The following is a 54,266-nucleotide window of genomic DNA, read 5'->3' on the forward strand; positions in this document are numbered from 1 at the left end:
ACCCGTTCGGAGGATTGTCAAAACGCGATTGGCCCGGCGCAACATTGACGTTGCTGCCGGTTGCCACCGCGAATTCATTGTCGATCGCAAAGATGCTGAACGACATGGCACCCCCTTTCGAAGGGGTTATCGCGACAGACCGCCAAAGAAGCGGTTAACCATGGAGCGCAAGGCGCAAGACCACACGCATCGGGACGGGTGCCACCAGGTGGGCCGCGCGTCCCGCGCCGCAATGAAACCGGAACGATTTCAAAACCTTGCCTCAGACCGGCAGGGCCGTCGTCTTGAACACCGTGCGCAGGGCAAAAGAAGATTGCATTTGAGCCACCCCCGGCAGGCGGGTCAGGTACTGGCGATGGATGCGGGCGAAATCCTCGGTATCCTCCGCCACGACCTTGAGGATATAATCCGCCGTGCCCGCCATCAGGTGGCACTCCAGCACGTCCGGCACCCGGCTGACCGCCTTTTCGAAGGCGTCGAGAACATCGTCCGCCTGCGCCTGCAGCTTGATCTCGACGAAGACCGTGGTGGGAAAGCCGAGCTTCCGCGCGTCCAGCAGGCCGACATACTCGCGGATCACCCCGCTTGCCTCCAGCCGCTGCACCCGGCGATGACAGGCGGAGGAGGACAGGTTCACGCGCTCCGAGAGGTCCGCGTTCGAGATGCGCCCCTCGCGCTGGAGGACGCGCAGGATACGCCGATCTGTCTCGTCGAGTTCCATTTCCGCAGATTCCTCCCACCAAGACTGCCATTTGTCGAAGAAATCTTCGAAAACGGTCAGGACAGCGCAGCAATTTCACAAGCAAATTGCAAGCGAAATCCATCATCATGGCGGGCAAAGCAAACAGGAGGTTCACATGAAAATCGGCTGCCCCACTGAGATCAAACCGCAGGAATTCCGCGTCGGCCTGACCCCGAACGCCGCGAAAGAGGCCGTGATGCACGGCCATGACGTCATCGTGCAGAAGGGCGCCGGGGTTGGCGCGGGCTTTGCCGATGCCGACTATACCGCCGCCGGGGCCACGATCATCGACACGGCGGAGGAGATCTTTGCCAGCGCCGACATGATCGTGAAGGTCAAGGAGCCGCAGGCGGCGGAGCGCAAGAGGCTGCGCGAAGGCCAGCTGCTGTTCACCTACCTGCACCTCGCCCCCGATCCCGCGCAGACGAAGGACCTGATCGCCTCCGGCTGTACCGCCATCGCCTATGAAACCGTGACCGACAATCGCGGCGGCCTGCCGCTGCTCGCCCCGATGTCCGAAGTCGCCGGCCGACTCGCCCCGCAGGTCGGCGCCTGGACGCTGCAGAAGGCCAACGGCGGGCGCGGCGTGCTCATGGGCGGCGTGCCCGGCGTCGGCCCGGCAAAGGTGCTGGTCATCGGCGGCGGCGTCGTCGGCACCCACGCGGCCCGCATCGCGGCCGGCATGGGCGCGGAGGTCACCGTGCTCGACCGCTCCCTCGACCGCCTGCGCTACCTCGATGACGTCTTCGGCTCGGTCTTCCGCACCGGCTATTCGAGCCAGGGCCTGCTGGACGAACACCTCGCGCAGGCCGACATGGTCATCGGCGCGGTGCTGATCCCCGGCGCCGCCGCGCCGAAACTGGTCCGCCGCGAACACTTCGCCATGATGAAACCGGGCGCGGCGCTGGTGGACGTGGCCATCGACCAGGGCGGCTGCTTCGAGACGTCCAAAGCCACCACCCACGCCGAGCCGATCTACGAAGTGGACGGCATCATGCACTACTGCGTCGCCAACATGCCCGGCGCCGTGGCCCGCACCTCCACCATCGCGCTTGGCAACGCCACCATGCCTTTCATGCTGGCGCTGGCGGACAAGGGCTGGAAACAGGCCTGCGCCGACGACCGGCATCTGCTGAACGGTCTCAACGTGCACGCGGGCAAGCTGACCTACAAGGCGGTAGGTGAGGCCCTGGGCATCGACACCGTCGAGGCAGCGTCGCTGGCAGCCTGATCCTGCGAGGGATTTCGCTGCGCTGACGCGCAGCGACCGCGGGCGGTTCCTGACGGAACCGCCCGTTGGGGCTCTGCCCCAAGCCCGGAGGTATTTTTGGACCAAAGAAGATAGGAATCGCCCTGATTTCTTTGGTCCAAAAATACCTTGGGGAGTCCCGCAGGGATGGGGCAAAGCCCCAAAGCAAGATTTTGTCCCGGCAAAATCTTCTCTCGTTTCAGAGCACCACGATCCCTGCGTGTTTCGCCTTGTGCTCCGGCTCGACGTGGATCGTTACCGTGCATTGGCTGATCGCGCCTTTCAAAGCCGCCTCGATGCGGTCGCAGATGTCATGGGCGTCGTTCACCGACATCTCCCCCGGCACCACGAGGTGAAACTCCACGAAGGTCGCGCGGCCGGCGTGGCGGGCCTTGAGGTCGTGTGCCTCCACCGCGCCCTCGGCGTTCAGTGCGATCAAAGCGCGCATTTCCTCGAGATCGCCGCCCGGCACCGATTCATCCATCAGCCCGCCCACCGACGCGCGGATCACGTGCCAGCCAGACCACAGGATGTTGACCGCAACCGCCGCCGCCAGCGCCGCGTCGAGCCAGAGCCAGCCGGTCGCAACCGCGAGCAGCACGCCGACCGTCACCCCGATGGAAGAGACCACGTCCGACAGGAGATGCTTGCCATCGGCCACCAGCGCGGGCGAGCGCATGGCCCGGCCCCGGCGCAGCAGCACGAAGCACCAGGCACCGTTCAGCACGGAGGCCAGGACGTTGATTGCAAGGCCCGGCCACAGGCGCAGCTCCGGTGGCGGGCTGGAAAGCGCGTCCCAGGCGGCCACCATGATGAAGATCGCAGCGATGACGATCAGCACGCCTTCGAGCACGGCGCTGAAGTATTCCGCCTTGTGGTGGCCGAAGGGGTGGTCCGCATCCGCCGGGATCGACGCCACATGCACTGCCCAGAGCGCCGCGACCGCCGTCGCCACGTTGACGATGCTCTCCAGCGCGTCGGACATCAGCGCGACGGAGCCGGTCAGCCACCAGGCCAGCGCCTTGATGGCCAGCACGATCAGGGCGACGGCAACGCTGCCGTAGGCGAGTTTCAGGGCTTGGGTCATCGGCACGGCTCCGGGGTCCGGGTGCGTGATAGACGGATGTCCCGCGGGCGGCAACCGGGACCGCGCCCTGCTGCCCGGATTGCACGAAAAAGGCCCGCCGGCAGGCGGGCCTTTGCCGTCACGCGACCCCCTGGGCTCAGCGCTTCAGCGCGTCGCGGATCTCAAGCAGCACGTCAAGCTCGGTCGGTCCTGCCGGGACCTCCTCGGCGGGCACGTCCTTTTCCTCGCGCACGGCGGCTTCTTTCAGGCGGTTGACCATCTTGACCAGCATGAAGACCACGAAGGCGATAATCAGGAAGTTGATCACGGCCATGACGAAGCGCCCGATGGCGAAGATCGGCGCCCCGGCCTCTTCGGCGACGGTGATCGACGCGTAGTCGTTGCCGTCCAGCGGGTAGAACCAGCCCGAGAAGTCGATCCCGCCGGTGAACAGCGCGATGATCGGGTTGATGATGTCTCCCACCAGGGAGGTGACGATGGCGGTAAAGGCCGCCCCGACGATGATGCCGACGGCCATGTCCATGACATTGCCCTTGGCGATGAAGTTCCGGAATTCCTGAAGCATGTTGTCCCCACAGTTCACAAGAGCCGTGCATTTCCGCACGTTGATCTTCCACTCACGGCGTCCATATCGTCACGAAACGCATAGTCAGCCAAGGGGAAATACGCTTCGGCTTCCCCGCCACGCCCCGAGGAGACACCCATGTCCGACCTGTCCGCTTTCCCGATCACCAAACGCTGGCCGCCGCAGACCCCCGATCGCATCCAGCTTTACAGCTTTCCGACTCCGAACGGCGTGAAGGTGGCGATTGCGCTGGAGGAGCTTGGCCTGCCCTACGAGGCGCACCGGGTGACGCTCTCCGATGCCGACGTGAAATCCCCCGAGTTCCTGAGCCTCAACCCCAACAACAAGATCCCGGCGATCATCGACCCGGACGGACCGGACGGCCAGCCGCTCGGCCTGTTCGAGAGCGGCGCGATCCTGATCTATCTCGCGGACAAGGCAGGCAGGCTGATCGGCACGGACGCCGCGAACCGGGCGGAGGTCATCCAGTGGCTGATGTTCCAGATGGGCGGCGTCGGGCCGATGTTCGGACAACTCGGCTTCTTCTACAAGTTCGCGGGCAGCAAGATGGAAGACCCGCTGCCCCGCGAGCGCTACATCGGTGAGGCCAGGCGCCTGCTGGCTGTGGTCGAGGGGGCGCTTGAAGGCCGGGACTGGATTGCCGGGGACTATTCCATCGCCGACATCGCCCTCGCGCCCTGGCTCAATGCCCTCGAGTTCTATGGCGCCAAGGCGGTTGTCGGCTGGGACGACTTCCCGAAGGTCGGCGCCTACGTCGACCGCTTCATGGCACGCCCGGCGGCCAAGATCGGCATGAATACCCCGCCGCGCGAAGGGTGAGCGCGGTGCAGTCCCGGGCCTCGACCCGGGACCTCCCGGCACCGCGCGGTGCCGTAATGGTTTGTTCACCGTCCGCGCCGATCCTCACCCGCGGTACCAACTGAAGACATCGGATTGATGCGCCCCGGCCCCTGGCAACGGCCGGAGCGACAGCCCTTCGGGGGTGTTCGATCTGTACAGGCGAACAGGCCGGGCGTAACGTCCCGGACATGGCTATCCGTGACTGGCGGCCGCCGTTTTCAGACTTCCTCATCGCGAAACGACGCTTCCCCGTCCGGCACCCCGTTGCCGTGGCGGGCGCGGGGCATAGCCCCGCCCTACGGGCTGTCGCGCCTCAGCGAAAGCCGCCGTTCTGCCAGCGCATCGACCAGCGCGCGCCGCCATGGGCGTAGCCGCCGATGACCGGCGGCGTTGCCCGCGTGTCGACGGTGATGCCCCCGCCGAGGAAATCCTCCTTGAGGTCCAGCAATTGCCCCCGGCGCAGGTAGATCCGCACCGAACAGACCTGCATCCCGCACAGCCCGCTGCGCCCAAGCGGCGAATCCGCCGTGCGGCAGGCGATGCCCTCATGCGCGATCAGCAGGTCCTGCCGTCCGTCCCCGTCGAAATCGGCCTCCACCAGCGTTCCCGGCCCGGCTGTTCCCGGCCCGCCATTGCAGGCCTCGGCGATGTTCTGGTCGAGCAGGTAGGCCGCTGCCTTGCTCGACTGCGCGGTGGCTGCAACCGGGAGACACAGCAACAGGGCAATGAGGCGGATCATCCCGGCAGCCCCCCGGTCAGCACGTAGCGCAGCACGTCCGCCACCTGCTGCGGCGTGCGGCACATGGCGAGCGCGGCGGCGTCCACCTCCTTCAGCGCGTGGTCATGCTCCGGCTGTTGCAGGATGATCAGCGACTTGCCCAGCGCCGCCGCATAGCCCGCGTCGAAAGCCGCGTTCCACTGCTTGTACTTCTCGCCGAAGCGCACCACCACCACGTCGGCATCCGAGATCCCCTTGCGGGTGCGAATGGCGTTGACCATCGCGCCCTTGTGGTCGTGCCAGTACTTGTCCGGCTCCGCCCCGAGGATCGCGACGCCACAGTCGTCGCTGGCGGCGTGGTCGGTGACGGGGGCGGAGAAGCTCACGTCGAGGCCCTGGCAGGCCTCGATGATCTGCTCGCGCCAGTCGGTGTGAATCTCTCCGGAGAGGTAGACGGACAGGCCCATGCGGGTCTCCTTTTCATGACTGTCTCGGATCATGGCAGAGAGTATGGCCCTGCGCCCCGAAGGCAACCCGCCATTCGCGATGCGCGGGTTGCGGCGTCCGGCCCTTCGCGCAGCCGGGGCGTGTCCCGCGCATGTCCGGTGGCGGCGTAGAGGCTGGACGCGTTCAAAGCGGCATCTGATCCACGGAGACATGACATGACGCAGATCCTCGCCAATATCCCCCTCTGGGTTTTCCCGCTGCTCGTCCTTCTGGTCGCCCTTGGCCTGCGCGCAACACGGGACCGCACCGCGCCCGTCTGGGTGCTCTACCTCATGCCGCTCCTGGGGCTTCTGTCGCTGAGCCGGGCGCTCTCGCTCGGTCCGGTGGCGCTGGCCGCCCTGCTGGCAGGCTGGGGGCTCGGTGTTCTGACGGGCCTGTGGCTGCAACCGCGCTGGACCATGGCCCGGCAGGGCATGCGCGTTACCCTGCGCGGCGAAAGCGTGACGGTATGCACGGTCCTCGGCCTGTTCCTCGTCAACTTCGCGGCGGGCATGGTGCAGGGCATGGCCCCGGCACTGGCGGCAGGCGCGGAGTTTGGCCTCGGCTGGGGGCTGCTGGCCGGTTTGTTGTCCGGAAGTCTCGCGGGACGGGCGCTCAGCATCGCCAGAACAACCCAAGGGTAACACCCGTCAAATTTGCCACAAGTTGCGGTCTTTACAGGGGATTCAACAGTGTCGTTCTATACCGGCACCGCCATGCGGGACCGCCCTTTGATGGACACTGTTGAATTACCGATTGGTTTGATTGACGCCGTCTCCGACGCGACGTCCGAACGCGCCCTGTTCCAGGCGGTCGCCGACTGGCTGCCGCGCGCCATGGGGGTCAGCCGCGCCAGCCTTGCCCGGGAACGCGACGGCGGATTGCACCTCACCACCTTTTCCGGCGGCCGCATTTACCGGCCCGGTACCGTTCTGCCGCTCGATGACCGCGGCGTCGCCGCCCAGGCCATCGCACGGCGCGGGGCAATCCTGATCGGCGATCTGGCCACGCATGGGCGGGAAATCCACAAGCCGCTGGTCAAGGCGGGCTTTCGATCGCTGGCTCTGGCGCCGCTGATGACCGGGGATGCCTGCCTCGGCACGCTTCACGCGCTGCACGAGGAACCGGACTTCTTCGAGGAGATCGACGGCATCCGGCTGTCCTGCATCGCCCGCTGGATCGCGTCGAAGCTCAAGGTGCTGGAACAACTGGAGGAAATCCGCCTCCTGAGCCAGACCGACATGCTCACCGGAGCATCCAACCGGCGGGCCTTCATGGAGCGGGCGGCGGATCTGCACTGGGCTTACCAGAGCTCGGGCGAGCCCTTCACCCTCCTGATGATTGACCTCGACCATTTCAAGGCGGTCAACGACACCTACGGCCACGCGGCGGGTGACGTGGTGCTGACCGAATTCTCCGCCCTGTTCCGCGCGGCCATCCGCAAACGCGACCTGCTGGCGCGGCTCGGGGGCGAGGAGTTCGGCGTGCTGCTCGACGACTGTACCGCACGCGCGGCCCAGGTCGTGGCGGAGCGCATCCGGCAGGAGGCCGAGGCGCGCGAGATCGCCTTCGGCGGTCAGCGCCTGCGGGTGACGCTGAGCATGGGCCTTGCGGAGGTGCTGCCAGAGGACGGCGGATTGGACACGCTGATGTCCCGCGCCGATGCGGCGCTATACGAGGCCAAGAAGACCGGCCGCAACCGGGTCATCTGCGCCGCCTGAGGGCGCCCTCCCCCCTGCGACATCCTGTCAAGACGGGTTTTGCCTCCAGACACGTTCAAGCATTGGAATGTGAAAAATGGAGGACACCATGACCGTGTTTGCAACGTCCCTGAAATCCCTCGCCGCGCTCGGCGTTTCCGCAACCCTGCTCGCCGGCCCTGCCGCCGCGATGAGCCAGCAGGAGGCCGTGCTGGCCGCGCTCGACGACGAATACCGCGCCTTCGCGGTCTACGAGGCCGTTCTGCAGAAATTCGGCGACGTGCGCCCGTTCAGCAATATCCAGAAGGCCGAAGTCACCCATGCAGAGCGGCTGACCGCCTATGCGAAAGCCAACGGCATCGCGGTGCCCGAGAACCCCTACCTCGGCGCCAACCTGCCCGAGGCACCGGACACGCTGGCGGAGGCCTGCGCCATCGGCGTGCAGGCGGAAATCGACAACGCCGGGCTCTACACCGGGCAACTGTTGCCCGCCGCACAGGGCAATGCCGCGCTGACCGCGATCTTCACCGACCTGATGAACGCCTCGCAACAGCAGCACCTGCCCGCCTTCCAGCGCTGCGGGGGCGGCGGTGGCATGGGCCAAGGCAAGGGCAAGGGCGGTATGGGCGATGGTCACGGACAGGGCCATGGCATGGGCATGGGCCACGGCAAGGGCCGCCACGCCCAGTAACCGGAAACGGAAAAGGCCGGGTGCAGATGCGCCCGGCCTTCTCTTCATGTCGCTGTTCAGACAGGTTCACCCGTCTCGGACGGCTTGGCCGTCTCGGACGGCTCAGCCGTCCTTGCGGATGGTCTCGTTCTTCGGATCGTAGGGGCTGTCGCAGGTCACGACCGCGTCCCAGAGCTTGTCGAGCATCTTGACCTTCAGCTTCGTGCCTTCCACCGCCAGCTCCGGCTTGACGTAGCCCATGCCGATGGACTTGCCGAAGGCGACGGAGTAGCCGCCGGAGGTCAGACGACCGACGCGCTCGCCTTCCGGCGTATAGAGCGCCTCGCGGCCCCACGGATCGGCATCGTCCGGCCCGTCAATGAGCAGCGTGCAGCACTTGGAGCGGATGCCCTTGGCCTCCAGCTCGGCCTTGCCGTAGTAGTCCTTCGAGCCGTCGATGAAGCGCGGCAGGTCGGCCTCCGCCGGGGTCGCGTCGCGGCCCAGCTCGTTGCCGAAGGCGCGGTAGGACTTCTCCTGCCGCAGCCAGTTCTGCGCCCGTGCGCCGACCAGCTTCATGCCATGCTTCTTGCCTGCCGTCTCAAGCAGGTCGAAGAGGTAGTTCTGCATCTCGATCGGGTGGTGCAACTCCCAGCCCAGCTCGCCGGTATAGGCCACGCGGATCGCCTTCACCGGGCACATGCCAAGCTCGATGTTCCGCGCCGACAGCCAGGGGAAGCGCTTGTTCGACAGGGCGGTGTCCGGGTCCGCGTCCTTGATGATCTCTTTCAGAACGTCGCGCGACTTCGGACCGGCGATGGCGAAGACGCCCCAGCGGGTCGTCACGTCCTCGGCGTTGATCCGGCCGAACTCGGCTTCCTTCTCGGCGATGGCCTTGTAGAGGTAATCCTCGTCATAGGCGTGCCAGGCCCCGGCGGAGACGAGGTAATAATCGTCCTCGGCCTCGCGCACGATGGTGTATTCGGTGCGCGTGGTGCCTGCGCTGGTCAGGGCGTAGGTCAGGTTGATCCGACCGACCTTCGGCAGCTTGTTGCAGGTGAACCAGTCGAGGAAGGCCGTCGCGCCCGGGCCGCTGATGCGGTGCTTGGCAAAGGCCGTGGCATCGACGAGGCCGACACCCTCGCGGATCGCCTTGGCTTCCTCGACGGCATACTGCCACCAGCCACCCCGGCGGAAGGACCGGGCGTCATGGTCGAAGCTGTCCGCCGCATCCAGCGGGCCATAGTAGTTCGGACGCTCGAACCCGTTCACGCAGCCGAACTGCGCGCCGCGGGCCTTCTGGCGCTCGTAGGCCGGGCCGGTGCGCAGCGGACGGCAGGCTTCGCGCTCCTCGTCCGGGTGGTGCAGGATGTAGACGTGGCTGTAGCACTCTTCGTTCTTGCGAGCCGCATACTCGGTGGTCATCCAGTCCTGGCCGTAGCGCTTGGGGTCGAGCGAGGCCATGTCGATCTCGGCCTCCCCGTTCACCATCATCTGCGCGAGGTAGTAGCCGGTGCCGCCCGCGGCGGTGATGCCGAAGGAGAAGCCTTCCGCGAGCCACATGTTCTTCAGCCCCGGTGCCGGGCCAACCAGCGGGTTGCCGTCCGGCGTGTAGCAGATCGGGCCGTTGAAGTCGTCCTTCAGGCCGCTTTCGGCGCAGGAGGGCACACGCTCGGCCATCGCCATGTACTGCTCGGCGATGCGGTCGAGGTCGAGCGGGAAGAGGTCGGCGCGGAAGCTGTCCGGTACGCCATACTCGAAGCGCGCGGGTGCGCCCTTCTCGTAGATCCCGAGGATCCAGCCGCCGCGCTCCTCGCGGGCATAGCTCTCGTTGTCGGCGTCGCGCACGACCGGGTGCTCCGGATTGCCCGCCGCCCGCCATTTCACCAGCTCCGGGTCCTGATCCATCACGATGAAGGTATGTTCGACCGGGATCGCGGGCATCTTGATGCCCAAGAGCTTCGCGGTGCGCTGCGCGTGGTTGCCCGAGGCGGTCACGACGTGCTCGGCGGTGATGACGACCTTCTCGTCGGACTCGATGAGGTTGCCGCCCTTCTCCACCATCTTCGTGCAGGTGACTTCCCAATGGGTGCCGGTCCAGTGGAAGGCATCGGCCTGGAGCTTGCGCACGATCTCGACGCCGCGCTGGCGGGCGCCCTTGGCCATCGCCTGCGTCACGTCGGCGGGGTTAATGTAGCCGTCCTCGGTGTGGTAGAGGGCACCCTTGAGGTCGCCGGTCTCGATCAGCGGCCAGCGGGCCTTGATGTCGTCCGGGGTCAGCCACTCGTACGCCACGCCGCAGGTCTCGGCGGTGGAGGCGTAGAGCATGAACTCGTCCATGCGGTCCTGCGTCTGCGCCATGCGCAGGTTGCCGACCACGGCGAAACCGGCGTTCAGCCCGGTCTCTTCTTCCAGCGTCTTGTAGAAATCCACGGAGTACTTGTGGATGTGGGTCGTGGCGTAGGACATGTTGAACAGCGGCAGGAGGCCCGCCGCGTGCCATGTCGAGCCGGAGGTCAGCTCGTCGCGTTCGACGAGCATGACATCGTCCCAACCGGCTTTGGCAAGGTGATAGGCGATCGAGGTGCCGACGGCACCGCCGCCGACCACGAGGGCTTTGACATGGGTTTTCATTGGGCGAGTGCTCCGTAAACGCAGGTTTGCAGCGACGTTTACAGGACTGGCAGGATTCCGCACGGCTCAGCCGACATTTGCCGGTTCAAAACCGACTTGCACGCCGAATTGCGGCGCAGGGTGTCAGTCGCGCACGACCACATATTTGCAGTTGCGCTGCACGACGCGTCCCGGCTTGCCCCCGGCATCGCCGACCTTGCGCTGATCCGACAGCAGGCGTTGCAGCTCCTGCTCCTTCTCGCGGCTGTACCAGTTGCAATGCTCGCCGCCGGACCGGTCCGACGCCTCCATCGGCCGCGTCCAGGTGCTCTCATAGGCCCGCCCGGCCTTCTCCGCCTCGATCTCCGAGCCGGAGCGGAAACCGCTGGCCACCGGGGCGATCAGCGCCGCGATGGTCTGGTAATCCCAGTTCTGCAGGAACCGCTTGATCTCGTAGGCTTCGGCATTGGACACGACGAAGGCGTCGAACACGCCGTCATGCCGCTGCCGCATGAACAGCCGGTAGGGGTAGTTGATCAGGATGCCCGTTGTATCCGCCTTCTGGCGCTCCTTCTGGACGAAGTTGAACTGCCCGCGCCGCATGAAGGGATCGTAATATTTGTAATCCCAGTAGGAGCCGTTGCCCGCGCCGCTGAACATGTGGAGGATGAAGTCCCCCTGCCCGGAGCGCGGGCTGATCTTGCCCGGGGGGATGTAGACGCCGGGTTTGCTGAAATCGCGGTCGCGCTGGAAGCGCAGGCGCACCGCGATGAGCTTCTTGCCTTTCTCGTAGACCACGGTGTGCTTGGAACCGGTGCCGCGCGGGCAGGAGGGAATCGCATGCTGCTTGCAGCGGGCGAGATCCGGGTTCAGGCGGTAGTAGTCCTCCTTGACGTAGGCCCGCCGCACCCAGCCGTCGTGCGAAGGCGGCAGCACGTCGTCGAGGCGCTTGGCGAAGGCCCGCTTTTCCTCGATCGTCATCGCGCCGAGCGGCGCGTCGGAAAAGGCCACCTGTTCGGCCTCCGGCTCCGGTTCGGTCCCGGCGCCGGGAATGTCGATGCCCAGTCGGTACTCGACATAGGCGAGCGCCGAGGTCGGCTTGCCGAACTTCCGGCCCGCGACGGAGAACATCAGGAAATCCACCACCGGCAGCGCCATGACGAAGAGCAACAGCACGAGAATCGCCCAGACGAAGGCGGGTGGCCCGCTGCGATGCGGTGTGTCCGGATCGGGATAACTGCTCATGAACCTGCCTCAACCATCAATCTGTCTTGCGAAACCCGAGGTCTGCCGCCTCAGTTGTCGACCCAGGCGCAGTAGCGCTTGCCCTTGCGCTCCAGGCAGACTTCCGACTGGCCCGAGCCTTGCGCCCGCCGCGCCATGGCCTGAAGCTCGTGGTCGATCCGCTGGCGCTCCTCCGCCTCCCGCAGCTTGTCCTCGCGCTGCTTGCGCCGCAGTTCGGCGCTCAGATCCCGCTGGCGGGAGACCGCCTCGTTCTCCGGCACGTCGACGAGGCTGCGCAGCGCGGCATAGTCGATGCCTTTTAGCAGCCTGCGCACATCGCTCAGAGGCGCATCGGCCAGCACGGAAATCTCCAGCTCGCTGCCGATCATGCCCTTGAACCGGCGCGGCCGCCCCTCCGGTTGTTCCTGCCACGACGAGTCAAGGCGGCTGATCTCTTCGAAGGCGACACCGCCATAGGCCAGCGCCAGCTCACTTCGGTTGAACTGGGGGGCGACCTGCGCGGCGATCATGGCGGAGAAGCCGCCGGACTTGCCCGACGGGTCAATGAATTTCGCCTTCACCACGATGGTGCTGTCGCCCTTCACATAGACGGCGGCGCGGCGTGCGGTGGCCATGTCCGTCCCGGCCGTGACCACCTCGCCCGCCGCCATGAGCGCCGTCATCCCCGGCGCCTCGCGCACCTTGCGCTCGATGTCGGCGAAGTCGTCCGACTCGCGCGTCGAAGCGGAGGGCCGGTCAAACATCGCCTGCTCAAGGGCCCGGTCCCAGCCGACCCGGGTCCAGCCCGCGGGCGCTTCCGGAAAGTAGGTGTTCAGCGGCCCGTCGCGCCGCGCCTCCAGCTGTGCCCGCCGGGCGGCGGCCTTGCCCCGGTCCACGAAACTCTGCGTCCAGCCGGAGAGGCCGAACCGCGACGGGTCGACCCCGGCGATCATGGCCTGCTGGAAGTAATCCATGACACCGAGCGACATCAGGCCAAGGATGATGGCCCCGATCGAGCCGACGATGTAGTTGACGAGCATACCGTACCCTGCACGAAACACCGGCCCGCTCCTTTCCGAATCCATCCTCTGTTTCCACTAGAGAAACGGTGAAAAAGGGCGACACCGGGGCAGCGATCCGGCGATTTCAGGCAAAGTTTTCGCAAGATCTCAGCGATTTGTGATGACGGGCGCGCGCGGGCCGGAGATGCGGCGGTTTCACGCTGATTCGGACAAAACCGGGCCTTTTCCCCCAGAGGGCGCGGGCCTATAAGGGCATCTGGTCCGGACTTCGGGGAGTCGCGGGCCAATCAGATTATGGGGCAGAGCTCGAATGTTTGGACTGGACAGACTCCTAGGCGCGTTTTCGTCGGATATGGCGATCGATCTCGGGACGGCGAACACGCTTGTCTACGTGAAAGGCCGCGGCGTGATCCTGTCGGAGCCTTCCGTGGTGGCATACCACGTCAAGGACGGCGTCAAGAAGGTGCTGGCCGTGGGCGAGGACGCCAAGCTCATGCTCGGTCGAACGCCCGGCAGCATCGAGGCCATCCGCCCGATGCGCGAGGGGGTGATTGCCGATTTCGACACCGCCGAGGCGATGATCAAGGCGTTCATCCGCAAGGTGCACAAACGCTCGACCTTCTCCAAGCCCAAGATCATCGTCTGCGTCCCGCACGGCGCAACCCCGGTGGAGAAACGCGCGATCCGTCAGTCGGTGCTGTCGGCGGGCGCACGCAAGGCGGGGCTGATCTCCGAGCCCATCGCGGCGGCCATCGGCGCGGGCATGCCCATCACCGACCCGACCGGCAACATGGTCGTGGACATCGGCGGCGGCACCACCGAGGTGGCGGTGCTCTCGCTCGGTGACATCGTCTACGCCCGCTCCGTGCGCGTCGGCGGCGACCGCATGGACGAGGCGATCATCAACTACCTGCGCCGTCAGCAGAACCTTCTGGTGGGCGAGTCGACGGCGGAGCGGATCAAGACCTCCATCGGCACGGCGCGGATGCCCGACGACGGGCGCGGCTCGTCGATGCAGATCCGCGGGCGCGACCTGCTGAACGGCGTGCCGAAGGAAACCGAGATCAGCCAGGCGCAGGTGGCCGAGGCGCTCTCCGAGCCGGTGCAGGCGATCTGCGAGGCGGTGATGACGGCGCTGGAATCGACCCCGCCGGATCTGGCGGCGGATATCGTCGACCGGGGCGTGATGCTCACCGGCGGCGGGGCGCTGCTGGGCGATCTTGACCTTGCGCTGCGCGAGCAGACCGGCCTTGCGGTGTCGATTGCCGACGAGAGCCTGAACTGCGTGGCGCTCGGCACCGGCAAGGCGCTGGAATACGAAAAGCAACTGCGCCACGCCATCGACTACGACAGCTGACGCGGCCTTGGGGTGAGGAAATTTTTAGATTAAAAATTTGCTCACCCGGCACCCGCGGCGCGCCCGGGACCGATCCTTGGTTGAGAGCCCATGGCCTATGACCGAAACAGCGATGATTTCACCACACCGCTGAAGCGTCTGCTTCTGGCGATCCTGGTGCTGTGCCTGCTCGGCATCTTCCTCGTCTGGCGCATCGACAGCCCGCGCGTCGAACGCTTCCGCGCCCGGGTGGTGGACGCGGTGGTGCCCAACATGGACTGGGCCATGGCGCCGGTCACCGGCACGATCAACATCTTCCGCGACTTCCAGAGCTACCAGCGCATCCACGAGCAGAACCAGGAGCTGCGCCGCGAGCTGCGCCAGATGACGGCGTGGAAAGAAGCGGCGTTGCAGCTGGAGCAGGAGAACGCCCGCCTGCGCGACCTGAACAATGTCCAGCTCGACCCGCGCCTGACCTATATCACCGGCGTCGTCCTCGCCGATTCAGGCTCGCCCTTCCGGCAGTCCGTGCTGATCAACGTCGGCTCCCGCGACGGCATCGTCGACGGGTGGGCGACGATGGACGGCATCGGCCTCGTCGGGCGGATCAGCGGCGTCGGCAAGCAGACCAGCCGCGTGATCCTGCTCACCGACACCACCAGCCGCATCCCGGTGGAGATCCAACCCTCCGGCCAGCGCGCCATGGTGGCGGGCGACAACACCGCCGCGCCGCCCATCGACTTCCTCGAAGACGCCGATCAGGTCCGCGCCGGCGACCGCATCGTGACCTCCGGCGATGGCGAGGTCTTCCCGCCGGGCCTGCTCGTCGGGCAGATCGCCAAGGACCCGGGCGGGCGTCTGCGCGCGCGTCTTGCGGCGGATTACGAACGGCTCGAATTCCTGCGCGTGCTGCGCGACCACGGCGCCCGGCGGGTTTCCAATCCCTCCGCCCTGATCCTGCCGCGCGAGCTTCCTGATGCGGGCGATCCGGAGGCCGAGGCCGCGCCCGCTCCGGAGGGCCAGGGCGATGGTTGAGCGCGGACCCGGCCACATCTGGGCGATGCGCGGGATCTACCTCGCCTTTGCCTTCGTCGTGATCTTCGTCCACCTGCTGCCGCTCCAGACCACCCCGCGCCAGTTCGCCGGTCCGGACCTGCTCGTCGCCCTGACCTTCGCCTGGGCGCTCAGGCGGCCCGACTATGTCCCGGCGCTGCTGATCGCGGGCGTCATGCTGCTGGCCGACTTGCTGTTCGGCCGTCCGCCCGGGCTCTGGGCGCTGCTGGTTCTGATGGGCTCGGAGTGGCTCAAGCGGCGCGACCGGCGGATGCGCGACACCACCTTCGTGGCGGAATGGCTGACCGTCGCGACCCTGCTGGCCATGCTCACGATCGGCTACCGCCTCGCTCTCGGGATCTTGATTGTACCGGGAGGCGCGCTTTTCCTGTATGTCATGCAATACGTCATGACGGTTCTGGCCTACCCGGCGGTGGTCGGCCTGAGCCACGTGCTGTTCCGGGTGCGCCGCACCACACCCGGGGAAATTGATCCGATGGGACGCAGCCTATGAAACGGACACCGCGAGAAACGGCCGAGAGCGCCGTGCGCATCACCCGCCGGGGCCTGATCCTCGGCGGTGGGCAGCTGGCATTCGCCGGTCTGCTGGCGCTTCGGATGCGCCACGTGCAGGTGGACCAGGCCGACGAATTCCGCCTGCTCGCCGAAGAGAACCGCATCAACATCCGCCTGATTCCCCCCTCGCGCGGGCGCATCTTCGACCGGAGCGGCGCGGTGATCGCCGAGAACGAGCCGACCTATCGCATCACGCTGGTGCGCGAGGACGCGGGCAACGTCGAGGAAGTCATCAAGCGGCTGTCGATGCTGGTCGAGCTGGACGAGGACGATCTGAACCGCGCACAGGCGGAAATGAAGCGCACGCCGCCGTTCTTTCCGGTCACCGTCGCCGACCGGGTCAGCTGGGCCGACATCAGCCGCGTCGCGGTCAACGCCCCCGCCCTGCCCGGCATCGTGACCGAGGAGGGCTACAGCCGGGTCTACCCGCAGCACGACACCTTCGCCCATGTGGTGGGCTACGTCGGGCCGGTGTCGGACCGCGATCTGGCCCGTTTCGAGGACCCGCCGCCCCTGCTGCGCATCCCGCGGTTCCAGATCGGCAAGGTCGGCGTGGAGGCGAAGTTCGAGGAGGAGCTGCGCGGCAACGCCGGCGCCAAGCGCGTCGAGGTCAATGCCGTGGGACGCGTCATGCGCGAGCTGGACCGGCGCGAGGGCGAGGCCGGGGCGGACCTGCAGCTGACCGTCGACAGCGAATTGCAGGAGTACGTCAAGGCGCGTCTGGGGCCGGAAAGCGCCAGCGTCGTGGTGATGGACCTGGAAAAAGGCGACCTGCTCGCCATCGCCTCGGCGCCGTCCTATGACCCGAACCTCTTCGTGCGTGGCATTTCCGTGGCGGATTACAGCGTGCTGCGCGACAACGACCACCGCCCGCTGGCATCGAAGACGGTGCAGGACGCCTACCCGCCCGGCTCCACCTTCAAGATGGTCACAGCGCTGGCGGCCATGGAAGCGGGCGTCGTCGGCCCGGAGGACACCGTCTGGTGCCCCGGCCACATGGAGGTCGGCTCCCGCCGGTTCCATTGCTGGAAGCGTGTGGGCCATGGTCACATGAACCTCGAATCCGCCCTGCGCGAAAGCTGCGACGTGTATTTCTACGATCTCGCCCTGAAAGTGGGGATCGAGAACATCGCCGCCATGGGCCGCCGTCTCGGCCTTGGCGAGGCGCACAATCTGGAAATGTCAGCCGTCACCGCAGGGCTGATGCCCGACAAGGACTGGAAGCAGCGCGAGCGCGGCGCGTCCTGGGTGATCGGCGACAGCGTCAACGCCTCCATCGGCCAGGGCTTCGTGCTGACTTCGCCGCTGCAACTGGCCGTGATGACCGCGCGCATCGCCACCGGGCGGGACATCTCGCCGCGTCTTGTCAAGAGCATCAACGGCGTCGAGACACCCTCGCGCGGCGGCAGCCCGATGGGCTTGAACGAGAACCACCTGCGCATGGTCCGGCGCGGCATGTACGCGGTGACCAACAACCGGCGCGGCACCGCGTACCGCTCGCGGATCATCGGCGAGGGCTACCGCATGTCGGGCAAGACCGGCACGGCGCAGGTCCTGAACCGTATCGTCAAGAACGACGCCCCCTGGGAGGAGCGGGACCATGCGCTCTTCGTCAACTTCGCCCCTTCCGAAGCCCCGCGCATCGCGGTCTCGGTGGTGGTGGAACATGGCGGCGGCGGCTCGGCGGCGGCGGCGCCCATCGCGCGGGACGTGACCCTGCAGGCGCTCTACGGCGGCGATCCGCCGCTCGACGCCTACCCGACCAACCTGCGCGGCACCATCAAGGAGCAGCAGGAGCGGCTGGCCCGCGAGCGGGAACAACGGGCGGCGGAGCGGAACACCCGCGCATGACCTATCTCGAGTATTCCGTCAAAACCGTCCCGACCGGCTGGCGCAAGATCCTGTACCTGAACTGGCCACTGGTGGTGCTTCTGACCGCCGTGGCCTCGGTCGGCTTCCTGATGCTCTATTCCGTGGCGGGCGGCAGCTTCTCGCCCTGGGCGGAGCCGCAGATGAAACGCTATGGGCTCGGTCTCGCGGCCATGTTCATGGTCGCCATGGTGCCGATCTGGCTCTGGCGCAACCTTGCGCTGCTCGCCTACCTGATGGCGCTGTTCCTGCTGCTGCTGGTGGAGTTCTTCGGCTCCGTCGGCATGGGGGCGCAGCGCTGGATCGACCTCGGCTTCATGCGCCTGCAGCCCTCCGAACTGATGAAGATCACCCTGGTGATGTTCCTCGCCGCCTATTACGACTGGTTGCCGCTGCACAAGACCTCGCGCCCGCTCTGGGTGCTGCTGCCGGTGATCATCATCCTGGTGCCGACCTTCCTGACGCTGATGCAGCCGGACCTCGGCACCGCCATCCTGCTGACCGTGGGGGGCGGGCTGATGATGTTCCTCGCCGGCGTGCACTGGGCCTATTTCGCCACGGTCATCGCGGCGGGGGTGGGCGGCATCTGGGCGGTGTTCGAGAGCCGGGGCACCGACTGGCAGCTCCTGAAGGAATACCAGTTCAAGCGCATCGACACCTTCCTCGATCCCTCCACCGATCCGCTCGGCGCGGGCTATCACATCACCCAGGCGAAGATCGCCATGGGCTCCGGCGGCTGGACCGGGCGGGGCTTCATGCAAGGCACGCAATCGCGGCTGAACTTCCTGCCGGAAAAGCACACGGACTTCATCTTCAACACGCTGGCGGAGGAATTCGGCTTCGTCGGCGGCTTCTCCCTGCTGGCGCTCTACGTGCTGGTACTGGTGTTCTGCATCGTCGCCGCGATCCAGAACCGCGACCGCTTCTCCTCGCTGCTGACCCTCGGTATCGCGCTGACCTTCTTCCTGTTCTTTGCCGTCAACATGTCCATGGTCATGGGCCTCGCGCCGGTCGTAGGGGTTCCTTTACCCCTTGTGAGTTATGGCGGCTCTGCGATGCTGGTGCTGATGATCGCATTCGGCCTCGTGCAAAGCGCGCATATCCACAGGCCGAGATAAGGCAGAAGGCATCTCGATGACTGTTACCATTCTCTTCGCCGCCCCGTCCGAGGATTGGGCGGAGTACGAAGCCCCCTTGACCGACGCTCTGGACGCCACCGGGCTGGACTATCGCATCGGACCGGACCTCGCGCCGGAGACGGTGGACTACATCGTCTACGCGCCGTCCTCAAAGGTGCAGGATTTCAAGCCCTTCACCCGGCTGAAGGCGGTTCTGAACCTCTGGGCCGGGGTGGAGAAGGTGATCGGCAACCCGACGCTGACCGTCCCGCTGACCCGCATGGTCGACGAAGAGGGTCTGACCCAAGGCATGGTGGAATGGGTGACGGGGCACGTACTGCGCCATCACCTCGGGATGGACCGGCACATCGTCAACCCGGAGGGCGTCTGGGAGCACGAAGCGCCGCCGCTGGCGCATGACCGGCCGGTGACCATCCTCGGCATGGGGGCCCTGGGCAAGGCCTGCGCCCGGACGCTGCGCCACCTCGGCTTCCCGGTGACCGGCTGGAGCCGCAGCGAGAAGCGCATCGCCAATGTCAAATGCGTCCACGGCGAGGCGGGTCTGGCGCAGGCGCTGCGCGGGGCGCAAATCGTCGTGCTGCTGCTGCCGGAGACACCGGGGACGCAAAACATCCTGAACGCGCAGTCGCTTGCCCTGCTGCATCGCGGCGCGGTGGTGATCAACCCGGGGCGCGGGCCGCTGATCGACGACGCGGCCCTGCTGGCGGCGCTGGACAGCGGGCAGGTCAGCCATGCGACGCTCGATGTGTTCCGGGTGGAGCCCTTGCCGGGCGATGATCCCTACTGGACCCATCCGAGGGTGACGGTCACCCCCCATGTGGCCTCCGAGACACGCCCCGGCTCCGCCTCGCGGGTGATTGCGGAGAATATCCGGCGGTCCGAGAACGGCATGCCGCTCCTGCATCTTGTTGACCCGCTGGCGGGGTACTAAGCAGGGGCCAACGCCCTTTTCAGGAGACCCGCCATGCCCTTCGACCGCTCCATCAAGATCGCCCCGTCGATCCTCTCCGCCGATTTCGCCAATTTCGGCGCCGAGATCCGCGCCATCGAGGCGCAGGGCGCGGACTGGGTCCACGTCGATGTCATGGATGGCCACTTCGTGCCGAACCTGACCTTCGGCCCGCCCGCCGTGAAGGCCTTCCGTCCGCATGTGAAGACCTTCATGGACGTGCACCTGATGATCGCGCCGGTGGACCCTTACATCGAGGCTTATGCCGAGGCGGGCGCGGACATGCTGACCGCGCATGTGGAGGCCGGGCCGCACATCCACCGCACCCTGCAGGCGATCCGCGCAGCAGGCATGAAGGCAGGCGTCGCGCTCAACCCCGGCACCCCGGCGGAGGCCGTGCGCGATCTGCTGCCGCTGGCGGACATGGTACTGGTGATGACGGTGAACCCCGGGTTCGGCGGGCAGAAGTTCATCGACATGACAGCGAAGGTCCGCGCGGTGCGCGAGATGATCGGCGACCGCGAAATCCATATCCAGATCGACGGCGGCGTCGATCCGGTCACCGCGCCGCTGGTTGCGGCGGCGGGGGCGGATGTGCTGGTCGCGGGATCAGCGGTGTTCCGGGGCGGATCGGTGGACAGGCCGGAGGTCTACGGCGCGAACATGAAGGCGATCCGTGACGCTATCGCCGCCGCCTGACGCGACGGTCGTTGAGAAAAATTTCAGACTGAAATTTTTCTCGCCGTCATTCCCCGCGGCGATAGCGGAACACGCCGGTGCCCTTGGCGATCACCTCGCCGGTCTCGTCCTCGACCACCCCTTCGGCGAAAAAGGTGCTCTTGCCGCCGCCGGTCCTGCGGCCCGTGGCGATGAAGACCTCCCCTCGGGGCCGCGACAGGTACTGCACGTTCAGGCTGAGCGTCAGGCACATCTGCCGGCGCTCCGGATCGCCGGTCCAGCACCCGGCATAGCCCATGGCGGTATCGAGCAGCGAGGCATGTGCCCCGCCGTGCGGATTGCCGTGACGGTTCAGGATGAAAGGCGCGAGCGGCAATTCGAACCGGGCAAACCCCTCTGACCAGTCGCGCATGACCATGCCGATATGGGCCTGCCACGCGTAGGGCTCCTCGCAAAACCGATCGTCCATGGCCTCTGTGTCCTTCCTGCGGGGCTGCGGCGCGGCGACGGAGCGCCGCACAGGGCCTCGTTCTAAGGCCCCGTCGCGGGAGGTCAAGGCCGCTGCGCCGCAGCATCCTCTGCCAGAAAGAAGCGCGTGATCCAGTTCGCCGCCAGCGCCGGACGTCCCTGCCCCTCGATCTGCACCTCGACGTCCCAATGCACGTCGAGCGCGCCCTCGCGTTCGTCCACGGAGGCCACGGTGAACACCCCGCGCACCCGGCTGCCGACGCGCACCGGGCTGACGAAGCGGATGCGGTCGAAGCCGTAGTTGACGCTGGAGGTCACGCCGGGCAGGTCCGTCACAACCTGGTAGGACATGGCCGAGAGCATCGAGAGCGTCAGGAAGCCATGCGCGATGGCCCCGCCGAAAGGCGTCTCCGCCGCTGCCCGGTCTTCGTCGAGATGGATGAACTGCCAGTCCTCCGTCGCGTCCGCAAAGGCCTTCACCTTCGCCGCGTCGAGGGTGAACCAGTCGGTGGTCGCCGGGGCCCTGCCCCGCAGGTCGTCAGCCAGCATCGGGCAGCACGTATCCGTCGAACTGCTGGCGCAGCGTCAGCTTGGAAACCTTGCCCGTCGCCGTCAGCGGCAGTGCCTCGACGCATTCCATGGCATCGGGCAATTGCCATTTCGCGACGTGTTCCAGCATCATTTCGTGGATCTCCCCAAGCTCCGGCGGATCGCCCGCGTCCCTCGGCACCACCACCAGCAAGGGCCGCTCGTCCCATTTCGGATGCGGAATGGCGATCACCGCGCAGGAGGCCACCTTGGGATGCGCCATGGCGATGTTTTCGAGGTCGATGGAGGAAATCCACTCGCCGCCGGACTTGATAAGGTCCTTGGCGCGGTCCTGAATGGTCAGGAAACCGTCCGGGTCGATGCTCGCCACGTCGCCGGTGCCGAACCAGCCGTCCTTGTCGAAGGCCGCCGCGCTGGCCTCCGCGTTGTTGAAATAGCCGGAAATGATCGTGTTGCCGCGCACGTAAAGCTCGCCGGTGGCCTTGCCATCGTTCGGCAGGGTCTCGCCCTGCTCTCCGACGATCTTCAGGTCGACGCCGAACACCCGCCGCCCCTGCTTGGCCTTCAGGGTCATCTGCCTGTCGTGGGGCTCGCTCTGCATCGGTTTCGAGAGCTGGCCATGGGTGCCGACCGGACTCATTTCCGTCATGCCCCAGGCGTGGCAGACATCGACGCCGCGTGTCTCGAAGAACTCGATCATCGAGCGTGGCGCGGCGCTGCCGCCGATCACCAGCTGGTCGAGCGCGGAGGGCATCGTGCCGCGTTTCTCGATCTCGGCCCGGAGGCCGAGCCAGACCGTCGGCACGCCCCAGCTGGCGGTCACCTGCTCGCTTTCCATCAGGTCATGGACCGAGGCGCCGTCGAGTTTGCCCCCCGGCATGATGAGCGAGGCCCCGGCAATCGGCGCAGCATAAGGCAGGCCCCAGGAATTGACGTGGAACATCGGCACCACGGGCAGGATGCGCGATCCCTCATGCAGGCTGCGCGGGACGGAGACCGTGATGAACAGCGCGTGCAACACCGTGGAGCGATGGGTATAGAGCGCGCCCTTCGGGTGCCCGGTGGTGCCGGAGGTATAACACAGGCCAGCCGCCGTCTCTTCGGGCAGCATCGGCCAGTCATAGCTCTGCGGTTGGCCGTCGAGAAGTTCCTCGTAACAGGCGAGGTCCAGCTTGCTGTCCGGCATATGCGCCCGGTCGGTCATGACAACCAGCCGGAGGCTGTTTGGCAGGTGCTCCGCCAGCGCCTCCAGGATCGGCACGAAGGTCAGATCGGCGAAGAGGACCTTATCCTCGGCGTGGCCGATGATATAGAGCATCTGCTCCGCGCTCAGCCGGGGGTTGATCGTGTGACAGACCGCTCCCATGCCGCTGATCGCGTAGTAGAGTTCGAAATGGCGGTAGCCGTTCCAGGCCAGCGTCGCCACCCGGTCCCCGGGCTTCACGCCCAGCCCGGCCAAGCCGTGTGCCAGTTGCGCGGTGCGCCGGAACGCCTTGGCATAAGTCTCGCGGTGCAGGTCACCCTCGCAGCGCACCGAGACGATCTCGCCGCCCGGATGCGAGTCCGCCCCGTAGCGCAGGATCTCGATGATCGAGAGTGGCATGTTCATCATCATACCGTGCATCGGGCCCTCCCTTGCCGTCCGCTGTTCGTCCCCTACAGTGGGCGAGAGTGGACCGGGGGTGCAAGCCCTCAATCAAGCATGACCCGAGGGGAGACGATCATGACCGACCAGATGCGCCGCATCACGCTGGCCCGCAGACCGCAGGGCGCGCCGGTGCCGGAGGATTTCGCGCTCGAAACAGGCCCGGTGCCGGAGCCGGCAGCGGGCGAGGTCCTGGTGCAGGTCACGCACCACTCGCTCGACCCCTACATGCGCGGGCGCATGGACGACGCGGGCAGCTATGCGGCCTCGGTGAACCTGGGCGAGACGATGATCGCACAGGGCGTCGGCACCGTGCTGGCCTCGAAAGCCGACGGCTTCGCGGCAGGCGACAGTGTCACCGGCATGACCGGATGGGCCTCCCACGCGGTGCTGAAGGCGCAGGACCTGCGCAAACTCTCACCCGATGTGCCCGCGACCACCGCCCTCGGCGTGCTCGGCATGCCGGGTTTCACCGCCTGGCAGGCGCTGCGCGAGTACGGACGGCCGAAGGCAGGCGAGACGCTGGTCATCGCCGCCGCCACCGGCCCGGTCGGCGCCATGGTCGGCCAGCTGGCGAAGGCACAGGGCCTCAGGACGGTCGCCATCGCCGGGGGCGCGGAGAAATGTGCGCTGGCACAGGACACATTCGGTTTCGACGCCGCCATCGACCACCGGGCGCACGACGACGCCGCCAGCCTGCGCAAGGCGCTGGCCGACGCCTGCCCGGACGGCATCGACATCTACTGGGAGAACGTCGGTGGCAAGGTGCTCGAAGCGGTCATGCCGCTGATGACCATCGGCGGCCGCGTGCCGGTCTGCGGCACGATTGCCTGGTACGGCGGCGGCGCCTCGGACAAGCTGCCGCAGATCTGGCGCACGATCCTGACCAAACGCCTCAGCGTCAACGGCTTCATCATCTTCGACCACTGGTCCGCCTTCCCGGCCTTCCTCGACGAGATGACACCGAAGGTCGCAAACGGCGAGATCGCCTACCTCGAAGACATCACCGAAGGCCTTGAAAACGCCCCGAAAACCTTCATCGCCATGCTGAAGGGCGGCAACACGGGCAAGACCATCATCAAGGTCTGAGGGGGGCACGGCGCCCCGTCTTCTTTGGTCCACAAATACCTGGGGGCTCCGGGGGCAAAGCCCCCGAATGAAAATTTTGTCCCGGCAAAATTTTCCCCCGCCTCAGACGTACGGCACACCCTGCGCCCGCACATGCAAGGCATAGACGGACTGGCTCGCGGCCATGTAGAGGCGCGTGCGGTACGTCCCGCCGAAACAGACGTTGGCGCAGCGTTCCGGCAGGTGGATCATGCCGATCGGCGTGGCGTCGGGGGCAAAGATCCGCACGCCGTTCAAACCCGGACCCACGCCCCAGCCGCACCAGAGGTTGCCGTCCGTGTCGAGCCGGAAGCCGTCCGGCGTACCCTGTTCGCCCGCCTCGATCAGGCGGCGGCCGTTCGAGACGGAGCGGCCGTCCGCAGAGACGTCAAAGGCATGGATGCAGCGCGGCACGCCGGATTGCACCACGTAGAGGACGCTTTCGTCCGGCGAGAAGGCGAGCCCGTTCGGGTGGTCGATATCCTCTATCACCGCCGTCAATTCCCCTTCTGGATCAATGCGGTAGACGTTCGTCGGCAGTTCCGGCGCGGCCTTGTAGCCCTCGTAATAATCGCGAATGCCGAAGGTTGGGTCGGTGAACCAGACGGAGCCGTCGGACTTCACCACCACATCGTTCGGCGCGTTCAGCCGCTTGTCCCGGTAGCTGTCCGCCAGCACCGTCACCGTGCCGTCCAGTTCGGTTCGCGTCACACGGCGGTGCCCGTGTTCGCAGGACACCAGCCGCCCCTGCCGGTCCCGGGTATTGCCGTTGGTGTGCGGACCGCGCCGGAAGACGGAGACCGCGCCGGTCTCCTCCTCGATCTTCAGGATCTGGTTGTTCGGAATGTCGCTGACCAGCAGACAGCGCAGGTCGCCGAACCAGACCGGCCCCTCGGCCCAGCGCATGCCCGTGTGCAGGCGCTCGACGGCGGCATGGGTGACGAGAAGCGGGCGAAACCGCTCGTCCAGCACCTCGATCCTCGGGTCCGGATAACATTCGGATTGCTGCCACATGGCGTGCCCTTCTCTTCCCTGTTCGCAAACAGAAAAGCACGGCATCCCGCCGGGTTACAGCGCAAAACACCAGTCTCGGGTGGGGAGTGGTACCACCTCCCCGGCTCGAACGGGGGACCTCCTGATCCACAATCAGGCGCTCTAACCAACTGAGCTAAGGCGGCACTGGCGGCGGGATACAATCTGCAAATCGCGAATGCAAGACCGAATCCCGACGTCTCCGGGCAAAATTCTAGCAGCTAGAGCGCGATTTCCCAAGCCTGCTCCACGAGGTCGACACCGAAGCTGTGCACCGGCTCGGAGCGGGTCAGCGTCCAGCCGGTCGCGGCATAGAGGGCACAGGCGGCGCGGTGGCTTTCGTGGGTCCAGAGCACCATCTTGCGATACCCGGCGGCGCGCGCGAAGGCCATGTTGGCATGCAGCAGCCGCTTGCCCAGCCCCTTGCCCCGCGCCTCCGGCTTGAGGAAAAACAGGCGCAGCTTGGCCGTCTCCTCGTCCAGCCTGACGCAGAAGATACTGCCGAGCCGCACACCGTCCTCCCATGCGATGAACCCGCGCTCCCGCGACGGATCGTGCCCCGCGGCGAAGTCCCGCAGGATGCTCGCGACCAGCGCGCCGAAACTCGAATCGAAGCCCTCGGCCTGTGCGTAATGCGTGCCGTGCTGCTCCACGAGCCAGCCGATGTCCTCCGGGCTGAAGGGGTCGAGTGTGACGGTCATGGCGCAGCATGACCCTGCCCCGCCTTGCAAAGCAAGCCCCGCCCGGCTACCTGTCCAAGTCAAAACAAGGTGGACCACCCCATGGGCATCAACGACGAACGCGACATCGAGGCGAACCTGCAGATCGGGCCGACCGATCAGGGCATGGTGCGGCTGTTCATCTATGGCGACGGGCTGGAAATCCCGATGGATTTCGAGCCCGAGGAAGCGGAGGAGATCGCCGAGGAACTCCTTGCCGCCGCGAAGGGTGCCCGCAAGATCAAGCCGCCGAAGAAAGGGCGCTGACGCGCCGTCTTTCCCTTATCGAGGACACTGCCATGCCGGTCTTTCTGGACAGTTCCCAGGACGATTTCGAGCGCGCCTTCACCGGGCTGCTCAATGCCAAGCGCGAAGACAGCCCGGACGTGGACGACACGGTCGCCGGGATCATTGCCGATGTGCGCGCGCGCGGCGATGCGGCGGTGCTGGATCTGACGGCGAAATTCGACCGGATGACGCTCGATGCGGCGGGGATGCGGTTCTCCGAGGCGGAGATCGCGGCGCTCTGCGCGCAGGTCCCGGAAGACGAACGGCGAGCGCTGGAAGTGGCCGCCGAGCGCATCCGCGCCTACCACGTGCGGCAGATGCCGGAGGATGCCAGCTGGACCGACCCAGAAGGCGCGACGCTGGGCTGGCGCTGGACGGCGGTCTCGGCGGCGGGGCTCTATGTGCCGGGCGGGCTGGCCTCCTATCCCTCCTCCGTTCTGATGAACGCGATTCCGGCGAAGGTGGCCGGGGTGCAGCGGTTGGCGATCACCGTGCCGACGCCGGACGGCGTGGCCAACCCGGCGGTGCTGCTGGCCGCGAAAATCGCCGGGGTGGACGAGATCTACCGCATCGGCGGGGCGCAGGCGATTGCCGCGCTGGCCTATGGCACGCAAACGATTGCGCCAGTGGACAAGATCACCGGGCCAGGCAACGCCTTTGTCGCGGCGGCGAAGCGGCGGGTGTTCGGCAAGGTCGGCATCGACATGATCGCCGGGCCGTCGGAGATTCTGGTGATTGCCGACGCGGACAACGATCCGGACTGGCTGGCGCTCGACCTGATGAGCCAGGCGGAGCATGACGAAAGCGCGCAATCGTTGCTGATCTGCACCGATGCGGCCTTTGGCCGGACCGTGGTGGCGGCGGTCGAGGCGCGGCTGGAGACGCTGGAGCGGCGGGCCATCGCGGGCGCAAGCTGGCGCGACTTCGGCGCGGTCATCACGGTGCGCGATCTCGATGAGGCGGCGGCGCTGTCGAACCGGATCGCGCCGGAACACCTGGAACTCTGCGTGGCGGACCCGGAGGCGCTGGCGGCGAAATGTGTGCACGCCGGGGCGATCTTCCTCGGCCCGTGGACGCCGGAGGCGATTGGCGACTACATCGGCGGGCCGAACCATGTGCTGCCCACGGCGCGTTCGGCGCGGTTCAGTTCCGGCCTGTCGGTGATGGATTTCCTCAAACGCACGACACTGGCGCGGATGTCGCCGGAGGCCTTGCGGGCGATTGGTCCGGCGGCGGAAGTGCTGGCGAAGTCCGAGAGCCTCGAGGCGCATGGGTTGAGCGTGACCGCGCGTCTGGAGAAGCTGAACCGATAAAGGTTTCGCCGCGATTCGCGCGTCGACCGGCGCGTCCCTGTGGGACGCGCGGAATGCACCTGCGGCGCATGCGGGGGCTCTGCCCCCACGCCGCCTTCAGCGGCTCCCCCGAGGGTATTTCTGGACCAAAGGGATGAGGGACTGTTTTTCTGCCGGTCAAAGCAGCGGTGGGCCGTCTTCTTCCATTTCCAGAGCCAGCGGCGCGGGCGTGCCGCCGAGGTCGTCGATCCGGAGACCGTCCGTGGGGCGGGACAGGCGGTTGCGCACGACCCAGAGCAGGCGCGACTGGGCGCGGGTGATGGCGACATAGGCCAGGCGTTTCCAGAGCGGTTGCCCGGCTTCGGTGCGGCCCATGCGGGCGGCGGCGTAGAGATCGGGGGCGAAGACCTGCACGTCGTCCCACTGCGAGCCCTGCGCCTTGTGGATCGTCACCGCCGCGCCGTGCAGGAAGGTGGCGCCCATGCGGGCGGCGTAGGGGATGAAGGGCTCTTCCTCGTCGGGTTTCTCGATCTTGACGATGGAGGCGGCGGAGACCTGCGGCTCCAGCGCACCCATGACGTGCAGCTTGGAGAAACCGGGTTTGCGGCCCGGTCCGAGGTAGATGACCTGCGCCCCCTTGATCAGACCCCGGGCCTCCAGATCCAGACGTTTCTTGCGGTGTTTGAGGGGCAGTTCGATGCCGTCGCAGATCAGCGGCTCGCCGGGGAGGAGCTCGGTTTCCGGTGCACCATGCACGGCACGGAAGGCGTTGATCAGGCGGATGCGGGTGGCGTTGCGCCAGACGAGGACCGGGGAGCGGGCCATCAGGTCGACCTCGACGCGCTGCGCCCAGACGACGCGGTCGTCCTTGCGGGCGGTCTCTTCGACCAGCCGCTCGAAATCTTCGAAACCGAGGTCCGGGTCCGCCAACGCATGGGCGAGGTCGAGAATCGGGTTGTCGGCGGCCTGCCGGTGGATGCGGTGCAGCTCCATCTTCAGCTTGTCGTCGATGGAATCGAAGACAAGCTTGCCGGACTGGTTCACCGGGGCAAGCTGCGCCGGGTCGCCGAAGAGGACGAGGTTGGGGAAGATTTCCTGCAGGTCCTCGAACTGCTTGTCGTCGAGCATCGAAGCCTCGTCGACGAAGCCGATGTCGAGTGGCTCGTCGCGCCGCTTCCATCCGGTGATGAAGTCGCTGCCTCTGAGGCCGGCCGCCGCGAGGGCCGCCGGAATGGACTTGTGCGCCTCGTAGCTGGCCACGGCCCGCGCGTAGGCCTCGTCCGACAGCTCTTCCAGCTCCGGCTTCTCGCCATTGCCGGTGAGCCATTCCGCCAGCTTTTCGTATTCGGGATCGTAGACCGGGGTATAGATGATGCGGTGGATCGTCGTCGCCGGAACGCCGCGCATGCGCAGCACGCTGGCGGCCTTGTTCGTGGGCGCGAGAATGGCGAGGGTGCGCTTCTCGCGGCGGCGGCGGCTTTCGTAATCGCCCGAGACGATCTCGACCCCGACCGCTTCCAGCGCCTTCACCAGCTCCGCCAGAAGCAGCGTCTTGCCGCTGCCCGCCTTGCCCATCAGGGCCATCAACCGCTGGCGGCCTTCCTGCGCCGGAAGGCAGAGCCCTTCGTCCAGATCGACACCTGCGCCGCGCAGCAGCGTCGTGACCTGGTCGTAGGCATGGGCTTGATCGTCGGAGAGAATGAGGGCCGGGGCGTTCATGCGCGCACCCTAGCCGGGCCGCCGGACGGGCGCCAGCGAAAGCGCCCTGTCCGGCCTTGCGCAGGTCAGGCGGCGGCGAGTTCCTGGGTGGTCATGGCATTGCCGAAGGACAGCTCGAACCAGCGCTTGGAGAGGTCGATGGAGAGGCCCGCGCTTTTCGCGACGGCGCGCTGGGTGTCCTCGGTAAATTCCCACAGACCGACGGAAATCGCCTCGCGGCCTTCGCCGATGGTGCCGAGCACTTCCGGGCAGGAGCCGATGCGGCGGAAGACGCGAACCATGTGGGCGAAGATGACGCCGACGAAGTGCTCGACGCCGAACTCTTCCATGATGTGCCCGGCCGCGAGCATCAGCGCTGCGGCGACACCGGGGCGGGCGCCCGGGGCGAGACAGAAACGGGTGCATTCCCAGATCAGCGGCGACTGGATCGTCACCCCGTCGGTCAGATGGGTGAAATGGTCGTTCACCATGGTCGGCCCCATGGTCGGCATCAGCCGCAGCGAGCCGCCATGCGAGCCATCGGCATTCTGCCAGATGATGTAGAGCGGGTTTTGGTGATCGTATTCGTCGCGCTCGAGGCCGTCGGCATCCACCGACACATCCCAGTCGTGGCGGGATTTGAACTGCGCCGCGCGGTCTTCGAACATGGTGCGGGCAAGGCGCGGGAACTTGTGGAGGTCTTCGCCGTAAACGTAACGGATCATTGTGTTTTTCCCCTGATCTCTGGATCGTCGATGGGGAAAATCTGCGCTGGCCCGATTAACGAGACTTCACTGCGGCGCACGGATGGTTAAGCCGGAATTCATCCAGCTTAACAATTATACAACGATCAATCCCCGGCTCAGCGCCCGGGCGACCGCGTGGGTGGTGTTCATCGCGCCGAGTTTATGGCGCGCACTTTCGACGTAGACCCGGAGCGTGTGCTCGGAGATCGACAGCGAGTCCGCCGCTTGCGCCCTGTTGTATCCGATGGCCAGGAGGGTCATGGCCTCGATCTCGCGGGGGGACAGGGGCTGGGAGGCTTCGGGCTTGCGGCCCGGCTCGAACTCCAGCGCCTTCTGATTGAACGAATGCGCGATCAGGATCAGGTCTCGGCGGTGTTTGCGGGTAAAGGCCTCCCAGTCTTCGTCACTGCAGGAGTGGTTGAGGGTGAAATGGGCAAACTGCCCGTTCGGGCCGCGGATGGGGATGGAATATCCTTGATTTCCAACACCATGCGCGATGGCATCTTGCATGAAGGCGCGCGCCGCCTTGCTGGACCAGTCGAGTTGTTTCCAGTCGACAGGGTGGAAATGCTGGTAGCAGCCGATGATGACCGGGTCGATGCGCAGATAGCCCTTCGCGATGTAGCGCTCGACCCAGACCATGTCATAGGTGCCGCATCCATATTGATCCCCGTCGCTGTTGACCCAGTGATAGATCAGGTGATCGACGCTGAAGGCATCACGCAGCGTCTCGATGATCCCCTGCAGGTCATCAAGACAATCCGCGCACTCCAAACGCTCGATCAGCGCTTCCAGCTGCGGTACGGTTTCCGCAAATGCCACCTTTGGTCCCCTCAACACGGGACGCCAACTCGGCTTCGGCAACGAGCTGCACTTCGTTCAGCTGCGACGCGAGCGTCGGCAAGCCGTTCGAACGGGCAAACGTTTCGAGGTCGGTCAGTACGTCGAGTATCCAATCATGTCCCATGGTGAACCTCTCTCCTGGGTGGTTAATGAAGCGTTAAAACAACTGTAGCATGAGGCCATTTCGGTAAATATTCGCGAGTTTTCACTCCCCAAAAACTGCGAGGGTCCGATTTTCCAAGTGATTGTTTTCCGTAGACCGAGCCTGGAACGAAAGACGCCCGCGAAAGCCGGGAGGCGATTCGCGGGCGTCGGACGTGAGTCGGCCTGTGGTTACTTGCCGGCTTCGAGCGCGTCCTCGAAGGTACGCAGCCCGGTGCGGGGGGCCTGCACCAGCACCGCCATGTTGCCGGGCTTGTGCTCGTTGCGGAGCATCTTCATGTGCGCCGCCGGAATCTCCGCCCAGGGGAAGACCTCGGACATGCACGGATCAAGACGCCGCTCGATCATCAGGCGGTTGGCGCTTGCGGCCTGCTTGAGGTTGGCGAAGTGCGAGCCCTGCAGGCGCTTCTGGTGCATCCACATGTAACGCACGTCGAAGGTGCAGTTGAACCCGCTGGTCCCGGCGCAAATCACGACGATTCCACCCTTTTTCACCACCAGCGTGGAGACCGGGAAGGTCGCTTCACCGGGGTGTTCGAAGACCATGTCGACGTTCACGCCCTTGCCGGTGATGTCCCAGATCGCCTTGCCGAACTTGCGCGCTTCCTTCAGCCAGTCGTTGTATTCGGGCGTGTTGACCGTGGGCAGCTGACCCCAGCAGTTGAAATCCTTGCGGTTGATGACGCCCTTGGCGCCCTGGTCCATGACGAACTGGCGCTTCGATTCGTCGGAGATCACGCCGATGGCGTTGGCGCCGGCCGTGTTGGCCAGCTGGATCGCGTAAGAGCCAAGACCGCCCGAGGCACCCCAGACCAGCACGTTCTGGCCCGGCTTGAGCTCATGCGGGTGGTGGCCGAAGAGCATCCGGTAGGCGGTGGCCAGCGTCAGCGTGTAGCAGGCGGCCTCTTCCCAGGTCAGGTGCTTGGGCCGCGGCATCAGCTGCTGCGCCTGCACGCGGGTGAACTGGGCAAAGGAGCCGTCACCGGTCTCGTAGCCCCAGATCCGCTGCGAGGGCGAGAACATGGGATCGCCGCCGTTGCACTCCTCGTCGTCACCATCGTCTTGATTACAATGGATAACCACCTCATCGCCGACCTTCCAGGTCTTCACCGCAGAGCCGACTTTCCAAACGATCCCGGAGGCATCGGACCCGGCGATGTGGTACTCCTGACCATGCACATCGAAGGGGCTGATCGGCACGCCCTTGCCTGCCCAGACACCGTTGTAGTTGACGCCCGCCGCCATGACGAGAACCAGCACCTCGTGGCTGTCGATCTCCCAGGTGTCGACCACTTCCTGCTGGAAGGACGTGTCCGGATCGCCATGGCGCTCGCGACGGATGTTCCAGCAATACATCTTCTTGGGCACGTAACCCAGGGGCGGCATCTCTCCGAGCTCGTAGAGGTCTTTCTCCGGCGCGTCGTATTGGGCAATGCCCGTCTGCAGATCAAGTGCCATGGCGGCCTCCTGTTTATCAATTTGTTAACCTTTCGCCTCTGCAGCGCAGAATCAAGGTTTGAAGCCCTGAATACGCATGGCCGCGCAACATTGCAACACCTTGGAGTTTGTTTTTGAAATTTTATAACCGAGCGAACGCAGAAAACTCCGTGCGTTTGCAGAAAACCATCAGGTTTCCTTGGCTATCAGCAGATGTGCGATGGAGTTGGCATAAAATTTCGCAATGTCGGTCTTGTCCGGGCCGATCTGGAAAAGGCCTTGGCGTTCGCTCACCACGCCCCGTTCCATCAGCGCACGCAGGCCGGTTTCGACCGCGTAATCGCGGTTGTCCCTTGGCAGGTGAACGTGACTTTCCTCCAGATCTTTCAGGCACTTGGAGAAGGAGACCTCGATCTCGGCGCGGGTCATCGGGGCCTTCAGAAGGATATGACTGACGAGCGGCACAGACAGCACCGGCACGATGGCCGCGATACGCGCCATCAGAGCGGCGCTAAGCGCTTCCGGATTCTCGGAAATTTCCGGATGCCGACGAAGCGAGAGCGGTGCGCCAAAACTCACGGCGGCATATCCGAAGCGGTGGAACCGCCCGGTGATCCGCAGCCAGAGCTGTTTCAGGATCGCAAACGTGACGTGGCTGATCGACGCCCCGAAACGCTCGGACCCGGATTTGTCCTTTGCAATCAGCACCGTATCTTCAAGAACACGGTCGTAGTTCAGCGCCACCGGAACGAAGACGACATCGCGGGCGTCAAGGTCGAGGTCTTCGAGGATATAGCTCAGAAGGCCGAGTTTCGGCGGGCGCAGGGCACCGTCCAGACTGAGACCGCCCTCGGGGAAAATCGCCTGAGTCACACCACCGCTTGTGGCCATCTGGACATAGCGCCGCAAGACCCTGCGGTAGAGTGCATCGCGGGACCGGCGGCGGATAAAATAGGCCCCCATCGCGCGGATCAGGACGGAGAGCGGCCAGACATGCGCCCACTCCCCCACCGCGTAGGACAGGGTTGTGCGGTCGGCGGCGAGATGGGTGACAAGGACATAGTCCATGTTGGAGCGATGATTCATAACGAAAATCACTGTCGCATCGGGATCGACGCCCGCCAGTTTGGCCGCGTCCGCGTGACCGAGGCGGACGCGGTAGAGGGCGTTGGACAGGAAACGTGCCCCGCGCACCCCCCATCCGAAATAGGCGAACGCAGAAAACGACGGTACGATCTCCCGAGCATAGCGCCGGGCGCGCTGGAAGGCGACGTCTTCGCGGACACCGTGCTCTTGCGCGAAATCCACAATGGCTTGTGTCACCTCCGGATCATAACACAACCTCTGGATCAGATCGTAGCGACGGAGCAGTTTGAAGGGCTGGATCGGACGTTGCAGGCGCGTGTTGAGACGGGCCACTGCCCGCTCCATCCGGCGGCGGAAAAACCAGCGGACAGAGGGAAAGAGAAAATGCGAGGCAAATGTCACCGCTGCGAAGAGCAGGATGAGCACGAAGAGCCAGAGCGGGAGCGTCACCGGGTGAGTCATGGTTAACAAGCGTCGCAGGGGTGGCAACGGGGGGCAAGAGGGGCATTCTGTACAAAACTCGGATCGAATCGTACCGAACTCGGGCCGTTTTGGCCGCCTCGCGGTAAATGACGTCGCGTCGGAGGTGTCGTGCCCGGGTTGACGCGCCGAACGCCGGGAGTTTGGTACAAAATGCGCCGAGTTTCGTACAAATTCCCCCTGCCCCGCCTTGTGCCGCAGCGCGGCGACTCCCCAAGATGCTGCAGCTGCGGTATCTTTCGCGGGACGCTGCATCGCGGCGAATTGACAGGGTCATAAAATTTCGTGTACCCATCCCCGAACGCAAGATGATTGCCGTGACGTTTTCCGCCCAACGGAGGCCCCGATGACCGAAACGACCGCTCCCACCCGCGACAAGCCCTGGCTCATTCGTACCTATGCCGGCCATTCGACCGCCGAAAAATCGAATGCGCTCTATCGCGCGAACCTGGCCAAAGGGCAGACCGGCCTTTCCGTGGCGTTCGATCTGCCGACCCAGACCGGATACGACAGCGATCATATCCTGAGCCGGGGCGAGGTTGGCAAAGTCGGCGTGCCGGTCTGCCACCTTGGTGATATGCGGACGCTGTTCCAGGATATTCCGCTGGAGCAGATGAACACCTCGATGACGATCAACGCGACGGCACCCTGGCTGCTGGCGCTTTATATCGCGGTGGCCGAGGAACAGGGCGCAGACGTGGCGCAGTTGCAGGGCACGGTCCAAAACGATCTGATCAAGGAATACCTGTCGCGCGGCACCTATATCTGTCCGCCGAAACCGAGCCTGAAGATGATCGGGGATGTGGCGGAGTATTGCTATCACAATGTGCCGAAATGGAACCCGATGAACGTGTGTTCCTATCATCTGCAGGAGGCCGGCGCGACACCGGAGCAGGAGCTTTCCTTCGCACTGGCCACCGCCATTGCCGTGCTCGACGAATTGAAACCGCGGGTGGCGGAAGAGGATTTCCCGGCGCTTTGCGGCCGCATTTCGTTCTTCGTGAATGCCGGCATCCGGTTTGTTACGGAAATGTGCAAGATGCGGGCGTTTGTCGATCTCTGGGACGAGATTCTGGCGGAGCGCTATGGCGTGGCGGACGCCAAATTCCGACGGTTCCGGTATGGCGTGCAGGTCAATTCGCTCGGATTGACCGAGCAGCAGCCGGAGAACAACGTCTACCGTATCCTGATCGAGATGCTGGCGGTCACGCTGTCCAAGAAGGCACGCGCCCGGGCGGTGCAATTGCCGGCCTGGAACGAGGCGCTTGGCCTGCCGCGACCCTGGGACCAGCAATGGTCGATGCGGATGCAGCAGATCCTGGCCTACGAGACCGACCTGCTGGAATACGATGACCTGTTCGAGAACAACCCGGCAGTGGAAAGAAAGGTTAACGCGCTGAAAGAGGGCGCACGGGCCGAACTGAAGAATATCGAGAGCATGGGCGGCGCGATTGGCGGCATCGACTATATGAAAGGTCGCCTGGTGGAGTCCAATGCCGACCGCCTGAACCGGATCGAGCGCAATGAGACGGTGGTGGTTGGCGTGAACCGCTGGACCGAGGGTGAGGCCTCGCCGCTCGTGGGCGAGGACGGCGGAATCATGGTCGTCGACCCGGCGGTCGAACAGGAGCAGGTGGCACGCCTGAACGCCTGGCGCGCGGAGCGCAACGAAGGCGCCGTGCGCGCGGCGCTGTCCGACCTGAAGGCCGCGGCACAGGAGGGACGCAACGTCATGCCCGCGTCGATCGCCTGCGCCAAGGCGGGTGTGACGACGGGCGAATGGGCCGGCGAGATGCGCAGCGTGCATGGCGAGTACCGGGGTCCGACCGGGGTCAGCAAGGCGGTGTCCAACAAGACCGAAGGCCTTGAGGATATTCGCGAAATGGTCGACGCGGTGTCCAGCCGCCTGGGCAAACGGCTGAAGTTTCTTGTGGGCAAGCCGGGCCTCGACGGGCATTCCAACGGCGCCGAACAGATCGCATTCCGTGCCCGAGACTGCGGCATGGAGATTGATTACGAAGGCATCCGGCTCACGCCCGAACAGATCGTCGAGGCGGCCAAGGACGGCGCCCATGTGATCGGTCTGTCGATCCTGTCCGGAAGCCACATACCGCTCCTAGAGGACGTCATGAAACGCCTGCGGGAAGCGGGCATGACCATTCCTGTTGTGGTTGGCGGAATCATTCCCGACGAAGACGCGAAACGGCTGCTGGCGATGGGCGTGGCCAAGGTGTACACTCCAAAGGATTTCGAATTGAACGCCATCATGCGCGACGTGGTCACCCTCGCCGATCCAAAAGCCGTCGCCGCCGAGTAAATCTCAACTCTGGTAAGAATAGTTAACGAGCCGCTCCCTTAATTGGTGAGCGGCTTTTTGCCGTTTATAGACCATTTTTCTGCTTTTAACCTGTGGTTAACATCCTGACACAAATGTCCTCTTGTGAATGCAGAGAATTTTTTTATTTGTCTCATTACAGAAATGGAGTCCAAACATGACAATCGACTTGGAAAGCCTGTCCCGGGAAGAGTTGCAAACACTGATCAAGGACGCGCAAAAAGCGTTGAAATCGGTGGACGCGCGTCGCCGGGCAGAAGCGAAACGCGCTGCGGAAGATGCGGCGAAGAAATTCGGCTATTCTCTGGACGAGGTTATCGGCGCCGGTGCCAAGGGTTCCAAGGGTGCGCCGAAATACGCCAACCCCGAAGACCCGAGCCAGACCTGGACGGGCCGCGGCCGCAAGCCGAATTGGGTGATCGCCGCCCTGAAGGCCGGCACTTCGCTGGACGAACTGAGCCTCTGATCGGCGCGCGGTCATGACAGTTCATATTGGCGCAAAACCGGGGCAGATTGCCGAGACTGTGCTTCTGCCCGGAGACCCGCTGCGGGCAGAATGGGCCGCACAAACGTTTCTCGACAATCCCGAATGCGTCAACCGCGTGCGGGGCATGTTGGGATATACCGGGACGTACAAAGGCAACCGGGTGACGATCCACGGCTCGGGCATGGGGATGCCGAGCCTTTCGATCTATGTCAACGAGTTGATCCGCGACTACGGTGCCAAGACGCTGATCCGAATTGGATCCTGTGGCGCAATGCAAAAGTCCGTGAACATCCGTGACGTCATTCTGGCAATGACGGCCTCGTCGCTTTCCACGCCGTCGCGCGGTATATTCCGGGAGTTGAATTTTGCGCCCTGCGCGAATTTCGAATTGCTGCGCAATGCCGCGGAGGTTGCAAAGCGGCGTTCCATTCCACATCACGTTGGCGGCATATATTCCTCCGACGTCTTTTATGACGAACGACCGGATCTGAATGACCAGATGGAGCGCCACGGAATACTGGGTGTAGAAATGGAAGCGGCGGAGTTGTATAATCTGGCCGCGCGGTTCGGAGTCCGGGCGCTCGCGGTGCTGACGGTATCGGACCACCTGCTGACCCACGAGGCGCTGCCGTCGGACGAGCGGGAACGGTCGTTCGGCGATATGGTCGAGATCGCTCTCGAGGCGGCCTTCGCCTGACCCCGACCTGCCAACTCCTGCCCTATCGCGAACCGCAGGGCGCCGTGCCGTCCTGCGGTTCATTCGTGCCCGGGTGCGGGGCAAAGCCCCGCCCTACAGGCCGTGGCTGCGGTCGTAACCGCTCCGCTCCGGCGGCCCCCAACCGGCCAGCACAGCCGGATCCGGCGTGAGGATGTCGACCCGCAGAGGATGGCAGACCGCGACGTCGGAACTATGCTCGGCGCTACAATCGCCGCCGGGGCAGGCGCTGAGCGCTCCGAGGAGGTCTATCTCGGCAAACAGCGTGAGGTGGTCGCCCGGGCGTGCCGGGCTTGCCTTCATGAAATACCGGGATGTGTCGCGGGTGAAGCCGGTGCACATGAAGACGTTGAGGACATCATGGACGTGCGGCTCCGCCTCCGCGCACGAAAGCCCCGTGGCGCGCGCAAGGGCGCGGGTGAGGTTCGAGTGGCAACAGTGGTGGTAGTCGTCCCCCTCGCTGAGCAGCCTGTGCGTGTAGGGATCGCACCGGGTGCCGATCACGTCATGCACCGCGCCGCCGTGGGCGTCGATGCCGTACCAGTCGAGACTGTCGGCAACGAGAGTGGCCATCGGGCGCAGGTGCGGCAAGGCGCTCCACAGCCGGTCGCCGGTGGTCACATGGGTGCCGTGCAGCGCCCGTGTCTTGCCGGAGAAGAAGCGCTCGGACAGGTCGTCCGCATGCCACAGGTTGAGATCCCCGACCTGTGACCCTGTCGTACAGGCAATGCGGAAGAACTGCCCCGCGCGGACCCGAAACGCGCAGGCATCGCGGGGCGCGGCTGTGTGGGTTGCGGTGACCTCTGCGGTGGACAAGGCGCGCGTATAGAGGTCGAGGTCTGGTTGCGGCAGTGTTTCGGTCGGATAGCAGATCACCGGCGGGATGGCGCGGCGAGCGGCGGCGTCGGGCGGCGGTTGGGTCATGGCGGTCACCTGGGCTTTCGCTCCTGTATGGCGACTGTCGGAACATCTTGTCCAGAGGCCGCGGCCCCGGCTGGCGTGCCTGCGAGCACTTGGAAATCGAAGAGACCGGGATCCGGTCCACCCCACCGTCCCGGCCCGATCAGCAGGGGACAGTGGGGTTTCTCCTCTTGCGGTCATCGGCTCTCCAGCCTGTACCGCGCACTCATAGAACGCCTGGGATGGTTAAAGCCTCGTGAACAAGCCCCCTTGTTTCTTCTCTTTCCAAATACCTCCGGGGGAGGCTTGCAAAGCCGTGGGGGCAGAGCCCCCGCACGCGCCTGACCGCAGGGCAGGCGCGTTGGTCGACCGGCGCAAGCCGGGCGAAAGACCTTGCCGGCCTGCCCTACCCTTCCCGTTCGTGCCGCCGCCGCCATTCGCGCGCGTAAACCGATTCTTCCGTGTGCTTGCGGTGCTTCGCAGTGGCGCGGGCCTCTGCCTCGGCGGCGGTTTCGGCACGACTCTCGGCGCTCAGCTTCAGAGCGCGGCGTTCGAATGGAATGATCTGCGCGATGGGTGTGCCGGCCGGGAGACTGTACCGGGCGGACTGATCGGTCCAGAGGAAGGGAATATTCACCGGCACATCCAGAGCATCGCAGTCAACTGCGCCCGCGAAGGTCTGGAAGGGCAGCTCAAAATGGTTGATGGGTTGGACGAACAGTGCCGACCAGCCTGGTGGCAGGATCACGCGCCAGGGATTGATGAATTTCATTGGTTGCCGTCCGAGGAACGGAGGTTTGTCGGCACCGATCTGGGCCGGGTGGTGGAGGGCCAGCGGTTCGATCGGGGCCGATGTGTCCCAGCCGAAATTCAACGCGCCGCTGGTCGGGTCGCGTGTGACGGTCAGGTCCACTGGCAGCGGCAGCATCCAGCCCAGCGTCAGGGCGTCGGTTACAGGCAGGCAGGCACGCACGGTGCTGGCGGGCATGTGCGGGCTGAGTGCGCGGGGCATGTCCCGGAACCAATCCGGCAGCGCCTGCCCGGCGGGCACTGGGCGTGGGATCAGGCCATCGAGTTCGGGCGGGCAAAGAAAGGTGATCGACATCATGATCCCGGATTGTCCAACAGGCAGGCCTTTGGCGCGACACCTATCGGCCCGGCTGTTTCCCGTCCGCAGGCGACACAGGTCCAGCGGCTTCCCTCATCTGCACGATACTCACGCCACCGGCAGCGGCGGGTCGCACGGTTGGAGAAGACCGCGACGAGGATGAAGGCAATGATCAGGCCGACAACGATAAGCATTTGCGAATCATAGCAAGTTTCCCTAGGGGAAGCCAAGAAGTCAGAGAAAGGGTCCCCCTCCCTCAATGCATTAGTGCGCACGCGAAAGCCACAACCCAAACAGGAATAGCGTGACACGGGTCACAGGGAACTGATGGTTTCGGGACCCATTTCCTGGTTAACGAAAGTTAAACTTTGACATTTTCAAGGCAATCCGACTTGTTAACACATTATTAAACCTTATCGGCTGGAGTGACCGATGACTCTCTTGAAGACCCTTGCCGCGGCCGCGGTGGTGGCGGTGTCCGCGACATCCGCCTTTGCGCTGGGCGCGTCCGACACGGTCGATTCGACGACATCGTTCGTGGACAATTTCTTCCTGCCGGAAGGCACCTCTTTTCTCACCAACCCCTACTATCGGAACATGACCATGGACTGGGGCTGGACGCATGGCGCTCTGACCGACCCGATCAGTTCTGCGTCGCTCTACGTCAGTGGCTATGACGTGGATTACGTCGACGGTATCAACGGCGAGGTCGACAATATCGAGATCTGGGACGCGACCAACAGCATGTGGGTCCTGCTGGGCGCGATGACCGGCGTGAACGACCAGTTCAGCTTTGCTGAATTCACCATTTCCAGCGATTTCTACGACGAGATCGCAAACGGTCTTCAGGTGCGCGTCGACATTGACGCCACCAATTCCGGAAATTGGTTGCTGACCCTCTCGAAGTCCGTGCTGACCATCAACGGTGCCGATCCGGGCAGCCCGCTGCCGGGCGTGAGTTCCGAAGTACCGCTGCCGGCCGCTGGCTGGCTGATGATTGCGGGGCTCGGTGCCATGGGCGCCCTGCGCCGGCGCAAGCGCGCCTGAGCCTTTGGTTCTCAGACTTGAAAAGGGCCGCGTTGCGCGGCCCTTTTTTCGTGCCGGGCGCTGTTACGCCGCGAGCGGGATGTCCTCGTAGACCGGGGTCTGCACCGGCTCGCGCGGCTCGGGGATGAAGTAGGCCCAGGCCTGATCGAGGGCTTCAAGCGCGGCTTTGGCGGCTTGGAATTGCGGGTTTTGCTGCTGCTCACTCATCGGAGTTGCCTTTCGGATCTGGCTACCCCTCCCTGCCCACTGACATAGACCCGCAAGCCGCCGATGACACGGCCCATGTTCGCATGGTCGGTTTGCCTTCCGTGCAAATGTCGTAAGGTCAACGCCTTGGCAGCTTTTCCTCAAGCAAGACGAGCATGCGGGCGCGGGGATCGGGATCGGTGCCGGGGGTCCAGCCATCGCCGAATGTCTTGCGCATCTCCTCGTCGTTCAACAGCGGAGCGAGGCGGGCCGCGGCGCGGAGAAGCTCTGCGTACCACCAGTAATAGCCGCTCTCCCCGGCGGCGACGCGGTTGATGTAATGCAGCCGGGACGACAAAGCCCCGAGAAGTGCTTCCAACTCCTCGGGGCTCTGGAATTTCAGCGGATCGTCCGGCATCAGACCGCGCGGTCGACCATCATCTGCTTGATCTCCGCGATGGCCTTGGCCGGGTTCAGACCCTTCGGGCAGGTCTTCGCGCAGTTCATGATGGTGTGGCAGCGGTAGAGCTTGAACGGGTCCTCGAGGTTGTCGAGCCGCTCGCCGGTGGCCTCGTCGCGGCTGTCGATGATCCAGCGGTAAGCGTGCAGCAGCGCGGCCGGTCCGAGGTAACGATCGCCGTTCCACCAGTAGGACGGGCAGGAGGTCGAGCACGACGCGCACATGACGCATTCATAGAGCCCGTCGAGCTTCTTGCGGTCCTCGATGGACTGCTTCCACTCCTTCGCGGGGCGGTTCGTCTTCGTCTCCAGCCAAGGCATGATGGAGGCGTGCTGCGCGTAGAAATGGGTGAGGTCGGGAATGAGATCCTTGACCACCGGCATGTGCGGCAGCGGGTAGATCTTGACCACGTCACCTTTGATCTCGTCGAGGCCGTAGATGCAGGCGAGCGTGTTGATGCCGTCGATGTTCATTGCACAGGAGCCGCAGATGCCCTCGCGGCAGGAGCGGCGGAAGGTCAGCGTCGGGTCGATCTCGTTCTTGATCTTGATCAGCGCGTCCAGAACCATCGGCCCGCATTTGTCCATGTCGAGGAAGTAACTGTCGACACGCGGGTTCTCGCCGTCATCGGGCGACCAGCGGTAGATCTGGAACTTGCGGACATTGGTTGCGCCGTCCGGCTTGGGCCAGGTCTTGCCCACCCGGATGGTGGAGTTTTTCGGCAGAGTGAATTGAACCATCTCTCTCTCCTTATCGAAGCAGTGGGGGCAGGCCATTGGCCGCCAGGCAGGTCAGGGTCTCGCGCTTGGAGACGATCTGGGTAACGATCTCGATGCTCGACTCCGTCGGGCCGCCCAGGGTGTCCAGCGCAAGCGACCGGATCTGGTAGGCGTTGGCGCCCGCGATCACGCAGTCAATCGCAGGCTCCACCGGCACGCCGGGGAAGCGGTTTGTCACGACGCGGGTCACGGTCGAGCGGGCGGCCTCGCGGGCGATCTGGTCCTGGGTCTGCGTGTCGCAGGCCGACAGGAGAAGCACGCCGACCAGAAGCGCCACCGTATGTCGGGTCAGTTCCAGCAATAATTCGTGCCTCGGTACAGCTTGGGCGCGCCCGGGTAGCACCCGAAGCTCATGCCGCCCACCCCGCGTGTCACGGCATTCAGGCCGAGATGACGTGCCGCGCAGGCGTTGACTTCATAGGCTTCGTTCGCGGTGCGGGCACCGCCCGCGATGACCCGAACCATCGGCATGTTGTTGCGCCAAGTGGTCTCCATGACGATCTCCTGCCCGCCGTAGGGCACGCCGAACAGGCGATCGTTGCAGGCCACGAGGATTTCGCGCTGCCCCTGTTCGGAGGCCGCCGAGGTGTCGTCCGCCATCGCGGCGGAGGACAGGAACGCGCCGGAGAGGGCAACGGCGGCAGACAGGATCAGGGGCAGGCGCATGTCAGAAGGTCCTCGCTTTGGGCGCGATCCGCTTCAGTTCGATGCCACCCTCGTCCTCCGTGGTCAGAGGATCGGTGATGACGGGGCGATAGCTGAGCTCGACCGCGGTGTCATCGACGCGGGCAATGGTGTGCACGCGCCAGTTTTCATCATCCCGGGTAGTGTAGTCCTCATGCGCGTGGGCGCCACGACTTTCTTTGCGCGCCTCGGCGCCGACGATGGTCGCCAAGGCGTTCGGCATGAGGTTGGTCAGCTCCAGCGTCTCCATGAGGTCGGAGTTCCAGATCAGGCTGCGATCCGTGACCTTGAGGTCGCCCATCTTGCCAGCGATGGCAGTCATGGCCTCGACTCCCTCCGCCATGGTCTTCGCGGTGCGGAAGACGGCGGCGTCGCGCTGCATGGTCTTCTGCATCTCGAGGCGCAGGTCCGCGGTCGGGATCGCGCCCTTGGCATGACGCAGGTGGTCGAAGCGGGCGAAGGCCTTTTCGATCTCGGCTTTCGGGGCCTTCGGCGTGGCGGCCTCTGGATCGACAACCTTGCCGGCGCGGATGGCAGCGGCGCGGCCGAAGACCACGAGGTCGATAAGGCTGTTGGAGCCGAGGCGGTTCGCCCCGTGCACTGAGGCGCAGCCCGCCTCGCCCACCGCCATCAGGCCCGGAACGATGGCGTTCTGGTCTTCGGACGAGGGGTTCAGCACTTCGCCCCAGTAGTTCGTCGGAATGCCACCCATGTTGTAATGCACGGTCGGCAGAACCGGGATCGGCTCCTTGGTGACGTCGACACCAGCGAAGATCTTCGCGCTTTCGGAGATGCCCGGCAGACGCTCCGCCAGCGCCTCGGCGGGCAGGTGCGAGAGGTTCAGGTGAATGTGGTCGCCCTCGGCGCCCACACCCCGCCCTTCGCGGATTTCCATGGTCATGGAACGCGAGACGTAGTCACGGGGGGCGAGGTCCTTGTAGGTCGGCGCATAGCGCTCCATGAAACGCTCGCCTTCGGAGTTGGTCAGGTAACCGCCCTCGCCGCGTGCGCCCTCGGTGATGAGGCAGCCGGAGCCGTAAATGCCGGTCGGGTGGAACTGGACGAATTCCATGTCCTGCAGGGGCAGACCCGCGCGGGCCACCATGCCGCCGCCGTCACCGGTGCAGGTATGCGCGGAGGTAGCGGAGAAGTAGGCGCGGCCATAGCCGCCCGTCGCCAGCACGACCATCTTCGCGTTGAAGACATGCATGGTGCCGTCGTCGAGCTTCCAGCACAGGACGCCCTTGCAGACGCCGTCTTCCATCAGCAGGTCGATGGCGAAATATTCGATGTAGAACTCGGCGTTGTTCTTGAGGCTCTGGCCATAAAGCGTGTGCAGGATGGCATGGCCGGTGCGGTCCGCCGCCGCGCAGGTGCGCTGCACGGGCGGGCCTTCGCCGAATTCGGTGGTGTGGCCGCCGAAGGGACGCTGGTAGATCTTGCCTTCCTCGGTGCGGCTGAAGGGAACGCCGTAGTGCTCCAGTTCGTAGACCGCGGCGGGCGCGGAGCGGGCGAGGTACTCCATCGCGTCGGTGTCGCCGAGCCAGTCGGAGCCCTTCACGGTGTCGTACATGTGCCACTGCCAGCTGTCCGGGCCCATGTTCGACAGGGAGGCGGCAATGCCGCCCTGCGCCGCAACGGTGTGCGAGCGGGTCGGGAATACCTTGGTCACGCAGGCGGTGCGCAGACCCTGCTCGGACATGCCGAGGGTCGCGCGAAGGCCAGCGCCGCCGGCCCCGACCACCACGACGTCATAGTCATGCGTCTCGTATTGGTAAGCTGCTGTCATTTTTCTTTATCCTTGCCGCGTCCGGATCAGAGGGCGAGTTTCACGAGGGCGAAGAGCGCGGAGACGATCAGGGCCCAGGAGAAGGCGGTGACCGCGACCAGCGCCAGCTTGCCCGCTGTGCCGTGCACGTAGTCGATGATCGCCTCCTCGGCTTCTGCCTTGAAGTGCAGGATCGCGACAACGGCGGTCAGCGCGGTGACGATGGCCGGGAACGGGCGGGAGAAGTAGGCGAGCACCTCTTCGTAGGTGCCGCCCATGCCCGCGCCGAAGGTGAAGACGAAGAGGGGAACAAGGACCACGAGGGCCACGGAGGAGATCATCATCTTCCAATGATGCTCGGTGCCCCGACGGCCCGAACCGAGACCTGTTGCGCGCTTGCGATCGGTGAGGAATGCCATGTCGCGGTCTCCTTCTTATACGACGATTGCGGTGAAGAGGGTCAGGACGGTTGCCCCGATGAACATGCCCATGCCCATCTTCTCGGAAATCTCCACCTCGACGAAGTAGCCGAGATCCCAGATCACGTGCCGCAGTCGACCGAGCATGTGATACCAGATTGCCCAGGTCGCAAGCAGCAGGATGATGTCACCGACGAAGCTGCGCAGGATGCCGTCCGCCACGGCGAAGGCGCCTTCGGAAGTCGCGGCGGCGAGCAGCCACCAGACCAGCAGGAAGGCGGTCCCGAGCGAGGCGATTCCGGTGATGCGGACCATGATCGAAGAGATCGAGGTCATTTGCGGACGGTAGTACTGTCCGATCATGAAAGGAGAAAGCGGGCGGTTGCCCCGGTTGACGTCGGCCATGAGAATGATCCCTGCTGAGTTCCCTTGGCCCGCTTGTAATGCATTTGCAGCACAAGTCACGAGGGCTGAGCGCTAACAACCGCGGTTTTTTGGCGCGATTCCGATGTTTTCCGTTAATTTGTGATCACGGCTGAAAATGTGTGATCACAAATCAGGGATACGCACGGGAAATGGGCGCCCCGCGCAGGATGCCTTTGATTCCAAGTCTGATTTATTTACTCGGGAAATCCGAGCCTTTGCAACGCGGACCGGCTCTGCTGGCGCAGAGTGCGGTTGCCCGAGTGCAGATCAGCGTTGATCCGGCGCATCAGAGGCGTGAGTTGCCGGTGCCCGATGAGCGCGCGGATCACCTCCGAGATTTCCTGTTCCGGTATGTCCAGAACGTCGATCGGAGCCAGTGGCAAGGTGTGGTGTGTCATGACAACCCCCGAAGCAGACGATTCCCTTCCCCGCGCGGATGATACCGGCAAGGGGGCGGATATGTGACTCTTTTTAATCCCGGGGGTGCCGATGCCCCCTGTCCCTGCGGTCTGCGGGCTTGGCGATCACTGACGTTCGAGCGAAAGCAGAAGGCGGTCGCCGATCTTTGCCACGTGCCTGTCGATCTCCGCCTCCACGCGCCGCCATTTGTCCCAGGTGAACGGCTGCACGGCGGGCGCTTCCAGCGACTTGAGAAAGGCGATGCGGTAATGGCTGGGCGGATGGGTGTCGGTGAGGGCGAGCTTCTGCTCCAGCCCGCGCGCCCGGGCCGCGGCGCGGGTGTCCGGGTCCAGCGCACGACAGTCGGCGGCGATGCGGTACAGGAAATCGCGCCCGCTCTCGCCGGGCAGCGGCTCGGCCCGCCGCCAGATCGTCGCGACGGCTTCGATCCCGATGAGCGTGTCAAGTTCGGCCAGCATGGCGTCCCGCCCCGCCACCCTCATGGCCAGAGCATCGGCGAGGTACTCGGCGTGCTGCGCGCGAACGTAAGAGAGCCGCAGCAAGGTAAAGCGCAGAAGGTCGATCACGCCTTGCACCGCGCCAGTGATGATGTCGGACATGATGCCGCGACCGACGCGGATTTCTTCGTCCGTGTACCAGTCCCGCGCAATGTCCGGCGCCAACAAGGCATCCCAGTGATCGAGTTGTTCGAGCGCCCGGCCCAGCAGCCCGCTGCGTCGGGGGTCATCATTGACGAGGTGCGCCTGTTCGTGCGCGAGAACGGCGATACGGCCCTCGCGGGGCAGGCTCAGCCACAACGGCAGACCGATATGCAGCACATGCTGGTTGCGGATGGTCGAGACGCCGGCATTCAGAAGGCCGTCGAAGACCACGTAGCGGATCGGCGGCGCGATGAGCCGGTCGCCGACCGCGTCGATCAGCGCGAAGGTTTGCGGCAACTCGTCCGGGCCGAGCGCGTCTTTTGGAATCCGGTGAAGGCGCGGTCCGAGATACACCGCCAGAGCAATCAGCAAGCCCGCGACGATCAGCACAAGCACATGCGGAAAGCCGATCCAGGCCAGGTAGATCCCCGCCACCGCCAGCAGCACGGGGATCAGGAGGATGAGCAGGGAAAGCAGCGTCACAGCCCCGTCGACCCGGGTTTTGCGCTGCCCCGTCACATGGCTTTGAAGCGCGTCGAGGAACACTGTCTCGCCGAGTTTGTGGTGCAGCTTATCGAGGCGCGCTTTGAGCATTACATCGGCATCAAGGCCCAGTAATCGAGGTCAAGCAAGACGTTTCCGTCATATTTCCCGTCTTCGCTCTTGAGCGTGAACGGATCGCCACCTTTCGTCGCCACGAGGCGCAGGCGGATGGCCCCGACACCGGGCGCGGCGGTTTCGGCCTTGTCCAGCACCTCGGACCACGCCTTGACCGTTAGTCCGGCGAAACAGGGATTGGCATGGGCGCCGCTGTTGAGACCAACGATCATCTGGGCGTTTGCAAGCCCGTTGAAGGACAGCGCCCGCGCCATGGAGATGATGTGACCGCCATAAATCAGCCGGCCCTCCGGTCGGAAGGTCAGGTCGAAGTGCACCTTGGCGGTGTTCTGCCAGAGGCGCGTGGCAAGCATGTGCTCGGCCTCCTCGATCGTCACACCGTCGACGTGGTCGATCTTTTCTCCGATGGCATAATCGCTCCAGCGGTGCGGCTCGCCTGCGAGGGTGAAGTCGTAGCCCGAGAAGTCGAGCCCCTCGGGGATAGTCAGATCGCCTACGCTCAGGGTCTTCTTGAGATCCGGCAGGACGGTTTCCGGCGCGGGGGCGGCGGGGTCGTTCTTGCGGACCATGACCCAGCGGACATACTCCATCACCGTTTCATCACGCTGGTTCAGACCGCGTGTGCGGACATAAACCACGCCGGTCTTGCCGTTTGAGTTCTCTTTCAGACCAATGACTTCGGAGACGGATCGCAGGGTATCGCCCGGATAGACGGGCTTCAGCCAGCGGCCTTCGGCATACCCGAGATTGGCCACCGCGTTCAGCGAGACGTCCGGCACCGTCTTGCCGAATATGACGTGAAAGGCGGCAAGATCGTCGATCGGCGAAGCGGGCAGTCCGCAGGATTGCGCGAACTGGTCCGACGAATAGAGCGCGTGGCGCGCCGGATAGAGCGCGTGATAGAGCGCCCGCTCGCCCCCCGAAACCGTGCGCGGCACCGCATGTTCTAGGACCTGGCCGATGCTGTAATCTTCGAAGAAGCGTCCCGGGTTGGTCTTGGCCATCACTGCTCCCCCAACTTGATGTCCGGGGTGTACTCGCCGGGCGCGTCCTTCACCACCGCCTGCCCGCAGCGCATCACGCCGTTGGCAGCGTCGAAGGCGTAGGTGGGATTGCCGTGGAGTTCCCAGCCCTTGTTCAAGGCTGCGGTCACCTTGTGGCAGAAGGCCGAGGTGTCGTCGGCGGAGAGGAAGCGGTAGAGTTTCATCAGGTTATCCGAAGGTTGGGTAGCCGAGCCAGGTGTGGATCATGCCGATCACGCCCAGCAGCACGAGAGAGGCGACAAGGAAGATCGCATCCTTCGCAATGCTGCCTTTGGCGGGGGGTGTCCAGGCGGGCACGGCGCGGTTGATGACGATCATTTCGACGATGGCCCAGAGACCGAGACCGCCGAAGAGGATGAAGGAGGGCGTGTCACCATTCACCAGAAGGTGCGCGATGGCCCAGAGCAGGAAGCCGGTGAGCATCGGGTGCCGCATCCTGTAAAAGAGCGCACCCTTCCGCGGCCCCGGCGAGGTAAAGAAGATGGCGGCGATCATGAGGAGGTTGTTGATCCCGACAGTGGCGGGATGGCGCCCCCAGAAGAAGGCGCCATCGGCCATACGGTAGCCAAAGATCATCATCAGGATCGATACGGCCAGCGCGAGAGCGACCAGACCCTTTCCCTTGTCCCCCATGTTTGCCCGTGCTTCGGGCGCGACACGCTTGAACAGATGCGCGGCCCACCAGAGCGCGACACCGAGGGTCAAAAGCAGCATGGCTGTCTCCTTTGCTGTGCTGCGGCGACCCTGCCCTTATTCCGCAAGCGCCGCAATGGCCTCGGCTTTGGCGAGGGTCTTGCGGGCGGTCTCGACATGCAGGTTCTCGACGATCTTGCCGTCGACAACGGCGACGCCGCCGCCCTGCGCGACGGTCTCCTCATAGGCCGCGATCTGACGCTGAGCGAGGTCGATCTCCGCGTCAGACGGGGCGAAGGCGGTGTTGGCGATGTCGATTTGTGCGGGGTGAATCAGGGTCTTGCCGTCCATACCCATGTCGCGCCCCTGTTCGCATTCGGCCTTGAGACCGTCCTCATCCTTGAAGGCATTGTAGACGCCGTCGACGATGATGACGCCGTGAGCCTTTGCCGCGAGCAGGCACAGGCCGAGGCCCGAGAGCATGGGCAGACGGTCAGCGCGGAAGCGGGAATTCAGTTCCTTGGCAAGGTCGTTGGTTCCCATGACAAAGCCCTTGAGCGCCGGGTGGGCAGCGATCTCGGCGGCAGCGAGCATGCCTTTGGGCGTTTCCATCATCGCCCAGAGCGGCTTGCCCGGGGCGAGCGCGGCGAGGGCATCGAGTTGCGCCGCGGTTTCGACCTTGGGCAGGAGGATGGCGTCGCAGTCCATTGCTGCGGCGGCCTTGGCGTCAGCCTCGCCCCACTCGGTGTCGAGCCCGTTGATGCGGACGATTCGGGTGCGGTTGCCGTAGGACGAAGCCAGGGCGGCGGCCAGCGTGTCCCGTGCGCCGGGCTTTTCCGCAGGCGCGACAGCATCTTCGAGGTCGAAAATGATGGCGTCTACGGGCAACGTGCGGGCCTTCTCCAGCGCGCGATCCTTCGACGCGGGAATATAGAGAACCGAGCGATACGGGCGGGCGGCCATGTCCATGGATGATTTCTCCGAGAAATATTGTTGCGCGAGACAGGGCATTTTTTGGCGGAAAGTTCAAGGTCGAAAATGCCGCGACGCAGAAATGCCCGGATTTTCTCCAGGTTCCGGTGGGAAATGTGTCAGATTGGAAGGACCGTACGCAGCATTAACCTTTTCTTGGAGCCTCGGGCCGAAGCTGGGATCAAGCCGAACAATGGCAGAACCCGGGCGCACGAGGGATCGCCCGACAAACATGAGAGGATCCAATCCAACCCGGGCCGGGGCAAAGCCGCGGCACACCCGGGACACAGCCAAAAGGGCAACGTGATGACGGACAAATTCGTGAAACTGACCATGCTGTCAGCGGGCATCCTGCTGGGTGCGGCAACCATGGTGAAGGCGCAAGGCGCGCAGAACTGTGCACCGCGCGACATGGTGATCTCCCGCCTCGCCGACAAGTACGGCGAAACCCGCCAGTCCATGGGCCTCGGCTCAAACAACAACATGATGGAAGTGTTCGCCTCGCTGGAGACCGGTTCGTGGACGATCACCGTGACGACAGCGCAGGGCGTGACCTGCCTCGTGGCCAGCGGCCAGGCGTTCGAGGAACTGGCCGAGGTGCTGCCGCCGAAGGGCGACGATGCGTGAACCTGCCGGGGAGACGTTCTTGAAGCTAAAACCGCATGGGGGCGCTGCCCCCGACGCTGACGCGACTCCCCGGAGTGTTTGATGCAGGGAAAAACGCGAGACCCGCGTGTCAGGTGAGCGCATCCCAGATCAGTTTCAGGCCGGTTATGGTCAGGGCAACGTAAGTGATCGTGAAGAAGAGACGTTCGGGAACCTTGTGATGCGCCTTGATCCCGAGCCAGGTGCCGAGGATCGCGAATGGTGCAAGGGCAAGGTCCATCAGAAGCGTCTCGTGCGTGAAGATCCCCATCCCGGCGTAGAAACCGGATTTGAACAGGTTGACGGCCCAGAATATCAGGACCGTCGTTGCCTGGTAGGCAGTCTTCTGGAGCCCCTGCCCCAGCAGGTAAACAGCCGCCGCCGGCCCCCCGGCGTGGCTGACGAAACTTGTGAAACCAAGAACGAGACCGGAGAGAAGGCCGGTCTTCGGACCGAATTTTGTGCTGCCGAGGCGAATGAGCCCGTACTTTCGTGCGCCCTGCCAGGCGACGAACAGCACGGCGACAAGCCCGATGATCAGCCGGATCGCGTCCGGATCGGCCCAGGCGTAGAACACCGCGCCGAGGATCGTGCCGGGGATGCCGCCGAGCAGCAGCACCCTGGCCGCAGGCCAGTCCCACTTGCGCCAGTAGGCCGGCAGGCTGCTGACGTCCATGAGCATCAGAAGCGGCAGCATGAGGCCAAGCGCCACGCCCGGATCAAGCACCAGCGCCAGAATCGAAGACGACGCAAAGGCCACGCCGGAGCCGAAACCGCCCTTTGAAATGCCAGCGAAAATCACCGCAGGGATGGTAAAGGCGAAGACGGACAGGCTGAACAGTTCCAACGATGCACCCCCGTAAGCTGTCGAATAATCAGCCATTATCCCGTGCGACGGCAAAGTGATAGCCCTAACAGGGCATCTGCCGCAGTGCAGCGCCCTTGCGCGACGCAGACTTAAGGCTTAGGCAATCTCCAAATTTCACGAAGGACTGGAGAGATATCCATGGCCAGACCCAAAATCGCCCTTATCGGCGCAGGTCAGATCGGCGGCACGCTCGCGCACCTCGCCGCAATGAAGGAACTGGGCGACGTCGTCCTGTTCGACATCGCCGAGGGCACGCCCGAGGGCAAGGCGCTCGACATCGCCGAATCCGGCCCGAGCGAAGGCTTCGACGCCAAGCTCAAGGGCACGCAGGATTACGCCGACATCGCCGGCGCCGACGTCTGCATTGTCACCGCCGGTGTGCCGCGCAAGCCGGGCATGAGCCGCGACGACCTCCTGGGCATCAACCTCAAGGTCATGAAGTCCGTGGGTGAGGGCATCGCCGCCAACGCCCCGGACGCCTTCGTCATCTGCATCACCAACCCGCTCGACGCGATGGTCTGGGCACTGCAGCAGTTCTCCGGTCTGCCGGCGAACAAGGTCTGCGGCATGGCTGGCGTTCTGGACAGCGCACGCTTCCGCCACTTCCTGTCGCTCGAATTCGACGTGTCGATGAAGGACGTCACCGCCTTCGTGCTCGGCGGCCACGGCGACACCATGGTTCCCTCCGTGCGCTACTCGACCGTTGGCGGCATCCCGCTGCCGGACCTGATCGAGATGGGCTGGACCACGCAGGAGAAGATGGACGCGATCGTCCAGCGCACCCGCGACGGCGGCGCCGAGATCGTCGGCCTGCTGAAGACCGGTTCGGCCTTCTACGCCCCCGCGACCTCCGCGATCGAGATGGCCGAGGCCTATCTCAAGGACCAGAAGCGCCTGCTGCCCTGCGCCGCCTATTGCACCGGCGAGATCGGCGTGAAGGACATGTATGTCGGTGTGCCGACCATCATCGGCGCTGGTGGCATCGAGAAGATCGTCAACATCAAGCTCAACAAGGACGAGCAGGAGATGTTCGACAAGTCGGTCGACGCGGTGAAGGGCCTTGTCGAGGCCTGCAAGGCCATCGACAGCTCGCTGGCCTAAGCCTCTCAGATTGTTCCGATGTCAGACCCGGGTGCCGATTGCGCCCGGGTTTTTCCTTGCTCAGGCCGCGAATTGCAGCGCAGCGATCTCGCGGTCCACGGCCTCGGGGGAGAGGTCCGGGCGGGCATCCGGAAACTCGGCACGGAGCGCGGGAAGCACGTTGAGCCGCATCGGCAGGAGTTTCCGGTAGCGCACCATCAGCAGCATCTGCCACGGCGTCAGCGTGCGGGTTGCGTCATGGAGCCAATGCAGGTCCGGGCCACCGTCACCCAGACCGAGAACCGCCTCCACCTGGCGTTTGCGTGCTGGGTTGTAGCCCTGCAACTCTCCTTCGACGATCTTGGCGATGCGGCCTGCCATCTTTGCCTCCCAATGCGCCCGGGTAAAGCCATCGACGTGCAACAAGCCGATGCGCGGAAACCATTGGCGGCGCTTGTTTTTCGGCGTGTACCATTGCTCCAGCGGAGCCGGTTGGTGGATGTCGACGAAGAGATCGCGCCCGGTGCGGAACAACGTCTTGCCAATGGCGTAACCGGAGAAGCCGCGCAGCAGGAAAGGTGCGCCGTCGCCGTAGACGCGCTGTTGCCTTGGCCCATTGGGCGCGTGAAAGGGCTTGCGGAAGTAGCCATCGAGGATGCGGTTCGGCTGCCGCCCGCGCCGTTGCACGAATTCGGCGTTGTGCAGGGAGATGGCCTCGACGTGGTCCGGCTGGCTTGCGATGAAGCGGAGGATCTGCGGGACGCGGATGATGTATTCGTCGCCGTCCACATGGGCGAGCCAGTCGACCCTGGCCCGCCTGTAGGCATGGTTGGCGTTGTAGACCTGGCGATAGCGGCTGTCGAAGGGTCTGTCACGGCCGTGCTCTTCGCGCCAGTATCGGTCATCGCAGACCGTGACGAAGACGCCGGGCTTGCCCGCAACCCAGTGCTGGAACTGCGGAAGGGGGCGGTCCAGGTAGAGGTGGAGCTCCCCTGCCCCGGCGTGCAGGTGATGCGCGGCAAAGGCGAGCAGGGCCTGCGGGGGTTCGAGAACCGTCGAGACGGTGCCCCAGGTCGGCAAGTCAGGCATGGGCCGTCTCACCGATCTGACTGGCCAGCACAGGGGTGCGTGCGATCAACGCGGCGTCGAAGGCCGCCGGGCTGAGGTCCGGCAGCTCTGGCAGCAGCGGCGCAATGGCCGGGCGCGGATCGAAGGGAACTTCGTGCAGGAGACCGAAGGCGCGCAGGCGTTGGAGGCGGCTGTCATCGAAGACGCGGAGTTCATCGTGGAGTTGGATGAGCCCGCAGGGTTCGTCCACCATCGCCGTCATCAGCGCAATCTGTTCCTTGCGGTGGTCGGCAACGCCCATGACATCCGGGTCGGTGTCGCGGTAGCGGACCAGCTTCGACAGCCAATGCAGCGGCGTCAGCCCGTCGAAGTGCAAAAGTCGCGTGGAAGTGCTGCGGTACCGGTCGACGCGATGCCGAGTATCCCCTTGATAAGACCAGTGAATGCCCAGGCGATGCCCCGCCCCGGGGCGGACGCCGCATTTGCCCGCCGAATGGCCGAGGACACCGTGCAGCAGGACCGCGAGATGGTCGCCAAAGATTTTGGCGTCGTGTGTCCCACCGTCGGCACAGCGGTTCAGGCCCTTCGTCGAGGTGCGGAAGAGACCGTCGAAGATGGTCTCGCGCGGTGCGCCGATGCGGTAGAGGCGTTCTGCGACAGGCAGGTGCAGCTCGACGTTCAACTCCGAGACGACAGCGAGTTCCTCGCCGAGCGACCGCTCCTGCCAGAGGAATTCGTCGGCGTCGATGTGAAAGAGCCAGTCCGCCTCGGTCCGGGCCAGCGCATGGTTCGCGTTCAGCGCCTGACGCCGGTTGATCGACTCCGGGCGCTTGCGGCGGAGGGCGACGTCCCGCCAGTGCCCGGGATTGCAGCAGGTG

Annotated in this window: 59 protein-coding genes and 1 tRNA gene (2 of these 60 running past the window's edge); 21 read left to right on the forward strand and 39 right to left on the reverse strand. The window is 64.9% G+C overall.

Annotated features, from left to right (window positions below):
* A protein-coding gene (locus ACP159_RS11075; protein WP_425099774.1) for a Hint domain-containing protein crosses the window boundary here: on the reverse strand, positions 1-106 show its 5' end (the start). Its footprint begins 890 nt before the window's first position; 106 of the gene's 996 nt are visible here — the first part of the coding sequence; the start codon lies at positions 104-106; its stop codon lies off the left edge, out of view.
* A gap of 156 nt (positions 107-262) precedes the next feature.
* Positions 263-721, reverse strand: a complete 459-nt coding sequence (locus ACP159_RS11080; protein WP_425099775.1) for an Lrp/AsnC family transcriptional regulator — start codon at positions 719-721, stop codon at positions 263-265.
* 136 nt (positions 722-857) lie between these two features.
* Between ACP159_RS11080 and ald the strand changes: the two genes are divergently transcribed.
* Entirely contained in the window at positions 858-1,973 is a 1,116-nt protein-coding gene (gene ald, locus ACP159_RS11085) for an alanine dehydrogenase (protein ID WP_425099776.1), read from the forward strand.
* Positions 1,974-2,190: 217 nt separating this feature from the next.
* Here ald and ACP159_RS11090 read toward each other — a convergent pair whose 3' ends face one another.
* Both ACP159_RS11090 and mscL read right to left on the reverse strand, forming a co-directional pair.
* Entirely contained in the window at positions 2,191-3,078 is an 888-nt protein-coding gene (locus tag ACP159_RS11090; RefSeq protein WP_425099777.1) for a cation diffusion facilitator family transporter, read from the reverse strand.
* A 136-nt stretch (positions 3,079-3,214) separates the two neighbouring features.
* Positions 3,215-3,643 carry a large conductance mechanosensitive channel protein MscL gene (mscL, locus tag ACP159_RS11095; RefSeq protein ID WP_425099778.1) on the reverse strand — a complete coding sequence of 143 codons (429 nt, stop codon included), beginning with the start codon at positions 3,641-3,643 and terminating at the stop codon, positions 3,215-3,217.
* Positions 3,644-3,781: 138 nt separating this feature from the next.
* Between mscL and ACP159_RS11100 the strand changes: the two genes are divergently transcribed.
* Positions 3,782-4,483, forward strand: a complete 702-nt coding sequence (locus ACP159_RS11100; protein WP_425099779.1) for a glutathione S-transferase family protein — start codon at positions 3,782-3,784, stop codon at positions 4,481-4,483.
* A gap of 334 nt (positions 4,484-4,817) precedes the next feature.
* Here ACP159_RS11100 and ACP159_RS11105 read toward each other — a convergent pair whose 3' ends face one another.
* Both ACP159_RS11105 and ACP159_RS11110 read right to left on the reverse strand, forming a co-directional pair.
* Positions 4,818-5,243, reverse strand: coding sequence for a hypothetical protein (locus ACP159_RS11105; protein WP_425099780.1), 426 nt, complete (start codon positions 5,241-5,243; stop codon positions 4,818-4,820).
* Positions 5,240-5,689 (reverse strand): YtoQ family protein, encoded by a 450-nt coding sequence (locus ACP159_RS11110; RefSeq protein ID WP_425099781.1) that lies wholly within the window; start codon positions 5,687-5,689, stop codon positions 5,240-5,242. Before ACP159_RS11110 ends, ACP159_RS11105 begins: the two co-directional genes overlap by 4 nt.
* Before the next feature lie 195 nt (positions 5,690-5,884).
* Between ACP159_RS11110 and ACP159_RS11115 the strand changes: the two genes are divergently transcribed.
* The 3 genes from ACP159_RS11115 (at position 5,885) to ACP159_RS11125 (ending at position 8,099) form a co-directional block, all read left to right on the forward strand.
* Positions 5,885-6,352 (forward strand): hypothetical protein, encoded by a 468-nt coding sequence (locus ACP159_RS11115; protein WP_425099782.1) that lies wholly within the window; start codon positions 5,885-5,887, stop codon positions 6,350-6,352.
* Between the two features lie 117 nt (positions 6,353-6,469).
* Positions 6,470-7,429, forward strand: coding sequence for a GGDEF domain-containing protein (locus tag ACP159_RS11120; RefSeq protein WP_425099783.1), 960 nt, complete (start codon positions 6,470-6,472; stop codon positions 7,427-7,429).
* 88 nt (positions 7,430-7,517) lie between these two features.
* On the forward strand, positions 7,518-8,099 hold the full coding sequence (locus ACP159_RS11125) for a ferritin-like domain-containing protein (protein ID WP_425099784.1): 582 nt from the start codon (positions 7,518-7,520) through the stop codon (positions 8,097-8,099).
* A 102-nt stretch (positions 8,100-8,201) separates the two neighbouring features.
* On the opposite strand, the gene ACP159_RS11130 is transcribed toward ACP159_RS11125, so the two are convergent.
* The 3 genes from ACP159_RS11130 to ACP159_RS11140 form a co-directional block, all read right to left on the reverse strand.
* On the reverse strand, positions 8,202-10,709 hold the full coding sequence (locus ACP159_RS11130; protein ID WP_425099785.1) for a GcvT family protein: 2,508 nt from the start codon (positions 10,707-10,709) through the stop codon (positions 8,202-8,204).
* Between the two features lie 123 nt (positions 10,710-10,832).
* On the reverse strand, positions 10,833-11,933 hold the full coding sequence (locus ACP159_RS11135; protein ID WP_425099786.1) for a hypothetical protein: 1,101 nt from the start codon (positions 11,931-11,933) through the stop codon (positions 10,833-10,835).
* A 50-nt stretch (positions 11,934-11,983) separates the two neighbouring features.
* Positions 11,984-12,973 (reverse strand): hypothetical protein, encoded by a 990-nt coding sequence (locus ACP159_RS11140; protein WP_425099787.1) that lies wholly within the window; start codon positions 12,971-12,973, stop codon positions 11,984-11,986.
* Positions 12,974-13,244: 271 nt separating this feature from the next.
* On the opposite strand from ACP159_RS11140, the gene ACP159_RS11145 reads away from it, so the two are divergent.
* The 7 genes from ACP159_RS11145 to rpe all read left to right on the forward strand — a co-directional run bounded on the left by ACP159_RS11145 (position 13,245) and on the right by rpe (position 20,555).
* Positions 13,245-14,291 (forward strand): rod shape-determining protein, encoded by a 1,047-nt coding sequence (locus ACP159_RS11145; protein ID WP_425099788.1) that lies wholly within the window; start codon positions 13,245-13,247, stop codon positions 14,289-14,291.
* Between the two features lie 90 nt (positions 14,292-14,381).
* Positions 14,382-15,305: a rod shape-determining protein MreC gene (gene mreC, locus ACP159_RS11150; RefSeq protein WP_425099789.1), complete on the forward strand. Its 924-nt coding sequence runs from the start codon at positions 14,382-14,384 to the stop codon at positions 15,303-15,305.
* The gene (locus ACP159_RS11155; protein ID WP_425099790.1) at positions 15,298-15,837 is read left to right on the forward strand and encodes a rod shape-determining protein MreD; all 540 of its coding nucleotides are present in this window, start codon (positions 15,298-15,300) and stop codon (positions 15,835-15,837) included. Before mreC ends, ACP159_RS11155 begins: the two co-directional genes overlap by 8 nt.
* A complete protein-coding gene (mrdA, locus tag ACP159_RS11160; RefSeq protein WP_425099791.1) occupies positions 15,834-17,750 on the forward strand; it encodes a penicillin-binding protein 2 in 1,917 nt (638 codons plus the stop codon). Before ACP159_RS11155 ends, mrdA begins: the two co-directional genes overlap by 4 nt.
* Entirely contained in the window at positions 17,747-18,886 is a 1,140-nt protein-coding gene (gene rodA / locus ACP159_RS11165; RefSeq protein ID WP_425099792.1) for a rod shape-determining protein RodA, read from the forward strand. The genes mrdA and rodA overlap by 4 nt, the downstream gene beginning before the upstream one ends.
* Positions 18,887-18,902: 16 nt before the next feature.
* The gene (locus ACP159_RS11170; protein ID WP_425099793.1) at positions 18,903-19,838 is read left to right on the forward strand and encodes a 2-hydroxyacid dehydrogenase; all 936 of its coding nucleotides are present in this window, start codon (positions 18,903-18,905) and stop codon (positions 19,836-19,838) included.
* 33 nt (positions 19,839-19,871) lie between these two features.
* Positions 19,872-20,555 carry a ribulose-phosphate 3-epimerase gene (rpe, locus tag ACP159_RS11175; protein WP_425099794.1) on the forward strand — a complete coding sequence of 228 codons (684 nt, stop codon included), beginning with the start codon at positions 19,872-19,874 and terminating at the stop codon, positions 20,553-20,555.
* Between the two features lie 46 nt (positions 20,556-20,601).
* Here the strand turns inward: rpe and ACP159_RS11180 are convergent, their stop codons facing one another.
* The 3 genes from ACP159_RS11180 to ACP159_RS11190 form a co-directional block, all read right to left on the reverse strand.
* Positions 20,602-21,003 carry a PaaI family thioesterase gene (locus tag ACP159_RS11180; protein ID WP_425099795.1) on the reverse strand — a complete coding sequence of 134 codons (402 nt, stop codon included), beginning with the start codon at positions 21,001-21,003 and terminating at the stop codon, positions 20,602-20,604.
* 83 nt (positions 21,004-21,086) lie between these two features.
* Entirely contained in the window at positions 21,087-21,551 is a 465-nt protein-coding gene (locus ACP159_RS11185) for a MaoC family dehydratase (protein ID WP_425099796.1), read from the reverse strand.
* Positions 21,541-23,175 carry a long-chain-fatty-acid--CoA ligase gene (locus ACP159_RS11190; protein ID WP_425099797.1) on the reverse strand — a complete coding sequence of 545 codons (1,635 nt, stop codon included), beginning with the start codon at positions 23,173-23,175 and terminating at the stop codon, positions 21,541-21,543. The genes ACP159_RS11185 and ACP159_RS11190 overlap by 11 nt, the downstream gene beginning before the upstream one ends.
* A gap of 99 nt (positions 23,176-23,274) precedes the next feature.
* Between ACP159_RS11190 and ACP159_RS11195 the strand changes: the two genes are divergently transcribed.
* Entirely contained in the window at positions 23,275-24,285 is a 1,011-nt protein-coding gene (locus tag ACP159_RS11195; protein ID WP_425099798.1) for an NADP-dependent oxidoreductase, read from the forward strand.
* A gap of 102 nt (positions 24,286-24,387) precedes the next feature.
* On the opposite strand, the gene ACP159_RS11200 is transcribed toward ACP159_RS11195, so the two are convergent.
* The 3 genes from ACP159_RS11200 to ACP159_RS11210 form a co-directional block, all read right to left on the reverse strand.
* The gene (locus ACP159_RS11200) at positions 24,388-25,317 is read right to left on the reverse strand and encodes an SMP-30/gluconolactonase/LRE family protein (protein ID WP_425099799.1); all 930 of its coding nucleotides are present in this window, start codon (positions 25,315-25,317) and stop codon (positions 24,388-24,390) included.
* A gap of 87 nt (positions 25,318-25,404) precedes the next feature.
* Positions 25,405-25,481 (reverse strand) — tRNA-His (locus ACP159_RS11205).
* Positions 25,482-25,556: 75 nt separating this feature from the next.
* Positions 25,557-26,036, reverse strand: coding sequence for a GNAT family N-acetyltransferase (locus ACP159_RS11210; RefSeq protein WP_425099800.1), 480 nt, complete (start codon positions 26,034-26,036; stop codon positions 25,557-25,559).
* 81 nt (positions 26,037-26,117) lie between these two features.
* Here ACP159_RS11210 and ACP159_RS11215 point away from each other — a divergent pair, with 81 nt between their 5' ends.
* On the forward strand, positions 26,118-26,321 hold the full coding sequence (locus tag ACP159_RS11215; RefSeq protein ID WP_425099801.1) for a DUF6324 family protein: 204 nt from the start codon (positions 26,118-26,120) through the stop codon (positions 26,319-26,321).
* 32 nt (positions 26,322-26,353) lie between these two features.
* Positions 26,354-27,655 (forward strand): histidinol dehydrogenase, encoded by a 1,302-nt coding sequence (hisD, locus tag ACP159_RS11220; RefSeq protein ID WP_425099802.1) that lies wholly within the window; start codon positions 26,354-26,356, stop codon positions 27,653-27,655.
* 156 nt (positions 27,656-27,811) lie between these two features.
* On the opposite strand, the gene ACP159_RS11225 is transcribed toward hisD, so the two are convergent.
* The 5 genes from ACP159_RS11225 to ACP159_RS11245 form a co-directional block, all read right to left on the reverse strand.
* Positions 27,812-29,353: an ATP-dependent DNA helicase gene (locus ACP159_RS11225; protein ID WP_425099803.1), complete on the reverse strand. Its 1,542-nt coding sequence runs from the start codon at positions 29,351-29,353 to the stop codon at positions 27,812-27,814.
* A 65-nt stretch (positions 29,354-29,418) separates the two neighbouring features.
* Positions 29,419-30,057: an acyl-homoserine-lactone synthase gene (locus tag ACP159_RS11230; protein WP_425099804.1), complete on the reverse strand. Its 639-nt coding sequence runs from the start codon at positions 30,055-30,057 to the stop codon at positions 29,419-29,421.
* Positions 30,058-30,171: 114 nt separating this feature from the next.
* On the reverse strand, positions 30,172-30,900 hold the full coding sequence (locus tag ACP159_RS11235) for a helix-turn-helix transcriptional regulator (RefSeq protein WP_425099805.1): 729 nt from the start codon (positions 30,898-30,900) through the stop codon (positions 30,172-30,174).
* A 354-nt stretch (positions 30,901-31,254) separates the two neighbouring features.
* Complete coding sequence (gene ccrA, locus ACP159_RS11240; protein ID WP_425099806.1) at positions 31,255-32,541, reverse strand: crotonyl-CoA carboxylase/reductase; 1,287 nt, start codon at positions 32,539-32,541, stop codon at positions 31,255-31,257.
* A 168-nt stretch (positions 32,542-32,709) separates the two neighbouring features.
* Positions 32,710-34,068 (reverse strand): 1-acyl-sn-glycerol-3-phosphate acyltransferase, encoded by a 1,359-nt coding sequence (locus ACP159_RS11245; RefSeq protein WP_425099807.1) that lies wholly within the window; start codon positions 34,066-34,068, stop codon positions 32,710-32,712.
* A 298-nt stretch (positions 34,069-34,366) separates the two neighbouring features.
* Here ACP159_RS11245 and ACP159_RS11250 point away from each other — a divergent pair, with 298 nt between their 5' ends.
* From ACP159_RS11250 to deoD, 3 genes are all read left to right on the forward strand, one after another.
* The gene (locus ACP159_RS11250; protein ID WP_425100017.1) at positions 34,367-36,403 is read left to right on the forward strand and encodes a protein meaA; all 2,037 of its coding nucleotides are present in this window, start codon (positions 34,367-34,369) and stop codon (positions 36,401-36,403) included.
* A 175-nt stretch (positions 36,404-36,578) separates the two neighbouring features.
* On the forward strand, positions 36,579-36,887 hold the full coding sequence (locus ACP159_RS11255; protein WP_425099808.1) for an H-NS family nucleoid-associated regulatory protein: 309 nt from the start codon (positions 36,579-36,581) through the stop codon (positions 36,885-36,887).
* A 13-nt stretch (positions 36,888-36,900) separates the two neighbouring features.
* On the forward strand, positions 36,901-37,605 hold the full coding sequence (deoD, locus tag ACP159_RS11260) for a purine-nucleoside phosphorylase (protein WP_425099809.1): 705 nt from the start codon (positions 36,901-36,903) through the stop codon (positions 37,603-37,605).
* Between the two features lie 93 nt (positions 37,606-37,698).
* Here the strand turns inward: deoD and ACP159_RS11265 are convergent, their stop codons facing one another.
* Both ACP159_RS11265 and ACP159_RS11270 read right to left on the reverse strand, forming a co-directional pair.
* Positions 37,699-38,547, reverse strand: coding sequence for an urea carboxylase-associated family protein (locus tag ACP159_RS11265; protein WP_425099810.1), 849 nt, complete (start codon positions 38,545-38,547; stop codon positions 37,699-37,701).
* 382 nt (positions 38,548-38,929) lie between these two features.
* On the reverse strand, positions 38,930-39,631 hold the full coding sequence (locus tag ACP159_RS11270) for a hypothetical protein (protein ID WP_425099811.1): 702 nt from the start codon (positions 39,629-39,631) through the stop codon (positions 38,930-38,932).
* A 432-nt stretch (positions 39,632-40,063) separates the two neighbouring features.
* Here ACP159_RS11270 and ACP159_RS11275 point away from each other — a divergent pair, with 432 nt between their 5' ends.
* Positions 40,064-40,678 carry a VPLPA-CTERM sorting domain-containing protein gene (locus ACP159_RS11275; protein WP_425099812.1) on the forward strand — a complete coding sequence of 205 codons (615 nt, stop codon included), beginning with the start codon at positions 40,064-40,066 and terminating at the stop codon, positions 40,676-40,678.
* A 63-nt stretch (positions 40,679-40,741) separates the two neighbouring features.
* Here ACP159_RS11275 and ACP159_RS11280 read toward each other — a convergent pair whose 3' ends face one another.
* The 14 genes from ACP159_RS11280 to ACP159_RS11345 form a co-directional block, all read right to left on the reverse strand.
* A complete protein-coding gene (locus ACP159_RS11280; protein WP_425099813.1) occupies positions 40,742-40,885 on the reverse strand; it encodes a hypothetical protein in 144 nt (47 codons plus the stop codon).
* A 118-nt stretch (positions 40,886-41,003) separates the two neighbouring features.
* Positions 41,004-41,282: a hypothetical protein gene (locus ACP159_RS11285; RefSeq protein ID WP_425099814.1), complete on the reverse strand. Its 279-nt coding sequence runs from the start codon at positions 41,280-41,282 to the stop codon at positions 41,004-41,006.
* A complete protein-coding gene (locus ACP159_RS11290) occupies positions 41,282-42,064 on the reverse strand; it encodes a succinate dehydrogenase iron-sulfur subunit (RefSeq protein ID WP_425099815.1) in 783 nt (260 codons plus the stop codon). The genes ACP159_RS11285 and ACP159_RS11290 overlap by 1 nt, the downstream gene beginning before the upstream one ends.
* A 10-nt stretch (positions 42,065-42,074) precedes the next feature.
* Positions 42,075-42,404: a hypothetical protein gene (locus ACP159_RS11295; protein ID WP_425099816.1), complete on the reverse strand. Its 330-nt coding sequence runs from the start codon at positions 42,402-42,404 to the stop codon at positions 42,075-42,077.
* Entirely contained in the window at positions 42,392-42,769 is a 378-nt protein-coding gene (locus ACP159_RS11300) for a hypothetical protein (protein WP_425099817.1), read from the reverse strand. The genes ACP159_RS11295 and ACP159_RS11300 overlap by 13 nt, the downstream gene beginning before the upstream one ends.
* A gap of 1 nt (position 42,770) precedes the next feature.
* Positions 42,771-44,576: a succinate dehydrogenase flavoprotein subunit gene (gene sdhA / locus ACP159_RS11305; RefSeq protein WP_425099818.1), complete on the reverse strand. Its 1,806-nt coding sequence runs from the start codon at positions 44,574-44,576 to the stop codon at positions 42,771-42,773.
* 26 nt (positions 44,577-44,602) lie between these two features.
* Complete coding sequence (gene sdhD / locus ACP159_RS11310; protein WP_425099819.1) at positions 44,603-44,974, reverse strand: succinate dehydrogenase, hydrophobic membrane anchor protein; 372 nt, start codon at positions 44,972-44,974, stop codon at positions 44,603-44,605.
* Positions 44,975-44,989: 15 nt separating this feature from the next.
* Entirely contained in the window at positions 44,990-45,379 is a 390-nt protein-coding gene (gene sdhC / locus ACP159_RS11315) for a succinate dehydrogenase, cytochrome b556 subunit (protein ID WP_425099820.1), read from the reverse strand.
* Between the two features lie 215 nt (positions 45,380-45,594).
* Positions 45,595-45,798 (reverse strand): hypothetical protein, encoded by a 204-nt coding sequence (locus ACP159_RS11320; protein ID WP_425099821.1) that lies wholly within the window; start codon positions 45,796-45,798, stop codon positions 45,595-45,597.
* A 126-nt stretch (positions 45,799-45,924) separates the two neighbouring features.
* Entirely contained in the window at positions 45,925-47,055 is a 1,131-nt protein-coding gene (locus ACP159_RS11325) for a M48 family metallopeptidase (protein ID WP_425099822.1), read from the reverse strand.
* A complete protein-coding gene (locus ACP159_RS11330; RefSeq protein ID WP_425099823.1) occupies positions 47,055-48,083 on the reverse strand; it encodes a MaoC family dehydratase in 1,029 nt (342 codons plus the stop codon). The genes ACP159_RS11325 and ACP159_RS11330 overlap by 1 nt, the downstream gene beginning before the upstream one ends.
* Entirely contained in the window at positions 48,083-48,286 is a 204-nt protein-coding gene (locus ACP159_RS11335) for a DUF1737 domain-containing protein (RefSeq protein ID WP_425099824.1), read from the reverse strand. The genes ACP159_RS11330 and ACP159_RS11335 overlap by 1 nt, the downstream gene beginning before the upstream one ends.
* Before the next feature lie 4 nt (positions 48,287-48,290).
* Positions 48,291-48,836, reverse strand: a complete 546-nt coding sequence (locus tag ACP159_RS11340; protein ID WP_425099825.1) for an NnrU family protein — start codon at positions 48,834-48,836, stop codon at positions 48,291-48,293.
* A gap of 36 nt (positions 48,837-48,872) precedes the next feature.
* On the reverse strand, positions 48,873-49,724 hold the full coding sequence (locus ACP159_RS11345) for an HpcH/HpaI aldolase/citrate lyase family protein (protein ID WP_425099826.1): 852 nt from the start codon (positions 49,722-49,724) through the stop codon (positions 48,873-48,875).
* A gap of 309 nt (positions 49,725-50,033) precedes the next feature.
* On the opposite strand from ACP159_RS11345, the gene ACP159_RS11350 reads away from it, so the two are divergent.
* On the forward strand, positions 50,034-50,354 hold the full coding sequence (locus ACP159_RS11350; protein ID WP_425099827.1) for a hypothetical protein: 321 nt from the start codon (positions 50,034-50,036) through the stop codon (positions 50,352-50,354).
* A 109-nt stretch (positions 50,355-50,463) separates the two neighbouring features.
* On the opposite strand, the gene ACP159_RS11355 is transcribed toward ACP159_RS11350, so the two are convergent.
* A complete protein-coding gene (locus ACP159_RS11355; RefSeq protein ID WP_425099828.1) occupies positions 50,464-51,255 on the reverse strand; it encodes a sulfite exporter TauE/SafE family protein in 792 nt (263 codons plus the stop codon).
* Between the two features lie 123 nt (positions 51,256-51,378).
* Between ACP159_RS11355 and mdh the strand changes: the two genes are divergently transcribed.
* Positions 51,379-52,341: a malate dehydrogenase gene (gene mdh, locus ACP159_RS11360; RefSeq protein WP_425099829.1), complete on the forward strand. Its 963-nt coding sequence runs from the start codon at positions 51,379-51,381 to the stop codon at positions 52,339-52,341.
* Positions 52,342-52,401: 60 nt separating this feature from the next.
* On the opposite strand, the gene ACP159_RS11365 is transcribed toward mdh, so the two are convergent.
* Together ACP159_RS11365 and ACP159_RS11370 are read right to left on the reverse strand one after the other, a co-directional pair.
* On the reverse strand, positions 52,402-53,409 hold the full coding sequence (locus tag ACP159_RS11365) for a glycosyltransferase family 2 protein (protein WP_425099830.1): 1,008 nt from the start codon (positions 53,407-53,409) through the stop codon (positions 52,402-52,404).
* Positions 53,402-54,266 carry the 3' portion of a glycosyltransferase family 2 protein gene (locus ACP159_RS11370; RefSeq protein WP_425099832.1) on the reverse strand. 164 nt of this gene lie beyond the right edge of the window, so the window shows 865 of its 1,029 coding nt (coding positions 165-1,029); its start codon lies off the right edge, out of view — the gene reads right to left on this strand; it ends in the stop codon at positions 53,402-53,404. Before ACP159_RS11370 ends, ACP159_RS11365 begins: the two co-directional genes overlap by 8 nt.

Origin of the sequence: Tropicibacter sp. S64 (genome assembly GCF_049803835.1) — a bacterium.
GTDB lineage: Bacteria > Pseudomonadota > Alphaproteobacteria > Rhodobacterales > Rhodobacteraceae > Pacificoceanicola.

Bases quoted from the DNA above. Each gene is read 5' to 3' on its own strand.
- ACP159_RS11280 (WP_425099813.1), bottom strand. From the start codon at position 40,885: ATGAGTGAGCAGCAGCAAAACCCGCAATTCCAAGCCGCCAAAGCCGCG.
- ACP159_RS11330 (WP_425099823.1), bottom strand. From the start codon at position 48,083: ATGGCCAAGACCAACCCGGGACGCTTCTTCGAAGATTACAGCATCGGC.
- ccrA (WP_425099806.1), bottom strand. From the start codon at position 32,541: ATGGCACTTGATCTGCAGACGGGCATTGCCCAATACGACGCGCCGGAG.
- deoD (WP_425099809.1), top strand. From the start codon at position 36,901: ATGACAGTTCATATTGGCGCAAAACCGGGGCAGATTGCCGAGACTGTG.
- ACP159_RS11190 (WP_425099797.1), bottom strand. From the start codon at position 23,175: ATGCACGGTATGATGATGAACATGCCACTCTCGATCATCGAGATCCTG.
- ACP159_RS11145 (WP_425099788.1), top strand. From the start codon at position 13,245: ATGTTTGGACTGGACAGACTCCTAGGCGCGTTTTCGTCGGATATGGCG.
- ACP159_RS11245 (WP_425099807.1), bottom strand. From the start codon at position 34,068: ATGACTCACCCGGTGACGCTCCCGCTCTGGCTCTTCGTGCTCATCCTG.
- ACP159_RS11285 (WP_425099814.1), bottom strand. From the start codon at position 41,282: ATGCCGGACGATCCGCTGAAATTCCAGAGCCCCGAGGAGTTGGAAGCA.
- ACP159_RS11225 (WP_425099803.1), bottom strand. From the start codon at position 29,353: ATGAACGCCCCGGCCCTCATTCTCTCCGACGATCAAGCCCATGCCTAC.
- ACP159_RS11215 (WP_425099801.1), top strand. From the start codon at position 26,118: ATGGGCATCAACGACGAACGCGACATCGAGGCGAACCTGCAGATCGGG.
- ACP159_RS11355 (WP_425099828.1), bottom strand. From the start codon at position 51,255: ATGGCTGATTATTCGACAGCTTACGGGGGTGCATCGTTGGAACTGTTC.
- ACP159_RS11080 (WP_425099775.1), bottom strand. From the start codon at position 721: ATGGAACTCGACGAGACAGATCGGCGTATCCTGCGCGTCCTCCAGCGC.
- ACP159_RS11365 (WP_425099830.1), bottom strand. From the start codon at position 53,409: ATGCCTGACTTGCCGACCTGGGGCACCGTCTCGACGGTTCTCGAACCC.
- mreC (WP_425099789.1), top strand. From the start codon at position 14,382: ATGGCCTATGACCGAAACAGCGATGATTTCACCACACCGCTGAAGCGT.
- ACP159_RS11340 (WP_425099825.1), bottom strand. From the start codon at position 48,836: ATGCTGCTTTTGACCCTCGGTGTCGCGCTCTGGTGGGCCGCGCATCTG.
- rpe (WP_425099794.1), top strand. From the start codon at position 19,872: ATGCCCTTCGACCGCTCCATCAAGATCGCCCCGTCGATCCTCTCCGCC.
- mscL (WP_425099778.1), bottom strand. From the start codon at position 3,643: ATGCTTCAGGAATTCCGGAACTTCATCGCCAAGGGCAATGTCATGGAC.
- hisD (WP_425099802.1), top strand. From the start codon at position 26,354: ATGCCGGTCTTTCTGGACAGTTCCCAGGACGATTTCGAGCGCGCCTTC.
- sdhC (WP_425099820.1), bottom strand. From the start codon at position 45,379: ATGGCCGACGTCAACCGGGGCAACCGCCCGCTTTCTCCTTTCATGATC.
- ACP159_RS11210 (WP_425099800.1), bottom strand. From the start codon at position 26,036: ATGACCGTCACACTCGACCCCTTCAGCCCGGAGGACATCGGCTGGCTC.
- ald (WP_425099776.1), top strand. From the start codon at position 858: ATGAAAATCGGCTGCCCCACTGAGATCAAACCGCAGGAATTCCGCGTC.
- ACP159_RS11135 (WP_425099786.1), bottom strand. From the start codon at position 11,933: ATGAGCAGTTATCCCGATCCGGACACACCGCATCGCAGCGGGCCACCC.
- ACP159_RS11155 (WP_425099790.1), top strand. From the start codon at position 15,298: ATGGTTGAGCGCGGACCCGGCCACATCTGGGCGATGCGCGGGATCTAC.
- ACP159_RS11100 (WP_425099779.1), top strand. From the start codon at position 3,782: ATGTCCGACCTGTCCGCTTTCCCGATCACCAAACGCTGGCCGCCGCAG.
- ACP159_RS11195 (WP_425099798.1), top strand. From the start codon at position 23,275: ATGACCGACCAGATGCGCCGCATCACGCTGGCCCGCAGACCGCAGGGC.
- ACP159_RS11180 (WP_425099795.1), bottom strand. From the start codon at position 21,003: ATGGACGATCGGTTTTGCGAGGAGCCCTACGCGTGGCAGGCCCATATC.
- ACP159_RS11130 (WP_425099785.1), bottom strand. From the start codon at position 10,709: ATGAAAACCCATGTCAAAGCCCTCGTGGTCGGCGGCGGTGCCGTCGGC.
- ACP159_RS11110 (WP_425099781.1), bottom strand. From the start codon at position 5,689: ATGGGCCTGTCCGTCTACCTCTCCGGAGAGATTCACACCGACTGGCGC.
- ACP159_RS11200 (WP_425099799.1), bottom strand. From the start codon at position 25,317: ATGTGGCAGCAATCCGAATGTTATCCGGACCCGAGGATCGAGGTGCTG.
- sdhD (WP_425099819.1), bottom strand. From the start codon at position 44,974: ATGGCATTCCTCACCGATCGCAAGCGCGCAACAGGTCTCGGTTCGGGC.
- sdhA (WP_425099818.1), bottom strand. From the start codon at position 44,576: ATGACAGCAGCTTACCAATACGAGACGCATGACTATGACGTCGTGGTG.
- ACP159_RS11275 (WP_425099812.1), top strand. From the start codon at position 40,064: ATGACTCTCTTGAAGACCCTTGCCGCGGCCGCGGTGGTGGCGGTGTCC.
- mdh (WP_425099829.1), top strand. From the start codon at position 51,379: ATGGCCAGACCCAAAATCGCCCTTATCGGCGCAGGTCAGATCGGCGGC.
- ACP159_RS11265 (WP_425099810.1), bottom strand. From the start codon at position 38,547: ATGACCCAACCGCCGCCCGACGCCGCCGCTCGCCGCGCCATCCCGCCG.
- ACP159_RS11270 (WP_425099811.1), bottom strand. From the start codon at position 39,631: ATGATGTCGATCACCTTTCTTTGCCCGCCCGAACTCGATGGCCTGATC.
- ACP159_RS11350 (WP_425099827.1), top strand. From the start codon at position 50,034: ATGACGGACAAATTCGTGAAACTGACCATGCTGTCAGCGGGCATCCTG.
- ACP159_RS11325 (WP_425099822.1), bottom strand. From the start codon at position 47,055: ATGCTCAAAGCGCGCCTCGATAAGCTGCACCACAAACTCGGCGAGACA.
- ACP159_RS11320 (WP_425099821.1), bottom strand. From the start codon at position 45,798: ATGACACACCACACCTTGCCACTGGCTCCGATCGACGTTCTGGACATA.
- ACP159_RS11090 (WP_425099777.1), bottom strand. From the start codon at position 3,078: ATGACCCAAGCCCTGAAACTCGCCTACGGCAGCGTTGCCGTCGCCCTG.
- ACP159_RS11125 (WP_425099784.1), top strand. From the start codon at position 7,518: ATGACCGTGTTTGCAACGTCCCTGAAATCCCTCGCCGCGCTCGGCGTT.
- ACP159_RS11255 (WP_425099808.1), top strand. From the start codon at position 36,579: ATGACAATCGACTTGGAAAGCCTGTCCCGGGAAGAGTTGCAAACACTG.
- rodA (WP_425099792.1), top strand. From the start codon at position 17,747: ATGACCTATCTCGAGTATTCCGTCAAAACCGTCCCGACCGGCTGGCGC.
- ACP159_RS11290 (WP_425099815.1), bottom strand. From the start codon at position 42,064: ATGGTTCAATTCACTCTGCCGAAAAACTCCACCATCCGGGTGGGCAAG.
- ACP159_RS11185 (WP_425099796.1), bottom strand. From the start codon at position 21,551: ATGCTGGCTGACGACCTGCGGGGCAGGGCCCCGGCGACCACCGACTGG.
- ACP159_RS11300 (WP_425099817.1), bottom strand. From the start codon at position 42,769: ATGCGCCTGCCCCTGATCCTGTCTGCCGCCGTTGCCCTCTCCGGCGCG.
- ACP159_RS11170 (WP_425099793.1), top strand. From the start codon at position 18,903: ATGACTGTTACCATTCTCTTCGCCGCCCCGTCCGAGGATTGGGCGGAG.
- ACP159_RS11345 (WP_425099826.1), bottom strand. From the start codon at position 49,724: ATGGACATGGCCGCCCGCCCGTATCGCTCGGTTCTCTATATTCCCGCG.
- ACP159_RS11230 (WP_425099804.1), bottom strand. From the start codon at position 30,057: ATGATCCGTTACGTTTACGGCGAAGACCTCCACAAGTTCCCGCGCCTT.
- ACP159_RS11115 (WP_425099782.1), top strand. From the start codon at position 5,885: ATGACGCAGATCCTCGCCAATATCCCCCTCTGGGTTTTCCCGCTGCTC.
- ACP159_RS11335 (WP_425099824.1), bottom strand. From the start codon at position 48,286: ATGAAACTCTACCGCTTCCTCTCCGCCGACGACACCTCGGCCTTCTGC.
- ACP159_RS11105 (WP_425099780.1), bottom strand. From the start codon at position 5,243: ATGATCCGCCTCATTGCCCTGTTGCTGTGTCTCCCGGTTGCAGCCACC.
- mrdA (WP_425099791.1), top strand. From the start codon at position 15,834: ATGAAACGGACACCGCGAGAAACGGCCGAGAGCGCCGTGCGCATCACC.